This is a genomic window from Cellulomonas endophytica (genome assembly GCF_004123805.1).
GTDB classification, from domain to species: Bacteria; Actinomycetota; Actinomycetes; order Actinomycetales; family Cellulomonadaceae; genus Cellulomonas; species Cellulomonas endophytica.
The window spans coordinates 1-57,053 of sequence record NZ_RWJX01000003.1; the positions used below are offsets into that span (position 1 = coordinate 1).

The 57,053-nt window shown below is 77.0% G+C and carries 49 protein-coding genes, 1 tRNA gene and 1 riboswitch (1 of these 51 running past the window's edge); of the genes, 25 read left to right on the forward strand and 25 right to left on the reverse strand.

Annotation, left to right across the window (positions count from 1 at the left end; genetic code table 11):
* The 3 genes from EJA20_RS18535 to EJA20_RS01385 all read left to right on the forward strand — a co-directional run.
* Window positions 1-912 (forward strand): hypothetical protein (locus EJA20_RS18535; RefSeq protein WP_164983788.1); only part of this gene is annotated, 912 nt, incomplete at its 5' end.
* A 32-nt stretch (window positions 913-944) separates the two neighbouring features.
* Entirely contained in the window at window positions 945-2,015 is a 1,071-nt protein-coding gene (locus tag EJA20_RS01380) for an ABC transporter ATP-binding protein (protein WP_129336396.1), read from the forward strand.
* On the forward strand, window positions 2,012-2,938 hold the full coding sequence (locus tag EJA20_RS01385) for an ABC transporter permease (RefSeq protein WP_129336397.1): 927 nt from the start codon (window positions 2,012-2,014) through the stop codon (window positions 2,936-2,938). The genes EJA20_RS01380 and EJA20_RS01385 overlap by 4 nt, the downstream gene beginning before the upstream one ends.
* Window positions 2,939-2,942: 4 nt before the next feature.
* Here EJA20_RS01385 and EJA20_RS01390 read toward each other — a convergent pair whose 3' ends face one another.
* Together EJA20_RS01390 and EJA20_RS01395 are read right to left on the reverse strand one after the other, a co-directional pair.
* Window positions 2,943-3,881 carry a hypothetical protein gene (locus EJA20_RS01390; RefSeq protein ID WP_129336398.1) on the reverse strand — a complete coding sequence of 313 codons (939 nt, stop codon included), beginning with the start codon at window positions 3,879-3,881 and terminating at the stop codon, window positions 2,943-2,945.
* A complete protein-coding gene (locus EJA20_RS01395) occupies window positions 3,878-9,232 on the reverse strand; it encodes a nidogen-like domain-containing protein (protein WP_164983789.1) in 5,355 nt (1,784 codons plus the stop codon). Before EJA20_RS01395 ends, EJA20_RS01390 begins: the two co-directional genes overlap by 4 nt.
* A gap of 207 nt (window positions 9,233-9,439) precedes the next feature.
* Between EJA20_RS01395 and EJA20_RS01400 the strand changes: the two genes are divergently transcribed.
* Window positions 9,440-9,512 (forward strand) — tRNA-Lys (locus EJA20_RS01400).
* A gap of 187 nt (window positions 9,513-9,699) precedes the next feature.
* Window positions 9,700-10,665 (forward strand): alpha/beta hydrolase, encoded by a 966-nt coding sequence (locus EJA20_RS01405; protein ID WP_129336400.1) that lies wholly within the window; start codon window positions 9,700-9,702, stop codon window positions 10,663-10,665.
* A 70-nt stretch (window positions 10,666-10,735) separates the two neighbouring features.
* Here EJA20_RS01405 and EJA20_RS01410 read toward each other — a convergent pair whose 3' ends face one another.
* From EJA20_RS01410 to EJA20_RS01425, 4 genes are read right to left on the reverse strand one after another with little or no spacing between them, the layout of a single operon-like run.
* Window positions 10,736-11,539 (reverse strand): energy-coupling factor transporter transmembrane component T family protein, encoded by an 804-nt coding sequence (locus EJA20_RS01410; RefSeq protein ID WP_129336401.1) that lies wholly within the window; start codon window positions 11,537-11,539, stop codon window positions 10,736-10,738.
* Complete coding sequence (locus EJA20_RS01415; protein ID WP_129336402.1) at window positions 11,536-13,347, reverse strand: ABC transporter ATP-binding protein; 1,812 nt, start codon at window positions 13,345-13,347, stop codon at window positions 11,536-11,538. Before EJA20_RS01415 ends, EJA20_RS01410 begins: the two co-directional genes overlap by 4 nt.
* Complete coding sequence (locus tag EJA20_RS01420; protein ID WP_164983790.1) at window positions 13,344-13,997, reverse strand: ECF transporter S component; 654 nt, start codon at window positions 13,995-13,997, stop codon at window positions 13,344-13,346. The genes EJA20_RS01415 and EJA20_RS01420 overlap by 4 nt, the downstream gene beginning before the upstream one ends.
* The gene (locus EJA20_RS01425; protein WP_129336403.1) at window positions 13,994-14,659 is read right to left on the reverse strand and encodes a YkoF family thiamine/hydroxymethylpyrimidine-binding protein; all 666 of its coding nucleotides are present in this window, start codon (window positions 14,657-14,659) and stop codon (window positions 13,994-13,996) included. Before EJA20_RS01425 ends, EJA20_RS01420 begins: the two co-directional genes overlap by 4 nt.
* Window positions 14,660-14,709: 50 nt before the next feature.
* Window positions 14,710-14,817, reverse strand: a riboswitch (TPP riboswitch).
* A 121-nt stretch (window positions 14,818-14,938) separates the two neighbouring features.
* Here EJA20_RS01425 and EJA20_RS01430 point away from each other — a divergent pair.
* Window positions 14,939-15,880, forward strand: coding sequence for an aldo/keto reductase (locus tag EJA20_RS01430; RefSeq protein WP_276319516.1), 942 nt, complete (start codon window positions 14,939-14,941; stop codon window positions 15,878-15,880).
* A 55-nt stretch (window positions 15,881-15,935) separates the two neighbouring features.
* Here the strand turns inward: EJA20_RS01430 and EJA20_RS01435 are convergent, their stop codons facing one another.
* Window positions 15,936-16,478: a TetR/AcrR family transcriptional regulator gene (locus EJA20_RS01435; protein WP_129336405.1), complete on the reverse strand. Its 543-nt coding sequence runs from the start codon at window positions 16,476-16,478 to the stop codon at window positions 15,936-15,938.
* Window positions 16,479-16,594: 116 nt separating this feature from the next.
* Between EJA20_RS01435 and EJA20_RS01440 the strand changes: the two genes are divergently transcribed.
* On the forward strand, window positions 16,595-17,323 hold the full coding sequence (locus EJA20_RS01440; RefSeq protein ID WP_129336406.1) for an MBL fold metallo-hydrolase: 729 nt from the start codon (window positions 16,595-16,597) through the stop codon (window positions 17,321-17,323).
* Between the two features lie 42 nt (window positions 17,324-17,365).
* Here the strand turns inward: EJA20_RS01440 and EJA20_RS01445 are convergent, their stop codons facing one another.
* On the reverse strand, window positions 17,366-18,883 hold the full coding sequence (locus tag EJA20_RS01445) for an MFS transporter (protein WP_205687306.1): 1,518 nt from the start codon (window positions 18,881-18,883) through the stop codon (window positions 17,366-17,368).
* Window positions 18,884-19,215: 332 nt separating this feature from the next.
* Here EJA20_RS01445 and EJA20_RS01450 point away from each other — a divergent pair, with 332 nt between their 5' ends.
* Window positions 19,216-20,610, forward strand: a complete 1,395-nt coding sequence (locus EJA20_RS01450; protein WP_129336408.1) for a glycoside hydrolase family 26 protein — start codon at window positions 19,216-19,218, stop codon at window positions 20,608-20,610.
* A 61-nt stretch (window positions 20,611-20,671) separates the two neighbouring features.
* Here EJA20_RS01450 and EJA20_RS01455 read toward each other — a convergent pair whose 3' ends face one another.
* The 3 genes from EJA20_RS01455 to EJA20_RS01465 all read right to left on the reverse strand — a co-directional run bounded on the left by EJA20_RS01455 (window position 20,672) and on the right by EJA20_RS01465 (window position 22,449).
* Window positions 20,672-21,004, reverse strand: a complete 333-nt coding sequence (locus EJA20_RS01455; protein ID WP_129336409.1) for a DUF6510 family protein — start codon at window positions 21,002-21,004, stop codon at window positions 20,672-20,674.
* Window positions 21,005-21,074: 70 nt separating this feature from the next.
* Complete coding sequence (locus tag EJA20_RS01460) at window positions 21,075-21,791, reverse strand: ferredoxin reductase (protein ID WP_129336410.1); 717 nt, start codon at window positions 21,789-21,791, stop codon at window positions 21,075-21,077.
* Window positions 21,792-21,855: 64 nt separating this feature from the next.
* Entirely contained in the window at window positions 21,856-22,449 is a 594-nt protein-coding gene (locus tag EJA20_RS01465) for a sulfite oxidase-like oxidoreductase (RefSeq protein WP_129336411.1), read from the reverse strand.
* A 262-nt stretch (window positions 22,450-22,711) separates the two neighbouring features.
* Between EJA20_RS01465 and EJA20_RS01470 the strand changes: the two genes are divergently transcribed.
* Window positions 22,712-23,551, forward strand: coding sequence for a PhzF family phenazine biosynthesis protein (locus tag EJA20_RS01470; RefSeq protein WP_240674867.1), 840 nt, complete (start codon window positions 22,712-22,714; stop codon window positions 23,549-23,551).
* Window positions 23,552-23,583: 32 nt separating this feature from the next.
* Here EJA20_RS01470 and EJA20_RS01475 read toward each other — a convergent pair whose 3' ends face one another.
* Together EJA20_RS01475 and EJA20_RS01480 are read right to left on the reverse strand one after the other, a co-directional pair.
* The gene (locus EJA20_RS01475; protein WP_129336496.1) at window positions 23,584-24,690 is read right to left on the reverse strand and encodes a cation diffusion facilitator family transporter; all 1,107 of its coding nucleotides are present in this window, start codon (window positions 24,688-24,690) and stop codon (window positions 23,584-23,586) included.
* A 515-nt stretch (window positions 24,691-25,205) separates the two neighbouring features.
* Window positions 25,206-26,090, reverse strand: a complete 885-nt coding sequence (locus EJA20_RS01480; protein WP_240674869.1) for a formate/nitrite transporter family protein — start codon at window positions 26,088-26,090, stop codon at window positions 25,206-25,208.
* Between the two features lie 230 nt (window positions 26,091-26,320).
* On the opposite strand from EJA20_RS01480, the gene EJA20_RS01485 reads away from it, so the two are divergent.
* A complete protein-coding gene (locus EJA20_RS01485; protein WP_129336414.1) occupies window positions 26,321-27,274 on the forward strand; it encodes an aminoglycoside phosphotransferase/kinase family protein in 954 nt (317 codons plus the stop codon).
* A 44-nt stretch (window positions 27,275-27,318) separates the two neighbouring features.
* On the opposite strand, the gene EJA20_RS01490 is transcribed toward EJA20_RS01485, so the two are convergent.
* Both EJA20_RS01490 and EJA20_RS01495 read right to left on the reverse strand, forming a co-directional pair.
* Window positions 27,319-27,873 (reverse strand): protein-tyrosine phosphatase family protein, encoded by a 555-nt coding sequence (locus tag EJA20_RS01490; protein ID WP_129336415.1) that lies wholly within the window; start codon window positions 27,871-27,873, stop codon window positions 27,319-27,321.
* A 61-nt stretch (window positions 27,874-27,934) separates the two neighbouring features.
* The gene (locus tag EJA20_RS01495) at window positions 27,935-29,023 is read right to left on the reverse strand and encodes a DUF4349 domain-containing protein (RefSeq protein WP_129336416.1); all 1,089 of its coding nucleotides are present in this window, start codon (window positions 29,021-29,023) and stop codon (window positions 27,935-27,937) included.
* A gap of 177 nt (window positions 29,024-29,200) precedes the next feature.
* Here EJA20_RS01495 and EJA20_RS18540 point away from each other — a divergent pair, with 177 nt between their 5' ends.
* The 3 genes from EJA20_RS18540 (at window position 29,201) to EJA20_RS01500 (ending at window position 30,243) form a co-directional block, all read left to right on the forward strand.
* The gene (locus EJA20_RS18540) at window positions 29,201-29,338 is read left to right on the forward strand and encodes a hypothetical protein (RefSeq protein WP_164983791.1); all 138 of its coding nucleotides are present in this window, start codon (window positions 29,201-29,203) and stop codon (window positions 29,336-29,338) included.
* A 50-nt stretch (window positions 29,339-29,388) separates the two neighbouring features.
* Window positions 29,389-29,556 carry a hypothetical protein gene (locus EJA20_RS18545; RefSeq protein ID WP_164983792.1) on the forward strand — a complete coding sequence of 56 codons (168 nt, stop codon included), beginning with the start codon at window positions 29,389-29,391 and terminating at the stop codon, window positions 29,554-29,556.
* Window positions 29,557-29,721: 165 nt separating this feature from the next.
* A complete protein-coding gene (locus EJA20_RS01500) occupies window positions 29,722-30,243 on the forward strand; it encodes a DsbA family protein (protein WP_240674872.1) in 522 nt (173 codons plus the stop codon).
* 30 nt (window positions 30,244-30,273) lie between these two features.
* Here the strand turns inward: EJA20_RS01500 and nhaA are convergent, their stop codons facing one another.
* Window positions 30,274-31,674: a Na+/H+ antiporter NhaA gene (gene nhaA, locus EJA20_RS01505; RefSeq protein WP_240674874.1), complete on the reverse strand. Its 1,401-nt coding sequence runs from the start codon at window positions 31,672-31,674 to the stop codon at window positions 30,274-30,276.
* A gap of 152 nt (window positions 31,675-31,826) precedes the next feature.
* Here nhaA and galK point away from each other — a divergent pair, with 152 nt between their 5' ends.
* The 4 genes from galK (at window position 31,827) to EJA20_RS01525 (ending at window position 36,738) form a co-directional block, all read left to right on the forward strand.
* Entirely contained in the window at window positions 31,827-33,035 is a 1,209-nt protein-coding gene (galK, locus tag EJA20_RS01510) for a galactokinase (RefSeq protein ID WP_129336417.1), read from the forward strand.
* A 46-nt stretch (window positions 33,036-33,081) separates the two neighbouring features.
* Window positions 33,082-34,461: a UTP--glucose-1-phosphate uridylyltransferase gene (locus EJA20_RS01515; protein ID WP_129336418.1), complete on the forward strand. Its 1,380-nt coding sequence runs from the start codon at window positions 33,082-33,084 to the stop codon at window positions 34,459-34,461.
* 115 nt (window positions 34,462-34,576) lie between these two features.
* A complete protein-coding gene (locus EJA20_RS01520) occupies window positions 34,577-36,220 on the forward strand; it encodes an AlkA N-terminal domain-containing protein (protein WP_129336419.1) in 1,644 nt (547 codons plus the stop codon).
* Window positions 36,217-36,738, forward strand: a complete 522-nt coding sequence (locus EJA20_RS01525) for a methylated-DNA--[protein]-cysteine S-methyltransferase (protein WP_129336420.1) — start codon at window positions 36,217-36,219, stop codon at window positions 36,736-36,738. The genes EJA20_RS01520 and EJA20_RS01525 overlap by 4 nt, the downstream gene beginning before the upstream one ends.
* A gap of 227 nt (window positions 36,739-36,965) precedes the next feature.
* Here EJA20_RS01525 and EJA20_RS01530 read toward each other — a convergent pair whose 3' ends face one another.
* Window positions 36,966-38,078 (reverse strand): fatty acid desaturase family protein, encoded by a 1,113-nt coding sequence (locus EJA20_RS01530; RefSeq protein WP_129336421.1) that lies wholly within the window; start codon window positions 38,076-38,078, stop codon window positions 36,966-36,968.
* Window positions 38,079-38,215: 137 nt separating this feature from the next.
* Here EJA20_RS01530 and EJA20_RS01535 point away from each other — a divergent pair, with 137 nt between their 5' ends.
* From EJA20_RS01535 to EJA20_RS01555, 5 genes are all read left to right on the forward strand, one after another.
* Window positions 38,216-39,652 carry an NYN domain-containing protein gene (locus EJA20_RS01535; protein WP_164983793.1) on the forward strand — a complete coding sequence of 479 codons (1,437 nt, stop codon included), beginning with the start codon at window positions 38,216-38,218 and terminating at the stop codon, window positions 39,650-39,652.
* A 178-nt stretch (window positions 39,653-39,830) separates the two neighbouring features.
* Complete coding sequence (locus EJA20_RS01540) at window positions 39,831-41,501, forward strand: ABC transporter substrate-binding protein (protein ID WP_129336423.1); 1,671 nt, start codon at window positions 39,831-39,833, stop codon at window positions 41,499-41,501.
* 128 nt (window positions 41,502-41,629) lie between these two features.
* A complete protein-coding gene (locus EJA20_RS01545) occupies window positions 41,630-42,757 on the forward strand; it encodes an ABC transporter permease (protein ID WP_129336424.1) in 1,128 nt (375 codons plus the stop codon).
* A gap of 176 nt (window positions 42,758-42,933) precedes the next feature.
* The gene (locus EJA20_RS01550) at window positions 42,934-43,926 is read left to right on the forward strand and encodes an ABC transporter permease (RefSeq protein WP_420836394.1); all 993 of its coding nucleotides are present in this window, start codon (window positions 42,934-42,936) and stop codon (window positions 43,924-43,926) included.
* On the forward strand, window positions 43,923-45,728 hold the full coding sequence (locus EJA20_RS01555) for a dipeptide ABC transporter ATP-binding protein (protein ID WP_129336425.1): 1,806 nt from the start codon (window positions 43,923-43,925) through the stop codon (window positions 45,726-45,728). Before EJA20_RS01550 ends, EJA20_RS01555 begins: the two co-directional genes overlap by 4 nt.
* A 60-nt stretch (window positions 45,729-45,788) precedes the next feature.
* Here EJA20_RS01555 and EJA20_RS01560 read toward each other — a convergent pair whose 3' ends face one another.
* From EJA20_RS01560 to EJA20_RS01575, 5 genes are read right to left on the reverse strand one after another with little or no spacing between them, the layout of a single operon-like run.
* Window positions 45,789-46,139: an STAS domain-containing protein gene (locus tag EJA20_RS01560; protein WP_129336426.1), complete on the reverse strand. Its 351-nt coding sequence runs from the start codon at window positions 46,137-46,139 to the stop codon at window positions 45,789-45,791.
* Window positions 46,136-47,020, reverse strand: a complete 885-nt coding sequence (locus tag EJA20_RS01565) for a prenyltransferase (protein WP_129336499.1) — start codon at window positions 47,018-47,020, stop codon at window positions 46,136-46,138. Before EJA20_RS01565 ends, EJA20_RS01560 begins: the two co-directional genes overlap by 4 nt.
* 41 nt (window positions 47,021-47,061) lie before the next feature.
* Window positions 47,062-48,729: a phytoene desaturase family protein gene (gene crtI / locus EJA20_RS18550; protein ID WP_164983794.1), complete on the reverse strand. Its 1,668-nt coding sequence runs from the start codon at window positions 48,727-48,729 to the stop codon at window positions 47,062-47,064.
* Window positions 48,730-48,736: 7 nt separating this feature from the next.
* Window positions 48,737-49,783 carry a phytoene/squalene synthase family protein gene (locus EJA20_RS18555; RefSeq protein WP_164983795.1) on the reverse strand — a complete coding sequence of 349 codons (1,047 nt, stop codon included), beginning with the start codon at window positions 49,781-49,783 and terminating at the stop codon, window positions 48,737-48,739.
* Window positions 49,776-50,957, reverse strand: coding sequence for a polyprenyl synthetase family protein (locus EJA20_RS01575; protein WP_129336427.1), 1,182 nt, complete (start codon window positions 50,955-50,957; stop codon window positions 49,776-49,778). The genes EJA20_RS18555 and EJA20_RS01575 overlap by 8 nt, the downstream gene beginning before the upstream one ends.
* A 263-nt stretch (window positions 50,958-51,220) precedes the next feature.
* Between EJA20_RS01575 and galE the strand changes: the two genes are divergently transcribed.
* A complete protein-coding gene (galE, locus tag EJA20_RS01580; protein WP_129336428.1) occupies window positions 51,221-52,207 on the forward strand; it encodes a UDP-glucose 4-epimerase GalE in 987 nt (328 codons plus the stop codon).
* Here the strand turns inward: galE and EJA20_RS01585 are convergent.
* Window positions 52,204-53,166: an LLM class flavin-dependent oxidoreductase gene (locus EJA20_RS01585; protein ID WP_129336429.1), complete on the reverse strand. Its 963-nt coding sequence runs from the start codon at window positions 53,164-53,166 to the stop codon at window positions 52,204-52,206. The two genes, galE and EJA20_RS01585, sit on opposite strands and share 4 nt — an antisense overlap.
* A 179-nt stretch (window positions 53,167-53,345) precedes the next feature.
* Between EJA20_RS01585 and EJA20_RS01590 the strand changes: the two genes are divergently transcribed.
* The gene (locus EJA20_RS01590) at window positions 53,346-54,584 is read left to right on the forward strand and encodes a glycoside hydrolase family 6 protein (protein ID WP_205687308.1); all 1,239 of its coding nucleotides are present in this window, start codon (window positions 53,346-53,348) and stop codon (window positions 54,582-54,584) included.
* A 101-nt stretch (window positions 54,585-54,685) separates the two neighbouring features.
* Window positions 54,686-55,156, forward strand: a complete 471-nt coding sequence (locus EJA20_RS01595; RefSeq protein WP_129336430.1) for an SRPBCC family protein — start codon at window positions 54,686-54,688, stop codon at window positions 55,154-55,156.
* Between the two features lie 26 nt (window positions 55,157-55,182).
* Here the strand turns inward: EJA20_RS01595 and EJA20_RS01600 are convergent, their stop codons facing one another.
* Window positions 55,183-56,781 (reverse strand): phytoene desaturase family protein, encoded by a 1,599-nt coding sequence (locus EJA20_RS01600; protein ID WP_129336431.1) that lies wholly within the window; start codon window positions 56,779-56,781, stop codon window positions 55,183-55,185.
* A gap of 129 nt (window positions 56,782-56,910) precedes the next feature.
* On the reverse strand, window positions 56,911-57,053 hold the final stretch of the coding sequence (locus EJA20_RS01605) for a metallopeptidase family protein (protein ID WP_129336501.1). 202 nt of this gene lie beyond the right edge of the window; the window shows 143 of its 345 coding nt (coding positions 203-345); the start codon falls outside the window, past its right edge; the stop codon is at window positions 56,911-56,913.

Below are 57,053 nucleotides of genomic sequence, written 5' to 3' on the forward strand. Positions count from 1 at the left end.
GTGCCCTCCGCCGGGGCGGCCGCGCCCGCCGTCGTGCCGCTCGCCGCGCGCCGGGCCGGCTCCCGCACCGGCACGCGCACCGGCGTGCCGCGCTGGCGCGCCGCCCTGCGCAGCCCGGTCGTCGCCGCCGTCGGCGCGGTGGCCGTGCTCGCCGGGGGCGGGGCCGCCGCCGCGGCGAACTGGCTCCCCATCTTCCGCACGGAGCAGGTCGTCGCCGTGGACGTGACGGAGACGGACCTCGTCGACCTGCCCGACCTGTCCGCCCTCGGCACCGTCGAGGTGCTGCAGGAGCCGCAGGTGCGCGAGGTCGCGGACGCCGCCGCCGCCGAGGCGGAGACGGGGCTGACCGTCCCGACGCTCGCCGCCCTGCCCGGCGGGATCGCCGACGGCCCGACGTACCAGGTCGGCGACGAGGTCACCGCGGTGCTGACGTTCTCCGCCGAGCGCGTCGCGGAGGCCGTCGCCGCCGGTGCGGACCTGCCGACGCCGCCCGCCGGCCTCGACGGCAGCCAGTTCCGGATCACCGCCGGGCCGGGCGTGGCCGCGGTGTGGGCGGACGGGCGCGGGGTGCCCTCGCTCGTCGTCGGCCGCGCCGGGGCGCCGACCGTGGACTCCTCGGGCGTGCCGTTCGCCACGGCGCGCGACTACGTCCTGTCCCTGCCCGGCCTGCCCGAGGACCTCGCCACGCAGCTGCGGGCGTTCTCCGCGGACGGCTCGACCCTCCCCCTGCCCGTGCCGGCCGGCTCCGTCGACACGGACACCACCGAGGTCGACGGCGCGCCCGCCACGGTCTTCACCACCCGTGACGGCCTCATGGCCGGCGTCGTGTGGGTGGAGGACGGCACGCTGACCGCCGTGGCCGGGACGCTGTCGGACGACGAGGTGCTCGACGTCGCCCGCGGGCTGCGGTGACCGCCGCCCCCCGGCCCGCGGCGGCGGGGACCGTGACGACCGGGTCACCGGCCGCGACGGACCTCGCCGCCGCGGCGCGCCTCGTCGCCGACCTGCCCGCCTCCCCGGCGGCGTGGTGCTCGGGCCTGCGCAAGCGGTACGGGAAGCGGACCGCGGTGGACGACGTGTCCTTCGCCGTCGCCCGCGGCGAGGTGGTCGGGCTGCTCGGCCCGAACGGCGCCGGCAAGACGAGCGTCATCAAGATGCTGCTCGGCCTCGTGCGGCCCGACGCCGGCGAGGTCCTGCTGCTCGGCCGGCCCTCGGCGGACCCGCTGTCCCGCGCGCGCGTGGGCTACCTGCCCGAGCTCTTCCGCTACCAGCCCTGGCTGACGGCCTCGGAGGTGCTGCGCCTGCACGTGCGGCTCGCCGGGCTCGACGTCCCGGACGCGGAGCAGCGGGCACGGCTCGGGGACGTCGGCCTCGGCGGGCGGGCCGGCGACCGCGTCGGCGGGTTCTCCAAGGGCATGCAGCAGCGCCTGGGCATGGCCGTCGCGCTCGTCGCGCGGCCGGAGCTCGTCGTGCTCGACGAGCCCACCAGCGCCCTGGACCCGCTCGGGCGCGCCGACGTGCGCGACCTGCTGCTGGACCTGCGGGCCCGCGGCGTCGCCGTCCTGCTGAACTCCCACCTCATCGGCGAGGTCGAGCGCGTGTGCGACCGCGTCGTCGTCCTCGACCGCGGGAAGGTCGCCGCGCAGGGCACCCTCGCCGAGCTGCTCGGGCGCCGGGAGGTGCGGATGCGCCTGACGGGCGTGTCGGACGCCGCGCACCGGCGGCTCGAGGCGGCCGGCACCCTCGTCCGGGCAGGGGACCTGTTCACCGTCGGGCTCGCCGCCGACGACGTGCTCGCCGGCCCGGCACCCGCCGGTGACGGCGGTGACCCGTCGGCGGAGGCCGCCGCCACGACGGACCGCGCCGCCGGCGCCGCGGCCGACGCCGTCGCCGACCTCGTCACGGACCTCGTCGCGCTCGGGGTCCGCGTCCACGCGGTCGAGCCCGGCCACATCAGCCTCGAGCAGCGCCTGCTCGACATCCTGCGCACCGCCCACCCCGAGGACCCGCGATGAGCGCCCCGACCAGCACGACCGCCCCCGCCGCGGCCGACGCCGCCGCCGACGCGCGCCGGGCCCGCGTCGTCCCGACGATCCTCACGGTCGCCCGGCTCACGCTCCAGGAGGCCTCGCGCCGCAAGGTGCTGCGCGCGCTCGTCGTGCTCACCGTCGTGCTCGTCGGGCTCAGCGCGTGGGGCTTCTCCCGCCTCACGGCGGAGGACCCGACGATGGCGGAGCTGACGAGCGGGCAGGCGCGGCTCGTCGCGTCCCAGCTGCTCAACCTCGTGATGTTCGGGCTCAGCCTCATCGCGGCGCTGGGGACGGCGTTCCTCGCGGGGCCGACGCTGGCGGGCGAGGTCGAGTCGGGGCAGGCGCTGGCGCTGCTCGCCCGTCCGGTCCGCCGGTGGGCGGTGCTCGTCGGCAAGTGGCTCGGTCTCGTCGCGTTCGGCTCGGGCTACATCGCCGTGGCGGGGCTGGCGCAGCTCCTCGTCGTCCAGCTGACCGTGGGCTACTGGCCGCCGGACCCGGTGGGCGCGCTGGCGCTGCTCGCGGCGCAGACGACCGTGCTGCTCACGCTGGGGCTGCTGCTGTCGACGGTCATCTCGCCCATGGCGTCCGGGATCGTGGCGGTCGGGCTGTTCGGGGCGACGTGGGTCGCCGGGGTCGTCGGCGGCCTCGGTGCGGCCTTCGGCAACAGCGGGGTCGCGGCCGTCGGCACGTGGTCGCGGATGCTGCTGCCGACGGACGGGCTGTGGCGCGGGGCGATGCACGGCTTCTCCGACCCCTCGGCGCTGGCGTCGTCCTTCGGCGCCGAGATGGCCGGGTTCCCGTTCCTCGGCTTCGAGGGGCTGAGCCTGGCGTACCTCGGGTGGGTGGCGCTCTGGGTCGCCGTCGTCCTCGGGCTCGCGTCCATGGCGTTCGGCCGCCGCGACCTCTGACGCCTCACACCACGTAGCGCTCCGGGGAGCCGGTCTCCGCGACCTCCCGGCGGAACTCCTCGACGGTCCGCGTCCCGGGGGCCAGCGCCGGCTCGAGCACCGCGCGCAGCCGGGCGACGTCGCCGGGCGTGACCGCCGCCAGGTCGTCCCCGAGCGTCGCCCAGACGAGGTCCCCCGCCGGCCGCAGCCGGATGCCCGGGAGCGCACGCAGGGCCGCCTCGCCCCCGACGGCCCTCAGGTGCTCCGGTCCCAGGAGCGTGCCCCAGCCGTGCCCCCACAGGCGGCGCCGCAGGTCGCGACGCCCGGGCGAGCTGCCGACGACCCGCTCCCACGGGCTCTCGGCGTCGTCGGCGCGCACCCGGTCGAGCGTGACGAAGCCCGTGCCCGCCCCGAGCGTCGTGGCGGCGTCGAGCAGCCACGGCACGAGCCGGTCGGTCACGCGGACGAGGTCCGCGCCGCCCCCGTACATCGCCCAGCGCTGCACGTGGACGGCCACGGTCAGCCCGCCGACGGGCCCCGCCGCCGTCGGCACCGGCCACGCGGCGTGCACCTCGGCCACGGGTCGCTGCGGGTGCTCGGGGTGGTCGACGAGGGCCGTGGCCAGCGCTCCCGCCGTCATCGTGCGCAGAGGCGCCCCCGCCCCCCGCTCCGCCAGGAACGCCCAGTCCAGCCCGTCGCGGCCCGTGAGGCCCGGGCGCGGGTCGGCGAGGTCGTCCGCGACCGTCGTCGCCTGCACCCACCAGGTGAGGTCGACCCCGACGCAGGCGGCCACGACGTCCTCGACCGCCCGGCGCAGCACGTGGCGGACCGCGTCCGCCTCGGCGGGCGCCTCCGCCACGGCCACCCCGCCGAGGACGGCGGGCTCGCGCCCGCCCGGCACCGCCGGGCCGCCGACGGGCTCGTCGTCCCCCGGCCCGCCGTCCGAGCTGCCCGGTCCGCTCACCAGAACGACGACCAGGCCTTGGACCACAGGGCCGCGCCGGAGCCGATGAGCGCCACCCCGCCGCCGATCGTCAGCGGGTCGTCGAGGATGCCGATGCCACCGGTCGCCACGTCCTCGACGAGCGTGCCGCCGATGAGCAGGGTGCCGCCCGCGATGAGCAGCGTTCCGCCGGCCGCCTCCGTCGCGGGTCCGATCCAGCTCGGCGGCTCCCACGTCCAGTCCCGCGGTGCCGGCGCGGGGGCCGGCACGGGCACGGGGACCGGCACCGGGACGGGGACCGGCACCGGGACGGGGACCGGCACGGGGACCGGACGCGGCCCCGCCGAGGCCCGGTAGTAGTACCAGAGCATCCCCGCGTCGCCGTAGGACTGGACCACGAGCTGCCCGCGCTGGTACCCGAAGGCGTACTGCCCGTAGGCGGTGCCCGAGCGCCCGGGGCCGCCCGGCAGGTTCGCGACGTACCCGGCGAGCTGGGTGAGGGCGCGCTGCCGGAGCACCGGGTCCCCGTGCCAGCGGGCGGTCTTGACCTCCCACACCGACAGCCCGTCGACGAGGTCCGCCCGCCCGCCCGCGCCGTTGACGCCGGCGCCGGGCACCCAGACCTCCATGCGCGTGCCGGGCCGCTTGGCCGCGGCGAAGTGCACCTGGACGGCGCGGTGCTGCGCCGACCACTCCGTGATGTCCGGCGCCTGCGGGGTGGCGGCGGCGATGGTCGCGGCCAGGCCCGTCGAGGCGAGCGCTGCGTCGGACACCGGGCTCAGGCCCGTGGGGTCCACGAGGTCGAGCGGGTCGTTCGCGGCGTAGGCGTAGTCGTTCGTCGCCGCGGGGGTGCCCGGGGGCTGGGTGACGGGGTCCGGGGTGAGCATCTGGCCCGTGGCCGCGTCGTAGTCGCGCTCGAGCAGCTCGAGCGTGCCACCGACGGTGAGCTCACCCCGGTACCCCAGCGTCGGGGTGAGCGTGAGGTCGGCGAGGTTGACAGGGTCGGTCGCCCCGCCGAAGGGGTCGTAGGAGGTGCTGGCGGCCACGTCGGCCGTCGGCAGCGTGGTCGTCACCGACCCCCACGCGTCCTTGGCGAGCACCGCCGTGCTGCCGTCGGCGCGCGACAGGCCCACCGGGCCCCGCAGGCCCTGGACGAACGCGGTCGTGCGGCCGCCCGTGGAGGTGCTCACGAGCTCGGGGAGACCGCCGCTGGCGTCCCATCCCAGCGTCGTGGCCACCGTGCGACCGCCGCGGGTGGCGGTGGTCCCGACGAGGAGCCCGTCGCCGTCGTGGGTGCGCGCGACGGTCGTCGTCACCGGCCCCACGACGACCGTCTGCGTGGCCGGCCGCCCGGCGGCGTCGTACGTCCACCGCTGCGCGGACAGGGGCGCGGTCGCGCTCACGCGACGCCCGGCGGCGTCGTAGGAGTACCGGGTGACGACGCCGCGCGTGGTCTCCGTCGCCAGCCGGCCGGCGCCGTCGTACGCGGAGGCCGTGGCGACCCCGTCCGCCGTCGTGGCGGTGCGGTTCCCGCGGCGGTCGTACGTCCAGGTCCGGGTCCGCGGGGTCCGCGGGTCGAGGTCGGTGACCTGCGACGAGACGAGCTGCCCGGCGGCGTCGTAGCCGTAGGCGGCCGACCCGGTGCCGAGCCCGCCGCGGGTCGTGGTGCCGACGACCCGTCCGGCGGCGTCGCGGCGCGTCTGGACGGTCGTCGTCACCCCGGCGACGACCTGCGTCTGCGAGGCCTGGCGCCCGAGGGCGTCGTAGGTCCAGCTGCGCGACTGGCCGCGCGGCAGCGCCTCGGACGTGACGAGGCCGTCGGGGTCGAGGGTCCAGGAGACCGTGCCCCACTCCGAGTGGACGGCACGGGTCGCGCGGCCGGCCGCGTCGCGCGTCCACTCCAGGACGCTCGCGTCGGGGAGGGTGGCCGTGCGGACCCGGCCCGCCGCGTCGAGCGTCCACGCCTGCGTGCCGCCGGGCCCGACCTGGCGGACGAGCCGGCCGGCCGCGTCGGAGGCGTAGGTCGTCGTGCCGCGGGCGTCCGTCATGGACGTGCGCAGGCCCGTGCGGTCGTAGCTGTAGGCCACGGCGGAGCCGTCGCCCCACGTGCGGGACAGCAGGCGGCCCATCGCGTCGTAGCCGCGGCGCTCCGTGCGGCCGGTCGCGTCGGTGACCGTCGTGACGCGGCCGAGGGCGTCGTAGGCGTACGCGGTGCGCGCCCCGGCCCGGTCGACGGTCTCCGTCAGCCGGCTCGCGGCGTCGTAGCGACGGGTCTCCCGGCCACCGGCCGCGTCCGTCACCGACGTGAGCAGCCCGCCGTCCCAGCCGTAGGCCGTGGCGGCCCCGAGCGGGTCCACCGCCCCGACGAGGCGGCCCGCCGCGTCGTAGGAGTAGGTCGAGCGCGCCCCCGTGGGTCCGGTGAGCTGCACGAGGGCACCGGCGGCGTCGAGCCCGCGCACCTCCGTGCTGCCGTCGGCCTGCGTCGTGCGGACGAGGCGGCCCGCGGCGTCGTAGGCGGAGCGCACCGTGCGACCCGCGGCGCTCGTCTCGGCGACGACGAGGCCGTCGCCGTCGTAGGCGGTGGTGCTGCGGCCGCCGACCGGGTCGACCGTGGCGACGTGCCGGCCCGCGGCGTCGTAGGCGTAGGTCGTCCGCGCCCCCGTGGCATCGGTGGCCACCGCGACGCGGCCCCCCGGTGTCCACGTCGTGCCGGTGGAGGCGCCCGTGGGGTCGGTCAGCGCGACCGGGCGGCCGACGGCGTCGTACGCGGCGACGGTCCGGCGGCCCTCCGCGTCCACGGAGGCGACGACCGCGCCGCGGGCGTCGTACTCGTACCGCTGCTCGCCGCCCGCCGCGTCGACGGTCGACGTCACCCGGCCCAGGGCGTCGACGGCCTGGCGCGTCGTCCGTCCGAGGGCGTCGACGACGGTCGCCACGCGGCCCTCGGCGTCGTAGGTGTAGGACGTGCGCGCGCCCGTCGGGTCGGTCACCGCCTCGACTCGGCCCAGGGCGCCGTAGGTCCAGGTGGTCGTCCCGCCCTGGGCGTCCGTCGTGGTGGCCACGCGGCCGGCCGCGTCGTAGGTCGTGCGGGCGACCTCGCCCGTGGGGTCCGTGGCGCTGACGAGCCGCCCGACCGCGTCGTAGGCGTAGGTCGTCGTGCCGCCCGTCGGGCTCGTCTCCGTCAGCAGCAGCCCGGACGGGTCGTACGTGGACGCGCGCGTGCCCGCCGCGTCCGTCACCGCGACGGTGCGCCCCGTCGCGTCGTACGTGAAGGACGTGCGGCGACCCTCCGGGGTCGTGATCCGCGTGAGGCGCCCCGCGCCGTCGCGGTCGTAGGCCGTGCGCCCGCCGAGGCCGTCCAGCTCGGCCACGACGTTGCCGGCGGCGTCGTGCTCGAGGACCACGCGCACGCCGTCGGGGTCGGTGACCGAGCGCACGACGTCGCCCTGGACGTCCTGCCGGGTGACGCCGCCGTCCGCCGCCGTGATCGTCGAGGGGACGCGCTCGTCGCCCTCGTACCCGTGCACGGTCCGGGCGCCCGCGGCGTCCGTGTGCGCGACGAGGCGGCCCCTCTCGTCGTACTCCCACCGCTGCTCGCCGCCGAGCGCGTCGGTGGCGCTGAGCACGTGCCCGCGGTCGTCGTAGGTGACGCGGGTGGTGGCGGCGCCCCGGTCGGTGGCCGCGGCGAGGTTGCCGCCGGCGTCGTACTCGAGCAGGACCCGCTCGCCCGCGGTGTCGGTCAGCGTGGTCGGCCGCCCGCCCTCGTCGTGCTGGACCCGCGTCTCCTCGCCCGTGCGCAGGTCCCGGACCGTCGTGAGGCCCTCGAGGTCGTCGTAGGCCAGCTCGACGGCGCCGTCGGGCAGCTCCTGCCGCAGCACACGACCCAGGGAGTCGAACGTGTTCGTCATGAGCACGCGGCCGGCCGCGTCCGTGACGGTCGCGAGGTGGTCCTCGTCCCAGCCGTAGGACGTGGTGGCCCCGGCCGGGTCGGTCACGCCGACGAGGAGGTCGCCCTCGTGCGCGTAGGTCACGGTGCGGCCGTCCGAGGCGGTCGCACCCGTCACGCGACCGGCCCGACCCGCGAGGGTGAGGACCGCACCGGTGCTGCTGCGCACCGCCGTCGGGGTGCCGTCCGCCGCGCGCTCGAGGGTCAGCACCCCGCCGTCGGTCTCGTCGATGCGCGCGAGCCGCCCCTCCGCGTCGAACGACCAGGTCTCGCCGCCGTCCCAGCGCAGGCCCCAGCGCCCCTCGGCGGTGCGGGTCAGCTCGCCCGCGAACTCCTCGGGGCGGTCGAAGCCCGTCCCCGTGGGCACGAACGGCACCGTGCGGCCGTCCGCGTCCAGCATCTCCGCGCCGCCGCCGTCCGTACCCGTGACCGTGACGTCGAGCAGCGTCGTCCAGCCCGTGCCGAGGACGCCCGTGCGCCCGTCCCGGGAGTTGTAGGTGCGTGCGAGGTCGAAGCCCGCGCGCCCGCCGACGGCGTCGAGGTCCGTGGCCGGCAGGACGAGGTTGCCCGTCGCCGTGCTCACCGGGTCGCTGACGTAGAACGACGAGGCCCGGACGCCGTTGAGCTCGTCGGCCGGGCGCGCCACGTGGTTCGGCGTGCCGTTGCTGATGGCGAAGACGTAGCGGCCGGGGACGGAGGAGCCCCGGCTGCCCGAGGCGAGCGCCGTGGCGGCGCCGTCGAGGAAGGCGCCGTTCACGCCCGAGCCCGGGAAGGCGTAGGAGGTGTCCGCCGTGCCGGCGCCGCTGGAGAAGCCCGCGTGCGCCGAGCTGCCGCCCGTGCCCCCCGCCCCGCCCGAGGCGGACCCGGTCTCCCACTGGACGGCGTCGTACGCGAACACGATGTCGAAGTCGGCGTCCCCGCGGTCGTCGCGCTCGACGAGGAGCAGCTGGAACGTGTTGAGCCTGTCGACCTGGTTCGGGAAGTACCCGACCCGCGGCCAGGTGACGCAGAACGCGTCGTGCCCGTCGTAGGTGGTGGTCCCGTACGTGACGACGCCCTCGCCGCCGCGGGTGTCCACGTCCGCGAAGAACGGCGCGATGATCGGACGCTCCGTCGCCACGAGCCCGAAGGGCGTGTACGTCGACAGCTGCTCGTCGAACGTGACGTTGCCGTTGTTGTTGACGAAGGCCTGCGAGTAGGCCTCCCCGTAGAAGTTCAGCTCGAACGGCAGGTCGACGACCGCGGAGGACCCGTCGTCGTTGCGCGGCAGCACCTGCTCGGCGCACCCCGCCAGGTCGAGCACGGCCCCGGGCAGCGCCTGCGCGGGGGCCGCCACGGCGACGCCTGCGGCGAGGGCGGTGGCCAGCGCGACCCCTCCCGCGACGAGACGCCGGGCGTGGTCGGTGACGGGGTGGGGCAGGCGCACGGCGGTCTCCCGGGGGTGGTCCGGGTCCTCCGCGACCCGGGCGGGGGAAACGTACTGGTCAGGGCCGGCGCGCGGGCCTGGTCCGGGCGACTTCACCCGGTCCCCCCTCGACCGGTCACCCCGTCGGCGGGACGCGGTACCGTCGGGCCGTCGCCGCGGCCCCGGCCCGACGACCTCCGCGGCGGGCGTGCGCCACGCCCCCGCGTCGGGCCTCTAGCTCAACCGGCAGAGCAGCGGACTTTTAATCCGCGGGTTGTGGGTTCGATCCCCACGGGGCCCACCGTCGTCCAGCACCACCCGGACCCTCCCGCCCGCAGCAGCGCTTGACGCGGCACCGGCCCACCGGCACGATGACGACGCCCACCCTTACGACGTCGTAAACGTGCCGCCACCTGCACCACCGTCTCCGCCGGCCCCGTGCCGCCGCGGCGGTCCCGCGCGCCGCGGCACGGATCGGGAGACCCACCATGAAGCTCACCTCCACGCCCCGTCTCGGCCGCACGGCCGCGTCGTTGGGGCTCGTGCTCGCCGCGACGCTGGCGGCGCCCGCCCTGGCCCCCGCGCCCGCGTCCGTGCCCGCGTCCGTCCCGGCGGCAGCGCCTGCGGCCGCGCCCGCGAAGCGCCCCGCGCCCGCCGCGACGAACGCGGTCGACCGGCACCACCCCGTCGTCCGCGAGGCCGCCGAGAACGCGCCGCAGTACACGGTGTACCGGCCGCTCGGCGTGCGCGGCGACCTCCCCGTCGTCGTCTGGGGCAACGGCGCCTGCAACCACGCGACGGACATCGAGTACGTCACGGCCCTGTCCCTGCTGGCGTCGCACGGGTTCGTCGTCATCTCCGAGGGCTACTACGCCGGCGCCCCGGAGGGCGTCACCGGCGGCGTCCAGCCCGAGCTGCTCACGGGCGCGATCGACTGGGCCGAGAGGGCGGACCGGCGCGGGTACAACGACCTGAAGAAGTCGCTCGACCTCTCGCGCGTCGCGCTCGCGGGGCACTCCTGCGGCGGCATCGAGGCGCTCGTCGCCGGCGACGACCCGCGCGTCGACGCCGTGCTCTCGCTCAACAGCGGCTTCTTCCCGGACGCGGGCATCTTCGGGTACGGGCGCGAGGAGCTGGCGGAGCTGCACGCGCCGGTGCTCTTCGTCGACGGCGGGCCGGAGGCGATCGAGTACCAGAACAGCCGGGACAACTACGCCCTCGTCACCGTCCCCGCGATCGCGGCGAGCGCCGAGGACGCCCAGCACACGGGGCTGTGGCACAACACGCGCGACGACGCGGCGGACAGCACCATCGCGCTCGAGGCCGACGTCGTCGTGACCAACTACCTCGACTTCGTCCTCAACGGCAACGCCGCCGCACGGGACTACTTCCTCGGGACCTCGCCCGGCCTCGCCGCCGTGCCGGGCTGGACGGTGGAGAGCCGGAACTACTGACGGCGGTGCCCGGGGCGGACCGGCACCCGCCGTCCGCCCCGGGCCCCCGGGCCGTCCGCACCCGTCGCGCTCACCGCGTCAGCGTGCCGGGCCCCTCGAGCAGCCCGAGGGCGGCGCTCGTCGCCAGCACCGCTGCGAGGGGGGCGAGCACGGCGACGACGAGCACCGCGTCGCCGCGGGTCAGCGGCACGGGCCGCCAGGTGGTCCGCGGCGCCAGGCCCAGCCCGCGCGACTCCAGCGCCTGCGCCATCCGCTCCCCCTTGCGCAGCGACACCACCAGGAGCCCGAACACCACCCCGAGGTGGTGCCGCGGCCCGAGCGCCGGGCGCCCGTCGCGGCGCAGCGGCGCGCGGACGGCGTGGGCGTGCTGCAGCAGCGTCCACTCGCGCGGCATCTCCTCGAGCATCCGGTAGCCGGCGAGCACCGCGTAGGTGACCCGGGGACCGAGGCGGGCGTGCTGGTGCAGGCTCGTCATGAGCGCGACGCCGTCGGTGGAGAGCACGAACCCGAGCGCCAGCACCCCGACGAGGAGCGTGCGGGCCGCCAGGGCGACGCCGAGCGCGAGGCCCTCCCGCGTGACGACGAGCGGGCCCGCCGCCGCCAGCAGCGTCCCGGACCGGGACAGCGCGTTCACGACGAGCACGCCCGCGGCGAACGCGACGAACGGCACGTGCGCCAGCAGGAGGGTCCGGGCGGGCGCCCGCGTCGCGACGGCGACCCCGACCAGCGCGAGCCCGTAGAGCACCGCCGGAGTCACGGGGTCGAGGACGAGGAGCGCGACGAGCGACACCAGGGTGAGCAGCGCGAGCTTCACGGTCGGGTCGCGGCGCGCCAGCGGCGACGGGACGACCTGCCGCAGGGGCGACGCGCTCACGGGACGGCCCGGTCCAGCGCGCGCAGCGCGGGCCCGAGCGCGCCCTCCGCCTCGTGGGCCAGGAGCCACGCGACGAGCGGCGGGAGGACCAGCCCGGCGCGGGACAGGACGGCGTCGTCGCGCAGCACGGCGGCGGTCCGCCCGTCGGCGAGCACCCGGCCGTCGCCGAGCACGACGACGCGGTCGGCCAGGCCCGCGACGGTGCGCAGGTCGTGGCTGGACAGCACCACCGCGGTGCCCTCCGCCGCCGCCGCGCGCAGGACAGCGGTGGTGGCGACCGTGTCACGGCGGTCGAGGCCGAGGGTGGGCTCGTCGGCCAGCAGGACCGGGCGGCGGTGGGCCAGCATCGCCGCGAGGCTCAGGCGCCGCTTCTCCCCGCCCGAGAGCCGGAAGGGGTTCGCGTCCGCCAGGTGCTCGAGGCGGTGCCGGCGCAGCAGCCCCGGCACGGCCGCGGCGGCCTGCGCGCCCAGGCCGTGCGTGACCTCCGCGGCGACGGTGTGCGCGACGAAGCCGTGCTCGGCGTGCTGCAGCACGAGCCCGGCCCGCGGTCCGTCCACGCGCCCTGCCAGCGGGGCCAGCAGGCCGGCGAGCGTGAGCAGCAGCGTCGTCTTGCCGACGCCGTTCGCGCCGAGCAGCGCCACGACCTCCCCCGGCCGGACCGCGAGGTCGAGCCCGTGCAGGACGGCGGCGCCGGGACGGCGACGGTCCTCGCGCCGCCCGACGGACAGCCCGCGCGCCACCAGGACCGGCTCGGCGTCCGGCTCGGGCCCGGGCCCTGGCCCGGGCCCTGGCCCCGGCTCACGCCCGGGTCGCGACAGGGCGCCGTCGCGACCGTCCGTCCCGCCGGCGCACCGGTGCAGCAGCGCACGGTTGGCCTCGGCCGCCAGGCCGCCCGCGGCGCCGGTGAGGGCCAGCAGCTCCACGTCGAGCGGCAGCCAGAGGCCCGCCGCGTGGAGGCGGGCGGCGGCGTCCCGGAGCACCGTCGCGGTGGGGCCGTCCGCGACCACGGTGCCGTCCTCGCCGAGCACGAGCGCACGGGCCGGCAGCCCGTCGACCCCGGCCTCCCCCGCCCACTCGTCGAGCCGGTGCTCCACGAGCACGACCGCCGGGCGGGGCGCCGCTGCCCCTGCCGGGCCTCCGGCCGTCGTGCCGTCGCCGCGCACCGCTCCCTCCACCGCGGCGCGGACGGACCGCACGCCGGCCGGGTCGAGCATGGACGTCGGCTCGTCGAGCAGCAGCACCCGCGGACCCGTCACCAGCGCCGCGGCGAGCGCGACCCGCTGCAGCTCACCGCCGGACAGGCCCGCGGTCCGCCGGTGCCGCAGCGCGCCGGCGCCGACGCCCGCGAGCGCGGCGTCCACCCGGTCGTCGATCTCCCCCGCCGGCACGCCGTGGTTCTCCAGCGGCAGCGCCACCTCCCCCTCGACGGTGGGCAGGCAGACCGCGGAGGCCGGGTCCTGCGCGAGCACGCCGAGGTGCCGCGACCGCTCGACCACGCAGGTGCGGGCCGTCGCCGTGCCCGCGACGAGCACCTCACCGGTCAGGTCGGCGTGCACCGCGTGCGGCACCACCCCGGTGACGACCTGCAGCACCGTCGACTTGCCGGACCCGGACGGGCCGAGGACGACCACCTCGTCGCCCGGGGCGACCCGCAGCGTCACCCCGCGCAGCGCGGGCTCGGGCCGCCGGGGGAACCGGACGCCCACGTCGCGCAGCACGACGACGTCCTCGCCCCCGTCCGGCGCCGCGGCGGACGGCCTCCTGTCGACGACGACCCCCTCCGGCCGGGCGGGCCGGGCCGCGCTCACCGCAGGCCGCCCGCCCGGCCGATCGCGTAGTTCTCGACGACGCCCGTGCGGACCACGGCGCGCACGAGCACCCGTGCGAGCAGGCCGCCGAGCACCAGGCCGGAGAGCACCTGGAGCCCGAGCCGCAGCGCGAACAGGTCCTGCCCGTACCAGCCGGACCGGAAGGCGCTCCAGAAGAAGACGAGCGCCGCACCCAGGAGGCCGGAGACCGCGAACACGCCCCACCCGAACCGGCGGTACCGGGTGAGCGCGAACGGCAGCTCGCTGCCGGCCCCCTGGAGGACCGCGGCCACGAGGAGCAGCGGCCCCACGGGCGAGCCGAGGAACGCGAACTCGACCACGGCCGCGAGCACCTCCGCGACCACGCCCGCGAACGGTCGCCGCACGATCGCGACCGCGACGGGCGCGACGAGGAGCCAGCCGCCGAGCAGCAGGTGCTGCGCGAGGTCGCCGGCCGGCCCCATGAGCAGCGCCAGCCCGTTCCACGCCTGCACGAGCGCCCAGTAGGCGAAGCCGAAGACGACGCCGAGCACCACGACGAGGACGAGGTCCTTCAGCGCCCAGGCCCGGGTCGGGGCGGGCCCGGCGGCAGCGGACCCGGCCGGGGCCGCGGGCACGGTCGCCCCGCCGGCGGCGCCGTCGCGGCTCACGCGGCGGCCCCGCTCGGGGAGCCGACGGAGACCGTGAGGTGGGTGACGACGTGCGCGACGTGCGCCCCCACCTCGGCCCAGGCGTCGGCCGCGGTGGCCAGCACGTCGGCGAGGTCGCCGGACAGGCGGGTGGCGTAGTGGGCGGCGCCGGTGGCGGTGCCGCGGTCCCGGGCACGGGCGATCGCGCGCTCGATGTGCTCCATGTGGTCGCCGGCGGCGCTGCCCCCGTCCAGCAGCGGGTACAGCGACCACTGCGCGGTGGCGGCGAGCCCCGTCGGCGGCAGCGCGACCGGCTCCGCGGCGGGCAGGCCCGTCACCGCGAGGTCGCAGCCCACCTCGCCGGGGCAGCCGCGCGAGAGCAGGACGTGGGCGACGACGTGCCCGCCGCCCGTCCGGCGCGAGGCGGCCGTGACGACGCCGGCGAGGTAGCCGACGAGACGCCCCTCCGCCGGGGCCTCGCGGGCGCCGACGTAGGTGCTCACGTCGTCGGTCTCCAGGACGAGGCCCTCGGCCAGGCCGGCCGCCTCGGCGTCCGCCAGCGCGCCCAGGACGACGGCGACGAAGTCGTCCGTGTGGGGGTGCAGGCTGAACCGCATCCCGATGCCGAGCGCCTGCGGCGTGGGCTCCGTCGTGCTCGTCGCGGGCATGGTCGTCGTGCTCATGGCGGTCCCTCTCCAGGGCCCGCGGGTGCGTGCGAGACCGGTCGACGCGCACGTCGACCGGTGCCCTGCTCCCTACGCCGGTACGAACCGGATCAGGTGTACGGGTCTGCGGACGGTCCGCACTCTCAGCGCTCCTCAGCGCTCCCCGGGGGTGCGGCCGAACCTAGCGACGGCCCCGGGCGGTGTCCACCGGCGCCACCACCCGTACCGAGCGGTGGACACCCGGCGGCGCCGGGGCGAGCCTGACGGCATGGAGTACCCCACCTCGGCCGCTCCGGCCTGTCCGTCTCCCGCCTGTGCCTGGGCACGATGAACTTCGGGCCCCACACGCCCGAGCCCGACGCGCACGCGATCCTCGACGCCGCCCACGAGCACGGCATCAACTTCGTCGACACGGCCAACCGGTACGGCGGCGAGCTCGGGGCCGGCGCGACGGAGTCCATCCTCGGGCGCTGGTTCGCGCAGGGCGAGGGCCGCCGCGAGCGCACCGTGCTCGCCACGAAGCTCTACGGCGCGATGTCGGAGTGGCCGAACGACGAGAAGCTGTCCGCGCTGAACATCCGCCGCGCGCTCGACGCGAGCCTGCAGCGGCTGCAGACGGACCACGTCGACCTCTACCAGTTCCACCACGTCGACCGGGGCACGCCGTGGGACGAGATCTGGCAGGCGATGGAGGTGGCCGTCGCGCAGGGCAAGGTGCTGTACGCGGGGAGCAGCAACTTCGCCGGCTGGCACCTGGCGACCGCGCAGGAGCACGCCCGCCGTCGGGGCTACACCGGCCTGGTGAGCGAGCAGTCGATCTACAACCTGCTGACGCGCGACATCGAGCTCGAGGTCATCCCGGCCGCGCAGCACAACGGCATCGGGATCATCCCGTGGTCGCCGCTGCAGGGCGGCCTCCTCGGGGGCGTCGTCCGCAAGGAGCGCGACGGGAAGCGGCGCACGGAGGGCCGCGCGAAGGAGGCGCTCGAGCAGCACCGCGGGGCGATCGAGGCCTTCGAGGACCTCGCCGACGAGCTCGGGCAGGAGCCCGGGGACGTCGCGCTCGCGTGGCTGCTGCACCAGCCCGCCGTCACCGCGCCGATCATCGGCCCCCGCACGCGCGAGCAGCTCGACGCGGGCGTCCGCGCGCTCGACGTGACGCTCGACGAGGCCACGCTCGCCCGCCTCGACGAGATCTTCCCGGGCCGCCGTACCGCCCCGGAGGACTACGCCTGGTGACGACCGCCCGCCGGCCCGGGCCCCGACCGGGCCGGGGTCGGCGGGCGCCCGCCCGTCACGACGGCCGCTCCCGGTCCGACGACAGCCCCGCGACGAGGTGGGCGAGCCCGTAGTCGAAGGCCTCCTCCACGCTGCCCCCGAGCCGGAAGGCCCCGGCCAGCTCCATCGTGAGGAACCCGGTCACCCACGCGGTGACGAGCCGGGCCGCGGCGAGCGCGTCGTCGGGGCCGACGAGGGCCTCCGTCGCCCGCAGCACGGGTCCGGCGGCGCGCGCCAGGGCGTCGGGGTCGGCCCCGGCCGACATCGCGAGCCGGAAGCCCGCCGGCCGCTCCTGCGCGAAGGCGCGGAACCCCCGGGCCACGGCCTCGAGCGTCGCCGGGGCCGCGACGAGCCGCGCGGTGAGGTCGTCCACCGTGGCGACGACCACGAGCTCGAGGAGCGCGTCCCGGTCCCGGACCCGCTTGTAGAGGGACGGCGCCTTCACGCCGACGCGTGAGGCGACCGCCTGCATCGTCAGCCCCGCGGGCCCCTCGTGCTCCAGCAGGTCCCTCCCCGCGGCGACGATCGCGTCCAACGAGGTGCGCTCGGGCGTCGGCATCGTGGACTCCCTCTCCGAAGGCTATTGACGTTAGCCATCAAGGCTACGTACCGTAGCCATGTCTACCAGCGCCACCCCCGCCGCACCCGGCGGGGCACCCCCACGAGGAGATCGCCATGGAGCTCGGACCGCACCTGCGCCGCATCGGGAACGACGTCGTCGCCGTGCACCTCGTCGTCACCGACGAGGGCGTCACCGTGATCGACGCCGGGCTGCCCGGGCACTGGCGGGAGCTCGTCGCCGAGCTCGCCGCGGTCGGTCGCACGCCCGACGACGTGCGCGGGGTGGTCCTCACGCACGGCGACTCCGACCACGTGGGCTTCGCCGAGCGCCTGCGCCGCGAGCACGGCGTGCCGATCCACGTGCACGCGGCCGACGCCGACCGCGCCCGGGGCGCGAAGGCACCGGGCACCAGCTGGGGCGCCTGGCGGCCCGGCCCCACCCTGGGCTTCCTGGCCTACTCCGCGCGTCGCGGGGGCCTGCGGCCGTCGCACCCGTCCGAGGTGGTGGAGGTGGCGGACGGGGACGTGCTGGACCTGCCCGGCGCCCCGCGGGTCATCGGCCTGCCCGGCCACTCCCCGGGCAGCATCGCCGTGCACGTGCCCGTCGCCGACGCCGTCTTCGTCGGCGACGCCCTCACGACGCGGCACGTGCTGACGGGCCGCACGGGCCCCGCGCCCGCGCCCTTCACGGACGACGCCGCGGCGGCGCTGCGCTCGCTGGACCGGCTCGCCGACGTCGCCGCCGGCTGGGTGGTCCCGGGGCACGGCGCGCCGTGGCGCGGCACGCCGGCGGCCGCCGCGGAGCTCGTCCGCGCGGCCGCGCGGGAGGCCTCCGCCCTCTGACGCCCGGCCCGCCCCCGGCGGGACGCGCCCCTCGTCGGGCGGTCAGGCCGTCGGCGACGCGTCCCGCCCCGAGGCCGGTCGCGTCGCCGGCCCCGGCCCGGCCACCGGCCCCGACGGGGCGTCCGCGAGGTCCGCCACCGGCGGCCGGGCGCGCGCGAAGGAGCCCGACAGGGACCGGTACTGCGGGCTCGCGAGCGCCAGGACCGTCACCACGAGACCGGCGGCACCCGTGACGACGAACACGAGGGCGATGGCCCGCGCCTGCCCCGTGCCGAACCACGCGCCGATCGCGTCCGCCCCGGCGCCGTCGGTCATGAACGGGACGACGGCGAACTGCGTGAGGGGCCCGACGAGGAACGCCGTCAGGGGCGCGGCCGACTGCTCGACGCTCTGCGCGAAGCCGAACACCCGCCCCTGCCGCTCGTAGGGCACCACGCGCTGCAGCACGGTCTGCTCCGCGGCCTCGGCGAACGGCATGAGGAGCATGAAGACGGCCATCGCGACGGTGAGGGTGACGACGGACGCGGCGAGCGGGAAGAGCATCGTCACCGCCCACGCCCCCACGTTGACGAGCAGCAGCAGGCGCACGGGCCGTGCTCCCAGGCCCAGCCGCGCGACGAGCAGCCCGCCGACGATCATGAGCGCGCTGAGCCCTCCCCAGAGCAGCCCCCACACCTGCACGGACACGAGCGAGAGCCCGTAGGCGTCCATGAGCGCCATGAAGGCGCCGCCGAGGAAGTTGTTGAAGCAGCTGAAGCCGATGAGGGGCACGAGCCCGGGGACGCCGCGCACCAGCCGCCAGGTCCCCCGCAGGTCGACGCCGGCGCCGAGGTCGGGCCCGGGGCCGGGCCCGGGGTCGGGCCCGGCGTCGGGCCCGGCACCGGGGCCACCGCCCGACCTCCCGTCCTCGGCCGCGTGCGGCGGCCGCTCCGGCACGTGCACGCGCGCGAGGTGCGCCACGGACGCGACGAGCACGACGAGCGCGAGCAGCAGGACGGGCAGCATCCCGCCGGCGGCCACGAGCACGCCGCTGAGGACCGACGTGACGAGCATCGAGGTGCCCGTCACCGTCCCGACGAGCCCGTTCGCCCGGTCCCGACGGTCCTCGGGGACGAGCAGCGTCACGAGCGTGGGCAGCGCGATCATCCGCGGGTTGCCGGCGATGACGCCGACCATGAGCAGCACGATGAGGACCCACAGCTCCCAGGAGCCCACGTCCGTGAACGTGCGCGCCGGCGTCACCAGGTACAGCGCCAGGCAGAGCGCGTAGATCGCGGCGGACGCGAGCGCGGAGGCCTGCAGCACCGTCCGCTTGGGGTGGTGGTCGACGAGGCTGCCGAACCAGATGCCGGTGGCGGCCGTGGCGACGAGGAACACCCCGGCCACCGTGCCCGTGGCGAAGACGGAGCGCGTCTCCAGGAACACCCAGAACGTCAGGGCGAACCACACGGTGTAGTTGACGAGCGCGACGACCGCGTTGCTCACGAGGAGGTGGGCGAACACGCGTTGCGTCCCGGTGCGCAGATCGAGCCGGGGGGAGGCGTCCTGGGAGCCGGCCACGGGCGTTCCTCTCGTCGTGCGGGCGCCCCCGGGAGGGGCGGCTCCCCCGTCCTGACCCGGCGCGGCTGCCGGAGTCATCGCCCCGCCGCGACCGCCCCCGGCGGGTGCCCGATATGCGGCTTTCACCCGGAAGAGTGGAACGAGACCTAGATCACATGCGCGCGCACAGGCCCCGCGGCGACCTGCACGTATACGGCACCTGGGGGAACGGCGCCACCGGAAGCAGCGGGTGAAAGTCAAGAGCCAGAGAGTGACGTCCGACATAAGGGGGGACGACGTCTCACCCGGAGGATCCGGCCGAGGCATACCGACCTGGACCCCTGGAGGCTCCTGTGCACCTCCCCCTGGCTCTCGCCCGTACCGCCCGACGTGCCGTCGGCGCCGCGCTGGCCCTCACCGTGGCCACGACCGGCTTCCTCGCCGGCGCCGCACCCGCCTCGGCGAACCCCTCGGAGAGCTCCGCGACGCGGACCCGCTCCGGCGCCTACGTCGGCGCCCGCAACTTCACCGCCCTCGCCGCCTTCGAGTCCATGCGCGGCGCCCGCGCCACGATCGGCTTCGACTTCCTGGACGGCACGAGCTGGACGTCCATGAAGAACCCGTGGGTGATGAACGGCTGGTCCGGCAAGGGCCTCGAGGTCGTCTACTCCGCCCCGATGCTGCCGGCGGACTCCTCCACGACGCTCCAGGCCGGCGCCCGCGGCTCGTACAACGCGCACTGGAAGACGATCGCGCAGAACCTCGTCGCGGCGAAGCAGCCGAACGCCGTCCTGCGCATCGGCTGGGAGATGAACGGGAACTGGTTCCGCTGGTCGGCCATCCCGGACCCGGGCGCCTACGTCGCCTACTGGCGCCAGATCGTCACGACGATGCGCTCGGTCCCCGGGACGAACTTCAGGTTCGAGTGGGCCCCGAACATCGGCCAGGGCAGCAAGACGGGCTTCAACAAGGAGTCCGCGTACCCGGGTGACGCCTACGTCGACCTCGTCGGCATGAGCTTCTACGACCAGCACTGGGGCATGGCGCCGAGCCGCTCCGCCGACCGCTGGCGGGACTTCCTCACGATGTCGGGCGGCCTGCAGTGGGCGGCCGACTTCTCCCGGGCCCACGGCAAGCGCGCCTCGCTCTCCGAGTGGGGCCTGTCCAAGCGGTGCGACGGCCACGGCGGCCTGGACAACCCGCTGTACATCAACAACGTCCTCGCCTTCGCGGACAAGCACGACTTCTACTACGAGAGCTACTACGACTGGAACGTCAGCTCCTGCGAGATCCACAAGGTCACGACCGGCGTCTTCCCGACCGCCCGCGAGGCCTACAAGAAGTGGTTCCAGCCCCGCCCCGTCGTGACCTTCTCCTCCGGGACCCCGACGACGAGCACCGTCCCCGCGGCGGACGCGACCCTCTCGGCCGCCCTCAAGCTCAGCACGAGCTCCTCGCGCTCCAACCCGGTGGCGCTCGCCGGCCGGACCGTGTCCGGCAAGGTGTACCTCTTCGTGACGCCGAGCAGGACGCCCGCGTCGATCTCGTACCACCTGGACGACCCGACGATGTCGAAGGCCCCGCGGACGGTCGAGCGGACGGCGCCCTGGGACTTCCTCGGCGGCTCCACCACGGTCGCCAACCCGTTCGACACGAGCACGCTGGCCGCCGGGTCGCACACCCTGACGATCTCCGTGACGTACACGGACGGCTCGAAGCAGGTCGGCCGCGCGAGCTTCACGCGCTGACCCCTCGCCCGCACCGGCCGACGCCCCGCTCCCCCGCACCGGGGGGCGGGGCGTCGTCGTCTCAGCCGCCCGCCCCCGGAGCCCCACCGGTCGGCGCCGCGCCGGTCAGCGCCGCGAGGCAGCCGACCTCCAGGCGCACCCCGCCCGGGACGTGCAGCACCGTGAGCAGCGTGCGCGTGCACCCGCGGCACCGCACGAGCGCCCCCGCCGCGTCGACCTCGACGACGGCCTGAGCCAGCGGCGCGTGCGCCCCGCACCCGCGGCACTCGGCCACGGCGGTCGTCACCTCCACGGCGAGGACCTCCCCCAGCAGCCCGGCGGCGGCGTTGCCGTCGACGGGCGGCCGCCCCGCCGGTGTCCCCGCCCCGGGCCGGGGCGGGTGCGGGCCCGTCACGACCGCCCCCGCGTCCCGGGCCGTGCGCGTCCCGTGCCCCCCGTGCCTGCTCCGCCTGCCGTGCCCCCCATCAGGACCCCCCGAACCGTTCGGTGCGGATGCGGCCCGGCGGGTGCCCGGCCGCGACGAGCAGCGACGCGGCGGCCTCGACGAACCCCGTCGGCCCGCACACGTACACGGTGGGGCCCGCCTCCGGCGGCAGGGCCGCCGCCGCGAGGCCGGCCGCCGTCAGCCGCCCGGGCGTCCCGGGCCACCCCGGCGGCGCCGCGCGGGTCCACACCCAGTCGAGGCGGAACGCGTCGTCGACGAGCGCCTCCAGCTCGGGCCGGTAGAAGGCGTCCGCCGGGGTCCGCACGGAGCACAGCAGGCGGAACGGCGCCGGGCTGCGGGCCGCGGCGTGCGCGCGGACCATCGCGACGAGCGGCACGACCCCCGACCCGCCGGCGACGAGCTGCACCGGCCCGGGGTCCTCGGGCTGCCAGACGAAGTACCGGCCGAGCGGCCCGCGGACCTCGAGCACGTCACCGGGGCGCACGTCCTGGACGAGGTAGGGCGAGACCTCGCCGTCGGGCACCTCGTCGACCGCCAGCTCGACCCGCTCCCCAGCACCGACGGACGCCACGGAGTACGAGCGCACGGCCTGGTACCCGTCCTCCGCGGTGAGGCGCAGGTCGAGGTGCTGCCCGGCGAGGTTGCCCGGCCACCCGGGCACGTCGAGCACGAGCACCCGCCCCGACGCGGACGCCGGCACCACCTCGGCGACCCGCGCCGCCAGCCAGCCGCTCACGCACGCCCCGCCGGCGGCCGCACCGGCACGGGCACGGGCACGGGCACGGGCAGGGGCACGAACCTCACCAGTACCGCTGCTCGCGCCACGGGTCGCCGTAGAGGTGGTAGCCGTTGCGCTCCCAGAAGCCGGGCTCGTCCGTCTCCGTGAGCACGAGCCCACGGACCCACTTCGCGCTCTTCCAGAAGTACAGGTGCGGCACGAGGAGGCGGGCGGGGCCGCCGTGCTCGTCGGGCAGCGGCGCGCCCTCGAACTCCGTGGCGATCCAGGCCTTCCCGTCGACGAGGTCGGCCAGCGGCACGTTCGTCGTGTACCCGCCGTAGCAGTGCACCGTGGTGAAGGCGGCCGTCGTCTCCACGCCCTCCAGGAGCGTGTCGACCGCGACCCCGCGCCAGCGCGTGCCGAGCTTCGACCAGCGCGTCACGCAGTGGATGTCGGTGCGGACGTCCTCCTGCGGCAGCGCGAGCAGCTCCTCCCAGGACCAGGTGCGCCGGGCGCCGGTCTCCGTCCGGACCTCGAGCTCCCACTCGCCCGCGTGGAGGTGCGGGGTCGGGCCGGCCGACAGCACGGGGAAGTCCGTCGTGAGGTACTGCCCGGGCGGCAGCGCGGGGTCCTGCTCACGGCGGCGGGCTCCGAAGCCCCGGGAGACGACGGCCATCGCGGTCCTCCTCGTCAGGGGTGGTGCAGGGCGTGCGGCAGCGGTGGTGACCGCGTGCGGCGGGCACCTCGGCGCGGTCGCGCCGCTGAGCAGGGCCACTGTGGCGCAGGCACGGGCCGTCGCGCCAGGGGCGGCGGGGGTGCCGCGGGTGCCGCGGCCCGGCCGTTCCGGGCGGGGCCCGGCTGTGGAAAGGTCGGAGATGCCCTCAGCCGCCCCTCCCGGCCGCCCGGACCCGGACGGGGCCCTCCCCCAGGAGGCCCGTGTGACCCGCCCCCGGCCCTTCGCCCAGGTCGACGTCTTCACCTCGACCGCGCTGCTCGGCAACCCCGTCGCCGTGGTCCTCGACGCGGCGGACCTCGACGACGCGTCCATGGCGGCCTTCGCGCGGTGGACGAACCTGTCGGAGACGACGTTCGTGCTGCCGCCGACCGCACCGCGCGCCGACTACCGCCTGCGGATCTTCACGCCCGGCGGCGAGCTGCCGTTCGCCGGGCACCCCACGCTCGGCTCCGCGCACGCGTGGCTCGAGGCCGGCGGCGTGCCGCGGGACGGGGACGCCGTCGTCCAGGAGTGCGCGGCCGGCCTCGTCCCCCTGCGGCGCGACGGCGACGGCCTGGCGTTCCTCGCCCCGCCGCTGCTGCGGGACGGCCCGCTCGACGAGCCGCTCGTGACCCGGGTCGCCGCCGCGCTGGGCCTCGGGCGCGACGAGGTGCTCGACCACCGCTGGGCCGACAACGGACCGGGCTGGGCCGCCGTGCTCCTGGCCTCGGCAGACGCGGTGCTGGCGCTGAGGCCGGACCCGGCGCTCGTCGGGGACCTGCGGATCGGGGTCGTCGGGCCGCTCCCGCCGGGCGGGCACGCCGCCGTCGAGGTGCGCGCGTTCTGCCCGTCGCTGGGCGTGCCCGAGGACCCCGTCACCGGGAGCCTCGACGCCGGGCTGGCGCCGTGGCTCGTCGCGACGGGGGTCGTGCCGCCCGTCTACGTCGCCTCGCAGGGGGCGGCCGTGGGGAGGCGCGGCGCGGTGCGGGTGCGCGTCGAGGACGGCGTGGTCCACGTCGGCGGCACGAGCACGACGTGCATCCGGGGCACCGTCGTGCTGTAGCGCGGCCTCCGGGCGGACCGGGAGGCCGGCCGTCAGGGGTGGTGGGCGGCCTCGTGCGCGCCGTGGCCCACGGGCTCGAGCTGGAACGTGCAGTGGGAGGTGTCGAAGTGCCCGCCGAGGCACTCGGACAGCGCGTCCAGCACCACGCCGCTGCGCCCCTCGACGAGGCACTCCTCGTCCACGACGACGTGCGCCGACAGCGCGGGCACCCCGCTCGTGATGGTCCAGGCGTGCAGGTCGTGCACGTCCAGGACGCCCGGGACGCCGCGGATGTGCTGCCGCACGGCGTCGAGGTCGATCCCGCGGGGTGTCGCCTCCAGCAGCACGTCGAGGGTCTCGCGCAGCAGCGACCAGGCCCGGGGCAGGATGAGCACCCCGATGACGACGGACGCCACGACGTCCGCCCGCGCCCACCCCGTCAGCGCCACGACGGCCCCGGCCACGAGGACCGCGACCGACCCCAGCAGGTCCCCGAGGACCTCGAGGTACGCGCCCCGCAGGTTCAGGCTCTCCGCGCGCCCGCCGTGCAGCAGGCGCAGGGAGACGAGGTTCGCCACCGCCCCGGCACCGGCCGCGGCGAGCATGACGCCCGTGCCGACCGCGGGCGGGTCCGACCAGCGCCGCACCGCCTCGACGACCACCCACACCGCCAGCGCGCCGAGCAGCAGCGCGTTCACCATCGCCGCGAGGACCTCCGCCCGCTGCCAGCCGAAGGTGCGCGTGGTGGTGGCGGGCCGGGCCGCGAGCGCGACGGCGCCCAGCGCGATCGCGATGCCCGCCGCGTCGGTGAGCATGTGGCCCGCGTCGGCGAGCAGCGCCAGCGACCCCGACACGAGGCCGCCGACCACCTGCACGCCGACGACGCCGAGCGTGATCGCCAGGACCGCGACGAGCCGCCGCCGGTGCCGGCCGGTCGCCGTGCCGTGCGCGTGGGAGTGGGTGTGCGCGTGGGGGTGCGGGCGCCCGTCCGCGTGCCCGTGCCCGTGCCCCGCCGACCGCCGCGCCGCCGGGGCGGCCTCCGCGTCGGCCCCCGCCGCGCCCGCGGGTCCGTGCCGGGGCGGGCCGTCGGGGCCGGGGCGGTGGTCGTCGTCGGACGCACCGTTCCCGCGCCCCGGTCGTGGCTCGCCCCCGGGGCGCAGGGGCTCGCAGCCCTCCGCGCGGCCGTCGCCGGGCACGGGCTCCACCACGCCCCCGATGCTAGCCGCGCCGGCCCCGGCGACCGCGACCTGACGCCGGCAGCCGGGTCCCGTCGACGCCGCCGTGGAGGGACGCTGCACCGGCGCGTCGGCACGCCGCCGGCCACCGCCTCGCGACGGCGTGCCGGGGCCACCGCTGCAGCGTCCGTCCGCGGCCTCGGTCCCGGTGCCGGCTGCGGGCACGACAGCGGCCCGGACGGCGCGTCTCGCGTCCGTCCGGGCCGGCCGCCGGCGTCCCGCCCCTGCACGGGATCCGGCCGCACCCGGTGGGACCGCCGCAGCACCGGCGGGCCCCGGTGCCGGCGGACGCGGGCGGCGTCCCTCCCGCCGCGGGCGTCCGGGCCCGGCGCGGGCACGTCCTGCGACCGTAGGCACCGCCGGTGAGCACGCGACGGCCGCCCGGCGTCCGGTGGGCGTCCGCCCGGCGACGGTCGGGTGAACGCGGCGGCCCCCGCTCGTCAGCCGCGCGCGTCCCCGCCGGTCCCCGCCCGCCAGCCACGCTCGTCGTTGACGTAGGAGTACGCGAGCCCGACGAGCAGCCCCCCGCCGACGAAGTTGCCGAGCAGCGCCAGCGCCACGTTCCCCGCGGCCAGGGCGGGGTCCACGCCCTCCCGCAGCCCCACCACGGCGAACAGCACGGTGTTCGCCACGGAGTGCTCGAGCCCGAGGAAGGCGAAGACGAACACGGAGGTGATCATCACGAGGCACTTCGTCAGGGTGTCGGCGATGAGCCCGTTGTAGACGAGGAGCATCGCCACGTTGATGCAGAAGTTGCACAGGACGGCACGCACGAACAGGTCGCCCCAGCCGGCCGCGCCGTCGGCGACGTAGGCCGTCTTGTGCTCGACGGCCGCGACCATCTCGGCCATGACCGCGCCCTCCGTGAGCGTGGAGAACCGCAGCAGCACGGCGACGACGAGCCCGCCGAGCAGGTTGCCGAGGTAGCACAGCCCCAGCAGCCGCAGCGCGCGGCCCCACCCGGTGCGCCGGTGGTAGGCACCCACCGTCACGATCATTATGTTCGAGGTGAGCAGCTCGGACTTCGTGTAGTAGATGAAGACGAGCGCCCAGCCGAACGAGACGGCCCCGACGAGGCGGCCGATCGTGCGCAGCGTGACGCCGTCGCCGAGGGCGACCGCGTCGAAGGCCGCCACCACCGCGTAGTGCGTGACGTAGAAGAGCCCGATGAGGAAGCCGGCCATCGCGGCGCGCTGGACGAACCGCCGCGCCAGCCGGCTGGACATCGTCGTCTTCGTCTCCAGCGCGTCGAGCACCGTGGAGACGAAGACCCGGCCGGGGAACAGGCCGGCCGACGGGTCGGCGGAGGGGCGGGCGTCGCTCACGGGCACCACCGTGGCACGGGCCGACGCCGGGTGTCTGCCGCCGGCCGCGGCGTCCGTCATGCGCCACCGGTGCGCGATGTCACCCGGCTGCCCGAGAACCTCACCCGAACGGGTTCATCCGTGCCCGGCTGGTGCCGATCTATCCTCCAGGTCCAACCCGGTCGCGGTCCTCGGTCTCGCGGCGTCGTGCGGTGGCAAGCCGTGCACCCACGTCCCGCCGGGAGTCCCCTGTGTCCCTCGACGTCGTCTCCGTCGACGCGCCCGTCGTCCCCGCCCCCGCGCCCCACGCGGCGCCGGTGGCGGACCCCTTCGCGACGCCCTCGCTGCGCGCCCTCGTCGGCGCCCCCGACCCCCTGCCCCTGCCGGCGGCGAGCTGGGGGGCCGCCGAGGCGCTGCTCGCCCTCGACGAGGCGCGTCTCGCCCTCGACCTGCACCTGCCCGACCCCCAGGTCGTGTCGGCGCTCACCACCGTCGTGCTGCGGGCCGGCGCGTACGCCGTGAAGGTCTTCGCCCCGGGCACGGACCCCGGGCACGTCGCCCGCGTCGCCGACGCGCTGGCCGGCTCGCGCACGGCGGTGCTGCCCGTGGCCGCGCCGGTCGTCACCTCGTGGGGCGTCGTCAGCGTGCAGCCGTGGCTCGTCGCGACGGGGACGGCGGACTGGGCCGCCACCGGCCGTCTCCTGCGCCGCTTCCACGCCGCGCACGCGCACGCCGACCTGCCGACGTGGGTGCCGCTGCGTCGCCTGGAGCCGCAGCTCGCGGGCCTGCCGGAGGGCGCCGCCGACGTGCTGCTCGCGGCGCGCGACACGCTGCTCGACGAGCTGTCGACGCTGCACCTGCCGCTCGGCGTCGGGGCCGTCCACGGCGACGTCTCGCCGATGAACGTGCTGCGCCACGGCCGCCGGCACCTGCTCATCGACCTCGACTTCGCCGCCCGCGGGCCGCGCGAGTACGACCTGTCGAGCGCCGCCCGCCGCGCCGACGCCGGCGAGATCGACCCGGTGACCTACCTCGACTTCTGCCGCGCGTACGGCCACGACGTGCGCGCGTGGGAGGGGCGGGTCGTGCTCGACCGGATCGCGCTCCTCGGGGGCGTCGCGTTCCGGCTCTGGGACGACCGCCGCCAGGGCCGCGACCTCGGCTGGCTCGCCCCCGCGGTCGCCGACTGGCGCACGCCGCTCTGACGGCCCCGGCGGCGGGACCGGCGCGGCCGGGGTCCGGCCGGGGTTCAGCCGGGCGTGCCCGCGGCCCGCACCGGGCGGGGCACGACGCCGCCCGGGGCGGGCAGGCCGCGCAGCCATGCGGCGAAGGCCGCGTTGTTCACCGTGCCCTCACGGCGCTCCTGCACGTGGCGCAGCGCCTCGGCGCCGCTGAGCCCGAGGAGCTCCCGCACGACGAGGCTCACGAGCAGCCCCGAGCGGTTGCGGCCGAAGGTGCAGTGCACGAGCACCACGTGCCCGTCGTCGACGAGCCCGGCGACGAGCGCCGCGAGCCGCAGGGTGAGCCCCGTGTCCGGCAGGTCGTCGCCGTCCACGAGCGGCGACTTGAGGTAGAGCAGCCCGTCCGTGGCGCCCGCCGGCGGGTGCGCGTCGGCGTCGGCGACGTCCACGACGGCCGTGATGCCGAGGGCACGGGCGGCGTCGAAGTCGACGGGGCACCCGCCGTGCCAGAGGCGGCCCGGCACCATGTGCGTCGGCGGGTCCGCCGGGCGCACCCCGGGGAGCGTCACGGCCTCCGTCGTGAGGGAGCCGTGGGCGGTCGCGTCGTCGACGGTGCTGGTCACCCCGCCGACGCTAGTCGCGTGCGCGCGCCCCGGCACCCCGCTCGCCACGGCGTCCCCGTCGTCAGGCGTCGACCGTCTCCCGCTGCGGCCCGGGGGCGTCGGCCGGCGGCCCCGGCGGCGTCCGGGGACCCCGCCGGCGCAGGGCGCGCGCCACCGCGACCACGCCGACCGCGACGAGCGCCACGGCACCGGCCCACGGCAGCAGCACGCCGAGGACGACGAGCGCGACCTCCACCACACGTCCGAGCGCCGCCCAGCCCGTGCCGACCCCGTCGGCGAAGGTGGCGGGGCCGGTCGCAGCCGGGACCTCCCCGGGTGCGGACACCGTCACCGTGAGGGTCGACAGGGCGACCTCCTCCGCCAGCCGCGCGCGCTGCGCCTCCAGGCTCTCGAGCTCGGACTGCCGCTCCGTGAGCGCCCGCTCGGCCTCGACGAGGTCCGACGAGGTGCTCGCCCGGGCCAGCAGGTCCTCCATCCGCGCCACGGACAGCCGCAGGGCGCGGGCGCGGGCGTCGAGGTCCTGCGCCGTCCCCGTGACGTCGCGTGCCGCGACCGTCTGCTCCGTCACCTCGCCCAGCCGCTCCAGGCCGTCGAGCGCGTCGGTCAGCCGGTCGGCGGGCACGCGCACGACGAGGGACGCCGACCCCGGGCCGGCGCCCTCGCCCCCGCCGGCGACGACGTGCCGGTCGTCGACCCGCCCGCCGAGCCCCTCGACGAGCACGACGACCCCGTCCGCCGCCGCGGCGGGGTCCTGGGCCGTGAGCCAGGCCTGCCCCGTCTGCACCACCTGCCGGTCGGCGTCCGCGACTGCCGCGGCCCCGCCGTCCGTCCCCGGGGCGACGTCGGCGGCCTCGCCCCCGCCCTCGGGTCCCGCGGCGGCGTCCTCCGCGGCCTGCGACCCGCCGGAGCCGTCCCCCTGCCCGGCCGTGCAGCCCGCGAGCAGCAGCGCGACCACGCCGAGCGCGAGCCCGCCCCGTCGCACCGCACGTCGCACGGCCCGCCCCGCGGACGGGCGCACGGGCAGCGGGCCGGGGACGAGCACGGCACGGGACGCAGGACCGGACGCAGGACCGGACGCAGGACCGGGTGCGGCGTCCCCGGCGACGCGGCGGGGCAGGGGGTCGGGGCTGGGCACCTCGAGGGTCGTCATACCCGTCGACCGTAGGGTCGCCGCCCGCCGCCCGGGACCGCCGTGACGCACTCGTGACACCCTCGTGGCCGGATCGGTCCCGGTCGCGGGGGGTGCCGGCCGCGCGTAGGGTCGGGGTCCCAGCACGGCCACCCCCGGGCGGGACCGGCCCCCCGGGACGAGAGGAGGGACGGACCCATGGCATCGATCGGCAAGCTGCTCAAGAGCGGCGTCGCGCTCCAGGCCGCCCGCATCATCCAGCGCGAGATGGCCAAGCCCCAGAACCAGGCCAAGGCCAAGCAGCTGCTCGGCCGCGTGACGAAGCGCGGTCGCTGACACCGCTGCGCACACGACCCGCACCACCACGCACGACCACGGAGGGCACCATGAGCGGCACGCAGCCCACCCCCGGACCCGGCCCGGCCCCGGCCGGTCCCCCGACGAACGTCCCGGACGGCACCGGTCCCCAGGACACGGGCCCCGGACCGGACGAGTCCCAGCTCGAGCCCGGCGTCCGCCCGGCCGGGCCGGACGAGGACGACACGGTCCGCTGACTCTCCCCGGGCCGCGTGGCGGCCCGGCAGCACCGGCGAGGGCCGGCACCCACGGGTGCCGGCCCTCTGTCGTCGACCGGTCCCGCGAGGGACGCGGCTCAGGGCCGTCCCCCGCCGTCCTCCGCCGTCCTCCGCCGTCCTCCGCCGTCCTCTACGGTGTCGGGCGTGGACGCGCCCGCCGCCCCTGCCGAGGCCCGACCGGTCGACCTGGACCGGCACGTGTACGGCGACCGGGACGCCCCGCTCACGCTCGTCGAGTACGGCGACCTGGAGTGCCCCTACTGCGCGGCCGCCGCCCCGGTCCTCCGCGAGCTCGTCGACACCTCGCGCGGCGGGCTGCGTCTGGTGTGGCGGCACTTCCCGCTGTTCACCCGGCACCCCTTCGCGCTCACCGCCGCGCTCGCGGCGGAGGCGGCCGGCGAGCGGTTCTGGGAGCTGCAGGAGGTCCTCCTGCGCCACCAGGACCGTCTGACCGACGCCGACCTCGACGCCCACGGCGCGCGCCTGGGGCTCACCGGGCTCACCGGCGCCGCCGTCCAGCACCACCGCGCGGACGTCGAGGCCGACTACCGCTCCGGCGTCGCCGCCGGGGTGCGGGGCACGCCGACGCTCCTCGTCGACGGGCACCGCTACACCGGTCCCCTCGAGCTGCACGCCCTGCGCACGGCCCTCGGCCTGCCGACCTGACCCGCCGCCGTCCCTCGGCCGCCGGACCCGCTACGCGTCGACGAGCGAGGGGTCGCGCCACGGGCCCGTCGGCAGCTCGGGCGGCGCCTCGGCCTCGTCGACGGAGCACAGCGGGGACCGTTCGCCGAGGAACCGCAGGACGAGCGACCCGAGCACGGCCGCCAGCAACGAGCCGACCAGCACCCCGATCTTCGCCTCGTCGCGCAGCGCCAGGTCCTCGAAGGCGAGGTCGGTGATGAACAGGGAGATCGTGAAGCCGATCCCCGCGAGCATCGCGCCCCCGACGAGGTGCCCGTACCGCACCCGCCCCGGCAGCCGCCCCATCCCCGTGCGCAGCGCGACGCCGGCCGCGACGGAGATGCCCACCGCGTTGCCGACGACGAGCGCCAGCACGACCCCCAGCGTCACGGACGACCCCGCCGCACGCCGCAGGGTCTCGGGGTCCAGGAGCACGCCGGCGTTGGCGAGGCCGAAGACCGGGACGACGACGTAGGCGCTGACCGGGTGCAGCGCGGCCTGGAGCCGGTCGTTCGCCGGCACCGCCGCCCGGGCGGCGGACGTCGCCAGCCGCGCCCGCCGGGGGTCCGCCCGCTCGACGAGCGCCCGCCCGAACGCGCGGAACCGGTCGCCCTGCGCGGGGTCGACCCGGGCCGCCGGCACGAGCACCCCGACGAGGACGCCGGCGAGGGTGGGGTGCACCCCGGAGGCGAGGACGGCGCACCACAGCGCCAGGCCCACGAGCACGTAGGGCGGCAGCTGCCACACCCGCGCCCAGCGCAGCGCGCCGAGCACGACGACGAGCAGCGCGGAGACGACGAGCGCCGGCACGGACACGCGCTCGGTGTAGAAGACGGCCATCACGGTCACGGCGCCGATGTCGTCCACGATCGCGAGCGTGAGGAGGAACAGGCGCAGCTGGTCCGGGCACCGCGGCCCGAAGAGGGCCAGCACCCCGACGAGGAAGGCCGTGTCCGTCGACATGGGGATGCCCCACCCGACCGCCTCGGGGCCCGAGGGGTTGACCAGCAGGTAGAGCAGGGCGGGCAGCGCGAGCCCGCCGAGGGCGCCGAGGGCCGGGACCACGACGGCCCGGGGGTCCCGCAGCTCCCCGACGCTGACCTCGCGGCTGATCTCGAGCCCGACGGCGAGGAAGAACAGCGCCATGAGCCCGTCGTTCACCCAGTGCCGCAGGTCGAGCGCCAGCTCGTCCGACCCGAGCCGCAGGCCCGCCTCGACGTGCCAGAACGCCTCGTACGTCCCGCCCGGGAGGTTGGCCCACACGAGGGCGACGAGGGTCGCACCGAGCAGCAGGGACGCGCCGCCCGCCTCCGTCGCGAGGAACCGGCGCACGGGCTGGGCCGTGTAGGGCACCGGGAGGCGGACACGGGGCGCCGGGCCGGGTCGGACGGGCAGGGGGCGCACGGTGGTCACGACAGGACAAGTACCCGCTCCGGCGCCGGATTCCCAGGGGTGTCCACGTCACGCCGGCCCTGCGCCGACCCGACCGGGACCCGCCCACTAGGCTCCTCGCGCACGCGGGCGCGCCGCCCGACCTCCCCCGCCGACGCAGGAGCCCGCCAGCCGTGAGCACGCCCGTGAGCACCGACCCGCAGCCCGCCTGGACCGACGCCGAGGGCGCCGGGCGGGCCGCCGACCTGTTCCGGGCGACGTACGGCACCGAGCCCGACGGCGTCTGGGCCTCGCCCGGCCGCGTCAACCTCATCGGTGAGCACGTGGACTACAACGCCGGCCTCTGCCTGCCGATCGCGCTCCCGCACCGCACCTTCGTCGCGCTGGCGCGCCGGGAGGACGAGGACGTGCGGCTCGTCAGCGACCTCGCGCCCGAGGACGTGTGGTCCGGCGCCCGGGGCGCCATCGCCCCCGGCGCGGTGCGGGGCTGGGTCGCCTACGCGGGCGGACCGGCCTGGGCGCTGGCGCAGGAGGGGCACGCGCTCGGCGGCTTCGACGCCGCGGTCGCCTCCTGCGTGCCGCTCGGGGCCGGCCTGTCCTCGTCGGCCGCCATCGAGTGCGCGGTCGCGCTCGCGCTCGACGAGACGTTCGGCCTCGGTCTCGGGGGCGACGACGCGGGCCGCTCCCGCCTCGTCCAGGCCTGCATCCGCACGGAGAACGAGGTCGCGGGCGCGAACACCGGCGGCCTGGACCAGGCCGCGTCGCTGCGGTCGCACGCCGGGCACGCGCTGCTCCTCGACACCCGCGACGGCTCCGTCGAGCAGGTCCCCTTCGACCTCGAGAGCGCCGGTCTGGAGCTGCTCGTCATCGACACGCGCGCGCCGCACTCCCTCAACGACGGCCAGTACGCCGAGCGGCGCGCGACCTGCGAGGCCGCCGCCGCGACGCTCGGCGTCACGAGCCTGCGGGAGGTCGACGACCTCGCCACGGCGCTCGAGGCCCTCGACGACGAGGTGGTGCGCCGCCGGGTCCGCCACGTCGTCACGGAGATCGCCCGCGTCGAGGACTTCACCGCGCTCGTGCGCGAGGGCCGGGTCCGCGACGTCGGGCACCTCATGGACGCCTCGCACGAGTCGCTCCGCGTGGACTACGAGGTCACCTGCCCCGAGCTCGACGTCGCGGTCGAGGCGGCCCGTGCCGCGGGCGCCCTGGGCGCCCGCATGACCGGCGGCGGCTTCGGCGGCTCGGCGATCGCCCTCGTCGAGGCCGGCTCCGCCCCCACGGTGTCCGCCGCCGTGGCGGAGGCGTTCGCGGCCCACGGCTTCGCGGCGCCCGCGTTCCTCGTCGCCGTCGCCGGCCCCGCGGGCGCGCGCGTCCGCTGACCGGGCGGGCGGGGCGGACCCCGCCCCCGCCCCTACGATCGGCCCCATGAGCGACACCGGACTCCGGCTGGCCCGGGACAAGATGCGGGCGGCGGGCGTGGCGCCCACCGCGATCGAGGTCTTCTCCCACTACTACCGCGAGCTCGAGGCGGGGGCCACGGGCCTCATCCGCGAGAGCACCATCGAGCCCCTCCTGGACCCCCCGCGCCTCGCGGACGTGCAGGTCGACGAGGCGGCCGCCCACGAGGCCCTGGCCCGCACCGCGGTCCTCAAGCTCAACGGCGGCCTCGGCACCTCGATGGGCATGGACAAGGCCAAGTCGCTGCTCCCCGTGCGCGACGGCCGCTCGTTCCTCGACCTCATCGTCGAGCAGGTGCAGCACGTGCGGCGCACCCACGGCGTCCGCCTGCCCCTCGTCCTCATGAACTCGTTCCGCACCCGGGAGGACACGCTCGCCGCGCTCGCGCGCCACGAGGACCTCGCGGTCGACGACCTGCCGCTGGACTTCCTGCAGAACCAGGAGCCCAAGCTCCTCACGTCCGACCTCACGCCGGTGTCGTGGCCCGCCGACCCCACGCTCGAGTGGTGCCCGCCCGGCCACGGCGACCTCTACACCGCGCTGCTGGCCTCCGGCGTGCTGCGGAAGCTGCTCGACGCCGGGTTCCGGTACGCCAGCGTGTCGAACTCCGACAACCTCGGCGCCGCGCCGGACCCGACGATCGCCGGCTGGTTCGCCGCGTCGGGCGCCCCCTACGCCGCCGAGCTGTGCCGCCGCACCGCCGCCGACCGCAAGGGCGGGCACCTCGCCGTCCGGAAGGCCGACGGCCGGCTCATCCTCCGCGACACGGCGCAGACGGCCGACGAGGAGATGGACTTCTTCACCGACGAGCACCGCCACCCGTTCTTCCACACGAACAACCTGTGGTTCGACCTCGAGCAGATCGCGGCGGCGCTCGAGAGCCGTGGCGCGGTGCTGGGCCTGCCGCTCATCCGCAACACGAAGACCGTCGACCCCACCGACGCCGACTCCCCGGAGGTGTTCCAGGTCGAGACCGCCATGGGGGCCGCGATCGAGGTCTTCGAGGGCTCCACCGCGATCGTCGTCGGCCGCGAGCGCTTCCTGCCCGTCAAGACGACGAACGACCTGCTGCTCGTCCGCTCCGACGCGTACCGGCTGACGGAGGCCCGGACGCTGCGGCTCGCCGTGGAGAAGGCCCCGCTCGTCGACCTCGACAAGGTCTACAAGACGGTCGGCCGCTTCGACCAGCGCTTCCCCGCCGGCCCGCCCTCGCTGCGGGAGGCGACGTCCCTCACCGTCCGCGGCGACTGGACGTTCGAGGCCGGGGTGGTCGCGCGCGGCGACGCCACGGTCCGCGCCGAGGGCTCCCCCGGCACGGTCGCGGCCGGCACGACGATCGGCGGCTGAGCCCCGGCACCCGGCGCGCGGTCGGCGGCGGTCGGCCCTCCCCCCAGGCGGGACGGCCGACCGCCGTGTCGTTTTCCTGCCAGCACCGCCCCTCGCGCGGGGCGAGGATGGGCCCGTGCTCACCGACCACGCCGCCCGCGAGGCCGTCGCCAGCCGGGACCCCCGGTTCGACGGCCGCTTCGTGCACGCGGTCACGTCGACGGGCATCTACTGCCGCCCGTCGTGCCCCGCGCGCACCCCGCGGCCGGAGCACTCGCGCTTCTTCCCCAGCGCCGCCGCCGCCCAGGGCGCCGGGTTCCGCGCGTGCAAGCGCTGCCGCCCCGACGCCGCCCCGGGCTCCCCCGAGTGGGACGTGCGCACGGACACGGTCGCGCGGGCGGTGCGGCTCGTCGCGGACGGCGTCGTCGACCGCGACGGCGTCCCCGCGCTCGCGACCGCCCTGGGCTACAGCGTCCGGCAGCTCGAGCGGCTGCTGCGCGCCGAGCTCGGGGCCGGGCCGCTGGCGCTCGCCCAGGCGCAGCGCGCCCAGACCGCGCGGACGCTCGTCGAGTCCAGCGACCTGCCGATGGCCGACGTCGCGTTCGCGGCCGGCTTCTCCTCGGTACGGTCGTTCAACGAGGTCCTCCAGGCCACGTACGGGACCACGCCGACCGCGCTGCGCGCCGCCGCGCGGACCGGGACGGGCGCCGCACCGGGCGCGGGACCGTCCCCGGCGCGCGCCGCCGCCCCGGGTGACCGCCCCGCCGGCCCGGCGACCGGCGGGGCCGGCGGCACCGGCGGCACCGGCGCCCGCACCGCCACGCTCGCGCTCCGCCTGGCGTTCCGCGCCCCGCTCGAGCCGTCGAACCTGCTCGGCCACCTCGTCGCGACCGCCGTCCCCGGCGTGGAGGAGTACCGCGACGGCGCCTACCGCTCCACGGTCCGGCTGCCGCACGCCTGGGGCGTCGTCGCGGTGCACGCCCCCGCCGACGACCACGTGCCCGTGACGCTCCACCTCGCCGACGTGCGCGACCTGCCGGCGGCCGTCCGGCGCACCCGTCGCCTGCTCGACCTCGACGCGGACCCCGTCGCCGTCGACGAGGCGCTGGCCCGCGACCCGCACCTGCGGCCCCTCGTCGAGGCCGTGCCCGGCCGGCGCGTGCCGCACCACCTCGACCCGGAGCAGATGGCGCTGCGCGCGGTGCTCGGGCAGCAGGTCTCGACCGCCGCGGCCCGCACGCACGCCGCCCGCCTCGTCGCCGCGCTCGGGACGCCGGTCGCCGACCCCGCCGGCGGACTCACGCACCTGTTCCCCTCGGCTGCCGAGCTCGCCGCCCGTCCCGACGAGGCCGCCGGCGTCCTGCGCGTCCCCGCCAGCCGGCAGCGGACCTTCGCCGGTCTCGCCGCCGCCCTCGCCGACGGCCGCGTGGTCCTCGACGCCGGCGCCGACCGCCGCGCCGCCGAGGCCGCCCTGACCGCGCTGCCCGGCATCGGCCCCTGGACGGTCGGCACCATCGCGATGCGCGCCCTCGGCGACCCCGACGCGTTCCTCGTCGGCGACCTCGGCGTCCGCGCCTCCGCCCGGCTCCTCGGCCTGCCCGACGCGCCGCGCGCCCTCGAGCGGGCCGCCGCGGCCTGGGCCCCCTGGCGCGCCTACGCCGTCCAGCACCTCTGGGCGCTGTCCCCGCACGCCGTCAACGCGCTCCCGGGGCAGGTCGCCCCGCCGTCCGGCTTCGTCCCCGCCCACCCGTCAGACCGAGAGGACCCGGTGCCCGCATGAGCCACCTCGTCGTCGACTCCCCCGTCGGCCCGCTCACCCTCGTCGCCGGCGACGAGGGGCCCACCGCCGGGCACCTCGTCGGCGTCTACATGGTCGACCACCGCCCGGCCCCGGACCGCACCCGCTTCGGCACCCGGCTCGCCGGCCCCGGCACGGGCTCCGTCCTCGACGAGGCCGCCCGCCAGCTCGACGCGTGGTTCGCCGGCCGCCGCCGGGACTTCGACCTGCCGACCGCCGCCGCCGGCACGGACTTCCAGCGCGAGGTGTGGGCCGGGCTGGCGCAGATCCCCTACGGCACGACGTGGTCCTACGGCCGCCTCGCCACGCACATCGGGCGGCCCGCCGCCGTCCGCGCCGTCGGCATGGCCAACGGCCGGAACCCGCTGAGCATCGTCGTGCCGTGCCACCGCGTCGTCGGCTCCGACGGCTCGCTCACGGGCTACGCCGGCGGCCCGGGCCGCAAGCGGCACCTCCTCGACCTCGAGGCGGGCCGCGCCACCCTCGTCCCGGCCGGCTGACCGGCCCACCTCCGCCGGCGGCCTCGGGTGGAGACGTCGGCGTCGCACTCCGCCGTCGGCGTCGCACCTGCAGGTGCCCCTCCGACGGCGAAGTGCGACGCCGACCGGCGGACCGGTCGTCGCCGCCGACCCGACCGGCCGCGCCGGCGGGGTGGGACGGGCACGACGACGGCCGCCGCGCCCGGGGGACGCGACGGCCGTGACGTGCGGCCCGCGGGCCGGGGTGCTCAGCGCATCGTCGCCAGCATCGGGCACTCGAAGGGCCCGCGGGCGGCCAGGCCGACCCGGTTGAGGTAGGCGACGACGATCGCGTAGGACCGCACGAGGCTCGTCTCCGTGTACGGGACGCCCTCGCGGGCGCAGTGCTCGCGCACGAGCCGGCGCGCGGCGGCGAGGTGCGGGCGCGGCATGCTCGGGAAGAGGTGGTGCTCGACCTGGTGGTTGAGGCCGCCCATGAGGGTGCTCATCCAGACGCCGCCGCGGATGTTGCGCGAGGTGAGGACCTGCTTGCGCAGGAAGTCGAGGGAGACGCCGGCCGGCACGAGCGGCATGCCCTTGTGGTTCGGCGCGAAGGACGCGCCCATGTACACGCCGAACACGGCGAGCTGCACGCCGAGGAAGGCGGCGGCCAGGCCGAGCGGCAGCGCCCAGACGATCACGGCGAGGTAGGCGGCGATCCGCACGACGAGGACCGTGAGCTCGATCGTCCGGTCCTTGCTCTTCGGCGCCGACAGCAGGCTCCGCAGCGACACGGCGTGGAGGTTCAGGCCCTCGAGCGTCAGCAGCGGGAAGAACGCCCACCCCTGGACGCGCGTCAGGACGCGCAGCGGCCCGCGGCGTGCGCCGGCGTCGGCCTCGAGGAACGACACCGTGTCCTGCTCGATGTCCGGGTCGCGGCCCACCTGGTTCGGGTTGGCGTGGTGGCGGTTGTGCTTCGTCATCCACCAGGAGTGGCTGATCCCGACGACGCCGTTGGCCAGCACCCGGCCGAGCCGGTCGTTGCCCTTGCCGGAGGCGAGCACCTGGCGGTGCGAGGCCTCGTGGGCGACGAAGGCGAACTGCGTGAGCACGAGCCCCAGACCCCCGGCGACGAGGAGCTGGAACCACGAGTCGCCCAGGAGCACGAAGGCCGTCACCAGCCCGCCGAGCAGGAGCGTCAGCACCGCGAGCAGCCCGCCGTAGAACCCGTAGGCGCGCCGCAGCAGGCCGGCCTCGCGGACCGCCTGCGACAGGGCGCTGTAGGAGCCGACCGCGGCGGTGCGGCCGGACCCCTCGCGACGGGGACGCGTCGGACGGACGCCGGTGGCGTCCGGGGCGACGGCGGGGACGGGTGCGGACACGGCCAAGGGAGGCCCTCCCGGTCTCGGGGCGACTTCCCAGCCTGGGTCTCGAGCGGGTGCTCGAACGAACGGATGCCCCGAGGTTACGGCACCGTAGGTTGCGGCACCATCGCTCGGACGAGGGCAGGATGGCGCGGGTGACCGTCCTCGACAGCGCCCCGGCCCTGCGCCGCCACCGCTGCGCCCTCTTCGTCGACTTCGACAACGTCTACCTCGGCCTGCAGCGCCTCGACCCGCGCGCGGCCGAGGCCTTCGCCTCCCACCCCGGCGACTGGCTCGCCCAGCTCGGGCAGGGCACGGACGCCGACGGCGACTACGAGCGCCGCTTCCTCGTCCGTGCCTGCTACCTCAACCCGTCCGCGTTCTCGCAGTTCCGGCCCAACTTCACGCGGGCCGGGTTCTCCGTGGTCGACTGCCCGTCGCTCACCCAGCAGGGCAAGAGCAGCGCCGACATCAACCTCGTCCTCGACGCCGTCGACGCGCTCGACGCGCCGACCCGGTACGACGAGTTCGTCATCCTCTCCGCCGACGCCGACTTCACCCCGCTCGCCCTGCGGTGCCGCGCGGCCGACCGCCGCGTGACCATCGTCACCGCCGGCCCGGCCGCGAGCGCCTACCGCGCGGTGGCCGACACCGTCGTGACGGCGGACGAGTTCGTCGAGCTCGTGCAGCCGCCCGAGCCGGAGGTGCCGGTCCTCACGACGGCGCCGGCCGCGTCCACGGGGTCCGCGGCGCCCGGCACGGCCCCCGCGTCCAACGGCTCCGGCTCCGGCTCCGGCTCCGGCTCCGGCCGCTCCCGCGGCGGCCGCCGCGGTGGCGGCACGACGGGCCCCGCCCCCGAGGCCGTCGTGGGCACCGGCACGGTCCCCGGTGCCGGGACCGACGCCGCCCCGGCCGCCGCACCGGCAGCCCCCGCCCCCGGGGCCGCCGCTCCCGCCGCCGCGGCCGTCCCCTCCCCGGCCCGTCGCGCGGTGCTGCGCCTCGTCCGGCAGGCCGACCGGCCGCTGAACGGCGGCAACGTCGCGCAGGCCGCCGCGGCCGCGGACCCCTCGCTCGCCGCGGACTGGGGCGGCACGGGCAGCTTCCTCGGGTGGCTGCACGCGGCCGTCCCCGAGCTGTCCGGCGCCGCCGGGTTCGTCTGGGACCCGCGCCGCTTCAGCGAGGCGGACCTGCCCGGCGCCGCGCCCGTGGACCTGCCGCCGCTGCAGCGCCAGGTCGTCGAGGTCACGGACATCCCGAACCTCGCCCCCGACCGGTACCGCTCGCTCCTGCAGGCGCTGGCCGACGACGTCGCCCACGCGCCCTTCGAGCGGGCCGAGACCGCGCGCCGCGTCCGCGACGCCTGCCAGGCCGCCGGCCAGTCCATCGGCCGCGGCTCCGTGAACGCCGTGGTGTCCGGCCTCCTCTACGCGGGGCTCGACCTCGCGGCCCGGCCGGGCGTCGACCGGATCGCCCGCACCTGGGCGGACCACGTCGTCGGGCTGTGCCAGGGCGCCCGGATGGAGCTGCGCGGGCCGGACGCGGAGGCGATCCGCACCTGGGTGAGCGGCGGCCTCGTGCCCCGCGGCGCCTGACCCCGGCGCGGGCGTCGACCAGGACGGCCCGAGACCCGTTCGTGATCGACCGGTTACGCTCCGGTAAACACGACGTGGTGGGGTAGCGCACGCGCCCGTCCCGGGCGCGTCCAGGCCTGCGCCCGGACGGGGCAGGCCCCCGCCGCGCGCACCCGCAGGAAACAGGAAGAGGTGGCGGATGGCATCCGCGAACAGGCGCCGACGTGCAGGGGCGCTCACGGCAGGGGCCGCGGCCCTCACGCTCGGCCTCGCCGCGTGCGGCGGCGGGGACGACGGCGGGTCCGGCACGGACGGCGGCGCCGAGGGCGGCGGCAGCGGCAGCAGCCTCACCATCGGCACCACGGACAAGATCACGACGATCGACCCGGCCGGCTCGTACGACAACGGCTCCTTCGCCGTGATGAACCAGGTCTACCCGTTCCTCATGAACACCCCGCTGGGCTCCCCGGACGTCGAGCCGGACATCGCCGAGCAGGCGGAGTTCACGAGCCCGACGGAGTACACGGTCACCCTCAAGCCGGGGCTGACCTTCGCCAACGGCAACGAGCTGACCTCCTCGGACGTGAAGTTCACGTTCGACCGGCAGCTCGCGATCTTCGCCTCGGGCGCCGACGGCGGCAACGGCCCCGGCTCGCTGCTGTACAACCTCGAGAGCGTCGCGGCGCCGGACGACACGACGGTCGTGTTCACGCTCAAGAGCGAGAACGACCAGGTCTTCCCCCAGATCCTGTCGAGCCCCGCGGGCCCCATCGTCGACGAGGACGTCTTCGCCGCCGACGCGCTGACCCCGGACGCGGACATCGTCGCGGGCGAGCCCTTCGCCGGGCCGTACACGATCGCGGACTACACCCAGAACGAGCTCGTCTCGTACGCGGCGAACGACGCGTACCAGGGCCTGCTGGGCGCGCCGAAGACGGAGACCGTCGACGTCGCCTACTACGCGGAGTCCTCGAACCTCAAGCTCGACGTCCAGGAGGGCAACGTCGACGTGGCGTACCGCTCCCTGTCGAGCACGGACGTGGCGGACCTGCGCGAGGACGACGGCGTGCAGGTCGTCGACGGCCCCGGTGGCGAGATCCGCTACATCGTCTTCAACTTCGACACGCAGCCCTACGGCGGCACCACGCCCGAGGCCGACCCGGCCAAGGCGCTCGCCGTCCGGCAGGCCGTCGCGGACCTCGTCGACCGCCAGGCGCTGTCCGAGCAGGTGTACCAGGGCACGTTCACGCCCCTGTACTCCTACGTCCCCGAGGGCCTGACGGGCGCCACCACGGCGCTCCAGGGCCTCTACGGCGACGGCCAGGGCGCGCCCGACGCCGACCGCGCCGCCGAGCGCCTGTCCGCGGCCGGCGTCGAGACGCCCGTCGCGCTCAACCTGCAGTACTCGCCGGACCACTACGGCCCGTCCTCGGCCGACGAGTACGCGCTCGTGAAGGACCAGCTCGAGGAGAGCGGCCTGTTCACGGTGAACCTGCAGAGCACGGAGTGGGTGCAGTACTCCAAGGACCGCACCTCGGACGTGTACCCGGCCTACCAGCTCGGCTGGTTCCCGGACTACTCGGACGCCGACAACTACCTCACGCCGTTCTTCCTGCTGGAGAACTTCCTGGGGAACCACTACGAGAACCAGCAGGTCAACGACCTGATCCTGGAGCAGGCGACGACGGCCGACGAGGCCGAGCGCACCGCCGTGATCGAGCGGATCCAGGAGCTCGTGGCGGCCGACCTGTCGACCGTTCCGCTCCTGCAGGGCGCGCAGGTCGCCGTCGTGGGGCCGGACGTCGAGGGCGCGCAGGACACGCTCGACGCGTCCTTCAAGTTCCGCTACGGGGCGCTCTCCAAGGGCTGACCCGCCGCACCGGCGCCACCCGGCGCCGGGCACCGCACCAGGACCGGGGCGGTCCCCTCCACGAGGGGACCGCCCCGGTCACGCCGGGAGCCGTGGGCCGACCCGCGGCCCGGACCTGCCGAGGAGCCATGACGACGACCACCGACCGGACGCCCGCGCCGGCGCCCGACCCCCGCGCCGCCGGCGGCGCCGAGCCCGCCGCGACGGGCACCCGCCGCACGCGCCGCACCCCCGGCGGCGGCCTGGGCCGCTACCTGCTGGTGCGGTTCCTCCTCATCTTCCCCACGATCTTCATCCTCGTGACCGCGGTGTTCGTGCTCATGCGCGCCACGGGCGACCCCATCACCGCCGCCCAGGGCGGCCGGCTCCCCCCGGCCCAGCTCGCGGAGCGCATCGCGCAGGCGGGCTACGACCGGCCGATCCTCGTGCAGTACGGCGACTACCTCGGCGGCATCCTGCGCGGCGACTTCGGCACGACGATCTCCGACCGTCGCCCGGTCACGGAGGTCCTCACGACCTACGGCGCCGCCACGCTCGAGCTGTCCGTGTACGCGCTGCTCGTGGCCTTCCTCGTCGGTATCCCGCTCGGGCGGGTCGCCGCCGCCCGCCGCGACCGGCCGACGGACGCCTCCCTGCGGGTGCTCGCGATCCTCGCCTACGCCACGCCCGTGTTCTTCGCGGGCCTGCTGCTCAAGCTCGTCTTCGCCGTGGGCCTGGGCTGGCTGCCCGTCGCCGGGCGCGCCACGACGACCTCGACCCTGGTGATGAAGCGCGAGGGGGCGGGCACGGGCCTGTTCCTCGTCGACGCGATCAGCACGGGTGACGGGGAGGTCGTCCGCGACGTGCTCGAGCACGCCGTGCTGCCGGCGCTGGCGCTCGGGCTCCTCACGGCCGGGGTGTTCCTGCGCCTCGTGCGCACGAACGTCATCGCGACCCTCGGCACGGGCTACGTCGAGGCGGCGCGCTCGCGCGGCGTGGGCGAGGGCCGCCTGCTGCGCACCCACGCCTGGCGCCCCGCGCTCGTGCCGATCATCACCGTCATCGGCCTGCAGATCGCCCTGCTGCTCGGCGGCGCCGTCCTCACCGAGACGACCTTCGAGTGGAAGGGCCTGGGCTTCCAGCTCGTGCAGTACCTGCTCGCGCGCGACTTCGTGGCCGTCCAGGGGCTCGTCGCCCTGCTCGCGGTCATCGTCGCCGTCACCAACTTCGTCGTCGACGTGGTCGCCGCCCTCGTCGACCCGCGCGTCCGGTACTGACCGGCGCCCAGGAGGACCACCCCATGACCGTCTCCATCCCCGGCGCCCCGCCCGGACTGCCCGGCGACGACGCGCCCGGCCTGCCCGACCTGACGCCCCCCGCGCCCCACGCCCCCCGCTGGCAGCGGCTGCCCGTCGTGCACCAGCTGCGCGCGAGCGTCGGCCTGCAGCGCGGCATGCTCGTCACGGGCCTCGTCCTCACGGGCCTGTTCCTGCTCACCGCCCTGCTCGCGCCGCTGCTCGCCCCGTACGGGTACAGCCAGCTCCGCACGGGCGACGTGGCGTTCGGCGCGCAGCAGCCGCCGTCCGCCGAGCACCTGCTCGGCACCACCGTCGGCGGCTACGACGTGCTCTCCCGCGTCGTGTGGGGCACACGCACCGCGTTCCTCGTCATCGTCGTGGCGCTCGTGCTGTCGCTCTTCGTCGGCGTGCTGCTCGGCCTCGTGTCGGGCTACCTCGGCGGCGCGCTGGACCGCGTGCTCGTCGTCGTCGCCGACGCGATCTACGCCTTCCCCTCGCTGCTGCTCGCGATCGTCGCCGCGATCGTCATCTCCGGCGGCCAGTCCGACCTGTGGGGCGGGGTGCTCGCCGCGGCGGTGTCCATCACCGTGGTGTTCGTCCCGCAGTACTTCCGCGTCGTGCGCGCCGAGGTCGTCCGCGTGAAGTCCGAGGCGTTCGTCGAGTCCGCGCGCGTCATCGGCGCGGGCCCGGTCCGGATCATGACGCGGCACGTGCTGCGCAACTCCACCCGCACGCTGCCGCTCATCATCACGCTGAACGCCTCCGAGGCGATCCTCACCCTCGCCGGCCTGGGCTTCCTCGGCTTCGGCATCGAGCCGTCCGAGGCGGCCGAGTGGGGCTACGACCTGCAGCAGTCCATCCCCGACGTCACGAGCGGGATCTGGTGGACGTCGATCTTCCCCGGCGTCGCGATCGTGCTCACCGTCCTGGGCATGACCCTCGTCGGCGAGTCGCTCAACGACCTGGCCGACCCCCGCCTGCGCACCCGCCGCCGCGCGGGCGGCCGCCGCCGGCGCGGTGCGGGCAGCACGACGACCAGCACCACGACGAGCACGACGACGAGCACGACGACGAGCACGACGACGAGCACGACGACGAGCACCGGCGCGACCGGCGCGACGCGCACGACCGACGGAGGTGCCGCATGAGCGCGACCGAGGCCCCGACGAGCGCGGCGGGCGGCGCGCGCCCCGCGGACGGCCCTCCGGTCGTCGACGTGCGCGACCTGCGGGTGACGTTCGCGACGGACGGCGGCGACGTCCAGGCCGTCCGCGGGGTCGACCTCCAGGTCCGCGCCGGCGAGGTGCTGGCCGTCGTGGGCGAGTCGGGCTCGGGCAAGACGGTCACGGCGCGCTCGATCCTGCAGCTCCTGCCCGGGACGGCGACGACGACGGGCGCCGTCCTGCTCGGCCGCAAGGACGGGTCGACGACGACGGACGTCGTGACCGTCCGCGGCGCGCGCCTGCGCGAGGTCCGAGGCCGCGACGCGGCGATGGTGTTCCAGGAGCCCTCGTCGGTCCTCAACCCGGTCTTCCCCGTCGGCTGGCAGATCGCCGAGGGGCTGCGGGCCCACGGCCGCCTCTCGCGGGCGCAGGCCCGGGCGGCGGCGGTCGACGCCCTGCGCCGGGTCGGCATCCCCGACCCCGAGCACCGCGTCGACCACTACCCGCACCAGTTCTCCGGCGGGCAGAAGCAGCGCATCGTCATCGCGCAGGCCCTCGTGCTCGACCCCGGCGTCATCATCGCGGACGAGCCGACCACGGCCCTCGACGTCACCGTCCAGGCCGAGATCCTCGACCTGCTCCGCCGCTGCCGGGACGAGTTCGGCGCCGCCGTCGTGCTCATCACGCACAACATGGGTGTCGTCGCCGACCTGGCGGACCGCGTGGCGGTGATGTACGCCGGCGAGGTCGTCGAGCAGGCGGACGTCCGCACCCTCTTCACGGCGGCGCAGCACCCGTACACGCGGGCCCTGCTCGAGGCCGTGCCCCGGGTGGGCGGCACCCGCCTGCGGCAGCCCGTCACGACGGCCCCCCGCCCGCCGGCGCCGGCGCCCGCGCCCGGCACGGCGACGCCCGACGGCACCGCGACGCCCGACCGCGCCGCGGGCACCCGCCCGGAGGCCGTCGTCGCCGCGCGTGACCTGCGCATCACCTACCCCGGCCGCTTCCGCACCCCGGGCTTCACCGCGGTGAACGGCGTCGACCTGACGATCCGTCCGGGCGAGGTCCTCGGCCTCGTCGGGGAGTCCGGCTCGGGCAAGACGACGATCGGCCGCGCCATCGCCGGCCTCACGGCCGTCACCGGCGGCTCGCTGCAGGTGCTCGGCACCGAGATGCGCGGGGTGCGCGAGCGCCGCCTGCGTCCCGTCCGCCGCCGCATCGGGTTCGTCTTCCAGGACCCGGCGACGAGCTTCAACCCGCTGCTCACCATCGCCCAGTGCGTGGCGGAGCCCCTCGTCGTGCACGGCCGCGCGCGGGACCTCGCCGGGGCGCGGGCGCGGGTCGACGAGCTGCTCGACGCCGTCCAGCTGCCCACGGCCTTCGGCGACCGGTTCCCCCACGAGCTGTCCGGCGGGCAGCGGCAGCGGGCGAGCCTGGCCCGGGCGCTGGCGCTGGACCCCGAGCTCCTCGTCGCCGACGAGCCGACCTCCGCCCTCGACGTGTCCGTCCAGGCGCGCGTGCTCGACCTGTTCGCCCGCCTCCAGCGCGAGCTGGGGTTCGCGTGCCTGTTCATCAGCCACGACCTCGCCGTCGTCGACCTGCTCGCGGACCGCATCGCGGTGCTGCACCGGGGCCGGCTCGTCGAGGAGGGGACGGGCGACGAGGTGCTGGGCGCGCCGAAGGACCCCTACACGCAGCGCCTCCTGGCGTCCCTGCCCGTGCCGGACCCCGTCGAGCAGGCGGCCCGCCGCGAGGCCTGGCGCGCGCTGGCGGCGACGCAGGCCTGACCACGGTGGAGGGCACCGCCCGGCCGGGCGGTGCCCTCCGTCGCCGTGACCGGTCCGACGTCAGGGCTCGAGGGCGAAGCGGTTCGTCGCGCCGATGATGTCGAGGACGTGCAGGAGGGCGGCGGGCGCGCGGCGCACGCGGACGGGGCCGCCGCCGACGTGCTCGCGCAGGCGCAGGAGGAACGACACCCCCACGGAGTCGATGTACGACAGGGCGCCGGCGTCGACGAGCACGCCGTGGGCGCCCGAGCGCGCGACGCTCTCGACGACCTCGTCCATGACGGGCCGCAGGCTCGCGTCGATCTCGCCCGCGAGGGTCACGACGAGGCCGTCGGGGCCCTCGTCGGCGCGGATGGAGGGCGAGCGGTGCCCCTCGGGCACGGCGCCGGGGGCGCCGGTCAGGTCGGTCATGCGGGTCCTCCCCCGTCGCTCCCCACGGCGAGGAGCAGCATCGTCACCAGGGCCCCGGCGACGAGGTTGAGCCACAGGAACGTGCGCCACCCCGCGTGCGCACGCTCGCAGTCCTCGTCGCGGACGCCCAGGAAGCGGGCCGTGCTGGCGGCGTACGCCAGCGGCACCGCGGCGGCCAGGGTGGCCGGCCACGGCAGCACGAGGAGCACGGCCGCCGCGAGCACGTAGGCCGCGGTCGCGCCCACCACGGTCGTCCGCGCCCCGAGGACGGTGGCCACGGAGGCGATCCCGCCCTGCCGGTCGGCGCGCACGTCCTGCACGGCGCCGAACGCGTGCGAGGCCATCCCCCACAGCACGAACGCCACGAGCACGGGCCAGGTCGACGCCGCCGCGAGGTCCGCCCCGACGAGCACCAGCGCGTAGAGCAGGGGCCCGACGAAGTGCATCGCGCTCGTGGCGGAGTCCAGGACGGGGCGCTCCTTGAACCGCAGGCGCGGGGCGGAGTACGCCACGACGAGCGCCAGGACCAGGGCGAGGGTCGCGTCGGCGGCCCACGACCCGACCGCGAGCAGGTACGCGACGAACGGCAGCACCGTGACGGCGCAGGCGAGCAGGATCCGCCGGTGCACCGCCCGCGCCCGCGAGGGGTCGACCAGCCCGCCCTCGATCCCGCCCTTGCGCGGGTTCGCCAGGTCCGAGGCGTAGTCGAAGACGTCGTTCACGCCGTACATGAGCAGGTTGTACGGGACGAGGAAGAACAGCGTCCCGACGACGAGCGTGGCGTCGACCCGGCCACCCGTCGCCATGAGGTACCCGGCGGCGAACGGGAAGGCCGTGTTCACCCAGGAGAAGGGCCGCGACGCGGCGAGGACCTCGCGCACGGCCGTCGCCGGCGCCCGCGTCCCCGGGGCCGCGGCCACGCTCACGCGCCGACCGCCTGGCGCTGCCACTCCCCCCGCGGCAGCGCCGCCGCGAGGTAGCCGGGGCGCAGCGGGGCGGGCAGGGGGCGCGCGGAGGTCTCGCCGAGCAGCCGCTTCACGACGAGCTCCGCGCTGATGAGGCACATCGGCAGACCCACGCCCGGCACGGTACCGCCGCCGACGTGCAGCAGCCCGTCCACGTGCGCCGAGGCGTTGCCCGGACGGAACAGCGCCGACTGCCGCAGCGTGTGCTCCATGCCCAGGGCCGTCCCGCGCCAGGCGGACAGGTCCCGGGCGAAGTCCGCCGGCGTCACGACGCGCCGCGTCACCACCCGCGCGCGCAGGTCCGGCACCCCCGCCCACGACCCGACCTGGTCCAGGTACCGGTCGGCGGCCGTCTCGAGGGCGGCGCGCGAGGCCGCGTCGGCCCCCAGCGAGGGGTCGGCCGGGAACGGCACGAGGACGAAGACGTTCTCGTGGCCCTCCGGCGCCGCGGAGGGGTCCGTGGCGGTGGTCCGGGAGACGTAGACGGAGGCCGGCTCGGGCAGCCGCAGCCCGGCGACCGCCGAGGCCCGGTCCCGGCCGAGCACGGCCTCGAAGTTGTCCGGCCAGTCCCGCGTGAACAGCAGGGTGTGGTGCGCCAGCTCGGGCAGCGCCCCCCGCACGCCGGCCATGACGAGCAGCGCCGAGACGCCCGGCCCGCGCTCGTCCCAGGCCGCCGCGGGCAGGTCGGCGTGCCGCTCCTCGAGCAGGGCCGTCTCCGCGTGGTGGCGGTCGGTGGCGGCGACGACGACGTCCGCCTCCAGCAGCTCCCCGCCGCGCAGGCGCACGCCCCGCACCCGGCCCGTGCGGCGCGGGCGGCGCAGGGAGGGCAGCGCGTCGTCGACCTCGATGCCCTCGACCTCCGTGGACGTCCGCACGTCGACGCCCTCGCGGCGGGCGAGCGCCGACAGCGCCGCCATGACCGTGTACATGCCGCCCCGCGGGTAGCGGACGCCGTCGGCGAGGTCGAGGTGGCTCATGAGCGTGTAGAGCGCCGGGAGCCGGTACGGCGAGGAGCCGAGGAACACGCCGTGGTAGCCGAGCACCTGCCGCAGCACGGGGTGCTGGACGGTGGCGGCGATGCGGTCCGCCATCGTCGTGGTGAGCAGCGGCCCGAGGGTGCGCAGCTGGCGCAGCACGCCGGCGTCCAGGGCCCGGTCCGGCCGGGCGAAGGTCGTGTAGAGGAAGTGGTCCAGCGCGGTGCGGTAGGCGTGCGAGGAGGCCGTGACGTAGCGGCGGACCGCCTCCCCCGCCCCCGGCTCCATCGCCTCGAACGTCGCGAGGTTGCGCTCGAGGTCGGCGACCACGTCGAAGCCCTCCGACGGCGCCCCCGGCACCTCCGGCTCGGGCAGCACGCGGTAGGCCGGGTCGAGGAGCTCGAGGTCGACGTGGTCCTCGAGGCGCTCGCCGAGCAGCGCGAAGGCGTGCTCGAAGACCTCGGGCATGAAGTACCACGAGGGCCCCGTGTCGAACCGGAAGCCGTCGAGCTCGAGCTCCCCCATGCGGCCGCCCAGGCGCTCGTGGCGCTCGACGAGGGTCACCCGCGCCCCGCCCCGGGCCAGGAGCGCCGCCGTGGTGACCCCGCCGATCCCGCCGCCGACGACGACGACCCGTCCTGCCCTGCTCACCGTGCGGTCACCGTGCGGCCTCCTGGTCGGCGCCCGCCGGGGCGCCCTGCGTGGTCGTGGTCGTGGGGGTGCTCGGCGTGGTGCTCGCCGGGGTGCTCGTGGGGGTGCTCGTCGCGCCGGCGGGGCCGGCCGTGCCGGGCGGCACGGGCGCCGTGCGGGGCGACGGCGACGGCGTCGGGGCCGCCCGCCGCCGGTCCTCCGCGAGCGTCGCCGCGACCGCGCGGGCCACGACGAGGAGCTTCTCCGGGTCCGGCACCCGCACACGGCGTCGCGCCAGCGTGGCGGGCGGCGTCCGCCGGATGCGCACGAGCAGCCGGTCGTACAGAGCGAGCGTCGCGGCGACCGCGCACCGTGCCCGCAGGGGCAGGGCGGGCATCGCGGCCCGCGCCCGCGCCACGTCCGTGCCGATCTCGTCGAGCACGTCGGCGAGCTGCGCCGCGGTGAGCGACCGGGGGTCGAGGCCGGGGAAGTACGCCCGCCCGAGGTCCCCGGAGTCGGCCCCGAGGTCGCGCAGGAAGTTGATCTTCTGGAACGCGGCCCCGAGCGCCCGGGCGCCGGCGAGGGTCTCCGCGTCCGGCTCCCCCGCGCCCTCGGCCGCGAGGAAGACCCGCAGGCACATGACGCCGACGACCTCCGCCGAGCCGTAGACGTACCGCTCGTAGCTGGCGCGGTCGTGCTCGGCCACGGACAGGTCCGCCCGCATGGAGGCGAAGAACGGGTCGAGCTCGTCGCGGCCGATGCCCGTGCGGCGGGCGGTCCGGGCGAAGGCGTGCACGACGAGGTTCGTCGAGAAGCCGGTCGTCAGCGCGCGGCGGGTCTGCTCCTCGAGCTCGTCCAGCTCCGTGGCGGCGACGGGCCCGCGGTAGGTGTCGACGACCTCGTCGGCGAGCCGCACGAGCGCGTACACGGCCTCGATGTCCGCCCGGCCCCGGGCGCCGAGGAGCCGCGTGCCGAGCCCGAAGGAGGTGGAGTACGCCCCGAGCACCGCCCGGCTGGTGCGGGCGGCGGTGCGGTCGTAGAGCTCGAGGCCGTCGGCCTCCCCGCGGTCAGCCACGGCCCGCGTCCCGGCCCGCGAGGTCGTCGACCACCCCGGCGAGGTAGTCGGCCAGGGGCTGCGGCAGCACCGCGCGGGCCACGTCGCGGGCGCGGCCGGCCAGCGTGCGCGCCAGGCCCAGCGTGCCCTCCCGGGCACCCGTGCGCACGAGCACGTCCCGGACGGCCGCGGCGTCGACCTCGTCGAGGTCGGCGCGCCCCACGTGCCGCTCCAGCAGGGCGCGGTCCTGCGGGCCGGCGGCCGCCCAGGCGGTGCGCAGGAGCTCCGTGCGCTTGCCCTCGCGCAGGTCGGACAGCACGGACTTGCCCGTGGCGGCGGGGTCCCCGAAGACGCCGAGGTCGTCGTCGACGAGCTGGAACGCGACCCCCATGGCCTCGCCGACGGCGCGCAGCCCGGCGAGCACCTCCGGCCCGGCCCCCGCGAGGACGCCCCCGGCCTCCAGCGGGACGCCGCACGTGTAGACGGCGGTCTTCAGGTGGGCGACGGCGAGGGTGTCGACGTCGAGCACCGGCCGCAGGGCGCCGCGGACGTCGAGCAGCTCGCCCGCCACGGTGGTCCGCACGCCCTCCGCGAGCCGCTGCACGAGGGCCAGGCGGACGAGGGGCTCGACGGGCGCGACGGCGAGCAGCGCGAAGGCCTCCGCCAGGGCGAGGTCGCCCGCCAGCAGCCCGGCGGCGCGCACCTGGTCCTCGAGGCGGTCGCCGACGGGCGGCACCGCCGCCGCGCCGGCGCCCGACCCCCCCGATACCAGCCGGGCACGCGTGGCGCCGGCGACGTTGGGGCGGCCGCGGCGCACCTCGTCGTGGTCGAGCAGGTCGTCGTGGACGACCATCGCGGTGTGGAGGACCTCCTGGGCCGCCGCGACGTGGGCGACGGCGGGCAGGTCCGTCCCGCCCAGCCCGAGGTACGCCGCGACCGTGAGGTGCGGGCGCAGCATCTTGCCGCCCACCTGCCGGCCGAGGTCGCGCCAGAGGTCGGCGTAGTCGGCGGAGGTGGCGGCGGCCTCGCCGACGCGCAGCGCCGTGACGCCGCGCAGCACCGTCTCCGTGGCGGCGAGCCCCTCGCCGACGTGGGCGGCCAGGGCCGCGAGGGCGGCCTCGTCGGCGGCCGGGGCGGACCGGACCGGCGCCACGCCCCTCGGGCGGACGGCGTCGTCCGTGGCGTGCGGGTCCATCCGGCACCTCCCGTCGAGATCCTCAGCCTACTGAGCATCTGCCCACGAGGCGCCACACCGGCACGGGCGGACGCAGGACGGGGGTCGCCACCGCGACGCGCTGCACGGTCGTGTCCGCGACACCCTCCCGCACCCGGCGCCCGTCCGCGCGCCCTTCTCCCCGGCGGCCCCTCAGGGCGCTCCCAGGACGGTGCTGTCGACAGGACCCTCGCGACGCCGGCGCCCCGCCCGGCACCGGGCCCGCCGCCACTAGGCTCACGGCCGTGACGTGGATGGTGACGGGCGGGGCGGGGTACATCGGGGCGCACGTGGTGCGGGCGTTCGGGGCGGTGGGGCTGCCGACCGTCGTGCTGGACGACCTGTCGAGCGGGCACCGGGAGTTCGTCCCCGCGGACGTGCCGCTCGTCGAGGGCTCGATCCTCGACGGGGCGCTCGTCGGGCGGACGCTGGCCGAGCACGGCGTCGTCGGCGTCGTGCACCTCGCGGGGTTCAAGTACGCCGGCGTGTCCGTGCAGCGGCCGCTGCACACGTACGAGCAGAACGTCACCGGCACCGCGACGCTGCTGGCGGCGATGGCCGAGCACGACGTGCGCAGCATCGTGTTCTCCTCCTCCGCCGCGGTCTACGGGACCCCGGACGTGGACCTGGTCACGGAGGCGACGCCCACCGCGCCCGAGTCGCCCTACGGGGAGTCCAAGCTCATCGGCGAGTGGCTGCTGCGGGACCAGGCGACCGCCACGGGGACGCTGCGGCACACCTCGCTGCGGTACTTCAACGTCGTCGGCTCGGGCACCCCGGACCTCACCGACACGAGCCCCCACAACCTGTTCCCGCTCGTCCTGGACGCGCTCGTCGCGGGCCGGACGCCGCGGGTCAACGGCACGGACTACCCGACGCCCGACGGGTCGTGCGTGCGGGACTACATCCACGTCGCGGACCTCGCGGAGTCGCACGTCGCCGCCGCCCAGGCGCTGGCCGCGGGCCGCGACCTCGAGCGGGTCTACAACCTCGGCTCGGGCGAGGGCGTCTCCGTGCGGCAGATCATGACGGCGATGGCGGCGGGCACGGGCCTCCCGTTCACCCCCGAGGTGGGGCCGCGCCGCCCGGGCGACCCCGCGCGGATCGTCGCCTCGGGCGAGCTCGCGCGCCGGGACCTGCGCTGGGAGATGCGGCACACCCTCGACGACATGGTCGTCAGCGCCTGGGAGGCACGGCAGGCGTTCGAGGCCCGCCGCGGGGCGCAGGGCTAGACGTCGCCGCCCCCCGTGGCCCGGCCGGCCACCGGCAGGGCCTGGAGCTCGGGCAGGCGCTCGGCGAAGGCCTCCGCGGTGCGCTCGTCGCCCGCGTAGACGCCCTCGGCCCGCGGCCAGTGCAGCACGACGTCCGTGAACCCCAGCGCCGCGGCCCGCTCGACGCCCTCCACCGCCAGCGTCAGGCTGCTCAGCGCGAACCGGGGCGCGCCGTCGAGGCTGAGGACCCGCCGCAGGGGCCGGGTGCGGCCCGCCTCCCGCTCCGCGGCGTCCACCCGGTGGGCCAGCTCGGCCAGGCCCTGCCACCAGCGCTCCTGGGCGGCGTCGTCCGACCCGGCCGGCGGGAGCCCGTCGGGGCCGGCGGCGTCGAGCGCGACGGACGGCCCGAAGGTGACCCAGCCGTCGCCGAGACGGGCCGCGAGCGCCATGGCGCGGGGGCCGTTCGCCGCGACGAGGAACGGCACCCGCGGCCGGGCGATCGTCCCGGGGTGCATGCGGGCGCCGTGCGCCTCGTAGTGCTCGCCCGCGTGCTCGGTGACGGGCTGGGTGAGCAGCCGGTCGAGCACCCCGACGAACTCCTCGAAGCGGCGGGTGCGCGCCGCCCGCGCCGGCGCGGGGCCGAGGACCCGGGCGTCGAACCCCTCGCCGCCGGCGCCGACGCCGAGCAGGAACCGGCCGCCGGAGACGTCGTCGAGCCCGAGCACGTCCTTGGCGAACGGGACGGGGTGGCGGAAGTTCGGGGACGCGACGAAGGTGCCGAGCCCGATGCGGCCCGTCACCGCGGCCGCGGCCGCGAGCAGCGGCACCGTGGCGAACCAGGGCTCGTCGGCCAGGGTCCGCCACGCCAGGTGGTCGTACGTCCAGGCGTGGTCGAAGCCCGCCTCCTCCAGCCGCTGCCAGCGTCCCCGGGCCTGCGCCCAGCGCTCCTGCGGCAGCAGCACCATCCCCATGGCGACCATGCCCCGACCCTAGGTGCCGGCCCGCATTGACAGCGCGGGAACGCTCCCACACGCTCGTCGGGCGGGCCCGGCGACGACGCGGGGGCCCGAGGACCGACCCGACCACGACGAGGTGGAGGACGACCGTGACGCGAGTGAGAGCGCTCCCGGGACGCGGCAGGACGGGGCGACGGGGGTGGGTGGCGGGCCTGCTGGCCGCGGGCCTCCTGCTGGCCGCCGCGGCCCCGGCCGCCGCCGAGGACGTGCTGGACCCCGGCACGGACCTGTCCGTGGACCCGGCGAGCACGACCCTCGAGGCCGCCGCCTCCCTCACGGGCCAGGCGCGGGCGGACGCGGAGCTCCTCGCGTCCTTCCCGACGGCGACCTGGTTCACCGACGGCAGCCCCGGCCAGGTGAAGAACGAGGTGCGGACCGTCGTCGCCGACGCCGCCCGGCGCGGCGAGGTCCCCGTGCTCGTCGCGTACAACCTGCCGTACCGCGACTGCGCCCAGTACTCCGCGGGCGGGGCCAGGGGCGTCGACCAGTACAAGGCCTGGGTCCGCCAGCTGGCGCACGGCATCGGCGACCGGGAGGCCGTCGTCGTCCTCGAGCCCGACGGGCTGGGGATCATCCCCTGGTACACGACCCTCGACGGGCAGACGGAGTGGTGCCGGCCGTCGACCGTGGACGCGGCGACGGCGGCCGACCAGCGGTTCGAGATGCTCGGGTACGCCGTGGACGTGCTGGGCGCCAACGCGCGCACGGCCGTCTACCTCGACGCCACGCACAGCGGCTGGCTCTCGGTGGAGGAGGCGACGAGCCGCCTCCTGCGGGCGGGCGTGGAGCGCGCCGACGGGTTCTTCCTCAACGTCTCGAACTACGAGTACACGCAGAACAACGTCGCGTACGGCACGTGGGTCTCCTCGTGCCTGGCCTACGTCACGCAGGTCGCGCCCGGCGGCTACGGCGAGTGCGGCGACCAGTTCTGGAGCGGCGGCCCGGCCAACGGCTGGACGGGCGTGGCCCTGTCCTCGGCCGGCCGCTGGAGCGACACCGCCGCCGACCCGGCGCTGAGCACGGCAGGGCTGACCTCCCGCTACGCGGCCCTGCTCGGCGACGTCGAGCCCACCACGCACTTCGTCGTGGACACGAGCCGCAACGGCCGCGGCCCGTGGGTCCCGGACCAGGTGCTGCCCGACCCCGAGGTGTGGTGCAACCCGCCGGACCGCGGCCTGGGCGACCGCCCGACGACGAGCACGGGCCACGCGCTGGTCGACGCCTTCCTCTGGATCAAGGTGCCCGGGGAGTCGGACGGCCGGTGCCTGCGCGGCACCGCCGGGCCGCAGGACCCGGTGCGCGGCATCGTCGACCCGGCCGCGGGGCGGTGGTTCCCGCAGCAGGCGCGCGAGCTGGTCGCGCTCGCCGTGCCGGCGCTGTGACACCGGGGGACGGCGGTGCCGGCCGGCACCGCCGTCCCCCGGCCGTCCGGCCCTGCGCGCGGCGCGGTTGCCGCCCCGACCTGCAGGACTAGGTTCGCCGCATGGCCGTCGTCCACCGCATCGTCGAGAGCCCCGCCGCCGCCGTGCTGGAGGTGCTCGCGGACGGCTGGACCTACGCGAGCTGGGTCGTCGGCGCGTCCCGCATCGAGGGGGTCGACCCGAGCTGGCCCGAGCCCGGGTCGCGGCTCGCGCACTCCGTGGGCCCCTGGCCCCTGCGCATCGACGACGTCACCGTCTCCCGCGGGTGGCGCCCGGACCAGGGCGTCGTGCTGCAGGCCAAGGGCTGGCCGCTGGGCGAGGCGCGGGTCGTCGTCACCGTGGAGCCCCTCGGCGAGGGCCGCTGCCGCGTGACGATGGAGGAGGACGCCACGGACGGGCCCGGGCTGCTCGTGCCGGGCCCGCTGCGCCAGGCCGTCCTGCGGTTCCGCAACGTGGAGTCCCTGCGCCGCCTCGCCCTGCTCGCCGAGCGGCCGACGCCCGAGCAGGGCCGCGGGGGCGACCCGGAGGACTGAGCGCGAGGCGCTCGCGCCGGCAGCCCTCAGCGCGCCTCGTCGCGGAGCACGCGGCCCCATACGGACTGCACGACCCGGGCACGGGCGGACCCGAGCGCGCCGGACTCCTTCAGCGCCACCCGGGCGGCGTTCCACCCCGGGGCGCCGTGGACGCCGCCGCCGGGGTGGGCCGAGGCGCTCGCCAGGTACAGGCCGCGCACGGGCGTCTCGGGGCGCCCGAGCCCGACCGTGGGCCGGAAGACGAGCTGCTGGTGCAGGTTGGCGGTGCCGCCGTTGATCGAGCCGTGGTGCAGGTTGGCGTCCGCGGCCATGAGGTCGTCGGGCGTCTGGCGGTGCCGGGCCAGGACCGTGTCCCGGAAGCCGGGCGCGGTGCGCTCGATCGCCTCCTCGACGCGGCGCTCCTCGTCGGCGGCGGTCGCCTCGTCCCACGTCATCCCGTGGGGCAGGTGCGTGTAGGCCCACACGGACTCGGTGCCGGCGGGGCTGCGCGTGGGGTCCGCGGTGGTCATCTGCCCGACGAGCAGGAACGGGTGCTCCGGGACGCGGCCCGTCGACAGGTCCGCCGCGACGTCGACGAACCCGTCGAGGTCGACCCCCAGGTGCACGGTGCCGGCGCCGCGCGCGTCCGGCGAGCGCCACGGGATCGGGCGGTCCAGCGCCCAGTTCATCTTGAAGGTCGGGTGGTCCCACTGGAACCGCGCGACGTCGCGCAGGAGGCGCTCGGGCAGGTGCCGGGCGTCGACGAGGCCCCCGTACAGCGCGGGCGCGGTGACGTCCGCGAGGACCGCGCGCCGGACCGCGACGCGCTCGCCCCCGGCGGTCCGCACCGCCACCGCACGGCCGTCCCGCACCTCCACCGACGTCACGCGCTCGCCCGTGCGCACCTCCCCGGTCCCCGCGGCCACCCGGCGGGCCAGCGCCTGCGCCAGCTCCCCCGCGCCGCCCTGCGGGACGGGGAAGCCCACGTCCTGCCCGAGCATCGCCAGCAGCCACCCGAAGAGCCCGCTGCCGGCCGCGTCCGGGGGGATGTCGGCGTGCATCGCGTTGCCCGCCAGCAGGAGGCCGCCGCCCTCGCCCCGGAAGTTCTCGTCGGCCAGGCGCCTCACCGGCAGCGTGGCGAGCCGGGCGAGGTCGAGCGCGCCGGTCGCGCCCGTGCGGCGCAGCACCCGCGCGAGCGCCCGCACCGGCGGGACGGGCGTGAACAGCGCGTCGAGCAGCGGGTCGCGCAGCCGGCGCCAGTGCGCGGCCATGGCCAGCCAGGCGTCGCCGTCGCCCGCGCCCCAGGCCTCGAGCCCCGCGGCGGTGTCCTCCGGGCGGTCGCGCAGCACCGCGGTCCGACCGTCGTCGAGGGCGTGGGCCAGCACGTCGGGGGCGCGGACCCACGTGAGCCCGTGGTCCTCCAGGTGCAGCCCGCGCACGAGCGGCGACGCGGCCGCCAGGGGGTAGAACGCGCTGAAGAGGTCGTTGCGGAAACCCGGCGCCGTCACCTCCGCCGTCCGCACCGCGCCGCCGACGTCGGGCTGCGCCTCCAGGACGAGCACGTCCCAGCCGGCGTCCACGAGCGCGTTCGCGCCGACGAGGCCGTTGGGCCCCGCCCCGATGACCACCGCGTCGACCGTCCGCACCCGTCCCCCTCGTCGCACCGCGGCCCGCCGCGCGCCGCGGCACCGCCCGGCACCCGCGCCGTCCCCGCCACGCTCGCACGTCCCGTCGCCCGTCGCGCGCGGGCGGGGCGTGCACCCCGGGACGACCCCTCAGTCCCAGCCGAGCGCGTGGAGCCGGTCGTCGTCGATCCCGAAGTGGTGCGCGATCTCGTGCACGACGGTGACGGCGACCTCCTCGACGACCTCGTCGGCGTCCTCGCAGAGGCGCAGGGTCGGCAGCCGGAACACCGTGA

Excerpts from the sequence above, each read along its gene's own strand:
- EJA20_RS01525 (WP_129336420.1), top strand. The coding sequence starts at position 36,217 with ATGAGCCACCTCGTCGTCGACTCCCCCGTCGGCCCGCTCACCCTCGTC.
- EJA20_RS01385 (WP_129336397.1), top strand. The coding sequence starts at position 2,012 with ATGAGCGCCCCGACCAGCACGACCGCCCCCGCCGCGGCCGACGCCGCC.
- EJA20_RS01540 (WP_129336423.1), top strand. The coding sequence starts at position 39,831 with ATGGCATCCGCGAACAGGCGCCGACGTGCAGGGGCGCTCACGGCAGGG.
- EJA20_RS01435 (WP_129336405.1), bottom strand. The coding sequence starts at position 16,478 with ATGCCGACGCCCGAGCGCACCTCGTTGGACGCGATCGTCGCCGCGGGG.
- EJA20_RS01560 (WP_129336426.1), bottom strand. The coding sequence starts at position 46,139 with ATGACCGACCTGACCGGCGCCCCCGGCGCCGTGCCCGAGGGGCACCGC.
- EJA20_RS18545 (WP_164983792.1), top strand. The coding sequence starts at position 29,389 with ATGAGCGGCACGCAGCCCACCCCCGGACCCGGCCCGGCCCCGGCCGGT.
- EJA20_RS01575 (WP_129336427.1), bottom strand. The coding sequence starts at position 50,957 with ATGGACCCGCACGCCACGGACGACGCCGTCCGCCCGAGGGGCGTGGCG.
- EJA20_RS01440 (WP_129336406.1), top strand. The coding sequence starts at position 16,595 with ATGGAGCTCGGACCGCACCTGCGCCGCATCGGGAACGACGTCGTCGCC.
- EJA20_RS01515 (WP_129336418.1), top strand. The coding sequence starts at position 33,082 with ATGAGCGACACCGGACTCCGGCTGGCCCGGGACAAGATGCGGGCGGCG.
- EJA20_RS01550 (WP_420836394.1), top strand. The coding sequence starts at position 42,934 with ATGCTCGTCACGGGCCTCGTCCTCACGGGCCTGTTCCTGCTCACCGCC.
- EJA20_RS01545 (WP_129336424.1), top strand. The coding sequence starts at position 41,630 with ATGACGACGACCACCGACCGGACGCCCGCGCCGGCGCCCGACCCCCGC.
- EJA20_RS18540 (WP_164983791.1), top strand. The coding sequence starts at position 29,201 with ATGGCATCGATCGGCAAGCTGCTCAAGAGCGGCGTCGCGCTCCAGGCC.
- EJA20_RS01465 (WP_129336411.1), bottom strand. The coding sequence starts at position 22,449 with ATGGCCGTCGTCTCCCGGGGCTTCGGAGCCCGCCGCCGTGAGCAGGAC.
- EJA20_RS01405 (WP_129336400.1), top strand. The coding sequence starts at position 9,700 with ATGAAGCTCACCTCCACGCCCCGTCTCGGCCGCACGGCCGCGTCGTTG.
- EJA20_RS01425 (WP_129336403.1), bottom strand. The coding sequence starts at position 14,659 with ATGAGCACGACGACCATGCCCGCGACGAGCACGACGGAGCCCACGCCG.
- EJA20_RS01555 (WP_129336425.1), top strand. The coding sequence starts at position 43,923 with ATGAGCGCGACCGAGGCCCCGACGAGCGCGGCGGGCGGCGCGCGCCCC.
- EJA20_RS01585 (WP_129336429.1), bottom strand. The coding sequence starts at position 53,166 with ATGGTCGCCATGGGGATGGTGCTGCTGCCGCAGGAGCGCTGGGCGCAG.
- EJA20_RS01595 (WP_129336430.1), top strand. The coding sequence starts at position 54,686 with ATGGCCGTCGTCCACCGCATCGTCGAGAGCCCCGCCGCCGCCGTGCTG.
- EJA20_RS01495 (WP_129336416.1), bottom strand. The coding sequence starts at position 29,023 with ATGACGACCCTCGAGGTGCCCAGCCCCGACCCCCTGCCCCGCCGCGTC.